The following is a 57671-nucleotide window of genomic DNA, read 5'->3' on the forward strand; positions in this document are numbered from 1 at the left end:
AATTTGGTCTGGTAGTTCAGTTGGTTAGAATGCCTGCCTGTCACGCAGGAGGTCGCGGGTTCGAGTCCCGTCCAGACCGCCATTTAAGTGGCTCAGTAGCTCAGTCGGTAGAGCAAAGGACTGAAAATCCTTGTGTCGGCGGTTCGATTCCGTCCTGAGCCACCTTTAAGTTTTAATAGATACGCCGATGTAGCTCAATTGGTAGAGCAACTGAATCGTAATCAGTAGGTTGGGGGTTCAATTCCTCTCGTCGGCACCTTAAGCTGACAATTCAACTCTCATATGTGGAGGGGTAGCGAAGTGGCTAAACGCGGCGGACTGTAAATCCGCTCCCTCCGGGTTCGGCGGTTCGAATCCGTCCCCCTCCACCATTTTAGGGGTATAGTTTAAAGGTAGAACGAAGGTCTCCAAAACCTTTGGTGTGGGTTCAATTCCTACTACCCCTGCCAATTATTTTCATTATGGCGGTTGTGGCGAAGTGGTTAACGCATCGGATTGTGGTTCCGACATTCGTGGGTTCGATTCCCATCAGCCGCCCCATTTAATTTTTATTGAATAAGTGGTAAATTTATTATACTATTGGGCTATAGCCAAGCGGTAAGGCATCGCACTTTGACTGCGACATGCGTTGGTTCAAATCCAGCTAGCCCAGCCAATTTGCGGAAGTAGTTCAGTGGTAGAACACCACCTTGCCAAGGTGGGGGTCGCGGGTTCGAATCCCGTCTTCCGCTCCAGAGCTTTTTCACGTCAGTAAAAATAATTCTCTTTAAATGGCGGCATAGCCAAGTGGTAAGGCCAAGGTCTGCAAAACCTTTATCCACCGGTTCGAATCCGGTTGCCGCCTCCATCTTTACAATTTGTGTTGAGATTGGAAAATTAAAATAATATGATTTCGCCGGGGTGGCGGAACTGGCAGACGCACAGGACTTAAAATCCTGCGGTAGGTGACTACCGTACCGGTTCGATTCCGGTCCTCGGCATTAGCTTCAAAAATTTTATACACGCCGGTGTGGCGGAATTGGCAGACGCGCACGACTCAAAATCGTGTTCCGCAAGGAGTGTCGGTTCGACCCCGACCACCGGTATCACAGACAGTGTGAGAACACAGTCACATCAACGGTTTGACAATTATGTCAGACCGTTTTTTGTTGTTTGATGAAAATCATATTGAACAAATCAGATGTTTGTCATTCTCTTCCTCAAGAGTTGCAGATCATTTTGAAGGGATTCTAGCAAGAAAATGTTCTTCAAGGCTTGTAGGAGCTGGAAGGATATTCATTCTCATCTTATAGGTTATAATAAAACAAATTAGAAGAAAAAGGATGATTTTAAATGAAAAATTTGGAGAACACATCGGAAACAATTAAGGTGATGCAAAGTCATGTCTCTGTCCGCAAGTATTTAGCAGACCCAATCCCAAAAGAACATTTATTGGAAATCCTTCAATCAGGACAGGGTGCGGCTACTTCCCATTTTGTCCAGGCTTATTCCATCATTCATGTTACGGACAAGGAAAAGAAAGATCAAATAGCTGAACTTGCCAAAAATAAACATATAAGCGACGCTGCAGATTTTTTCCTATTTTGCGCGGATTTAAAGCGCTTGGAAGTGGCTGGCAGAAAGCATGGGATTGTCATTGAACACGATAATTTAGAAAATTTTATGGTCGCAATCATTGACACCGCCCTTATTGCCCAGAACGTTATCACGGCAGCAGAATCACTTGGTTATGGCGGCTGCTATATCGGAGGTGTTCGGAATAATCCCGATCCCATTAGCAAGCTTGTTGGCCTTCCTGACAAGGTAGTGCCGCTATTTGGATTATGCTTAGGCATTCCTGCCGAAAAGAACGAGGTAAAACCGAGAATCCCGTTAGACGCTATCCTCCATGAAAATCAGTATAACGTAGAGAAATATGGAAGTTTACTTGACGAGTATGATCAAACAATGAGCACCTATTATCAACAGCGTTCTAGCAATAATAAACAAACTACATGGACTGAATCCATGGCTAATTTTATGAAAAATAAGAGAAGAGTTCATATGCGGGAATTTGTTGAAAGCAAAGGATTTCATTTGGAATAGAAAAAAGGTTAGGCGCCATTTTCAAATGGCGCCTGATTTATTTTGGATATTTGTTATTAAAATGCATATTCGGACATGCAAATAACGCCAAAAGGTTGTTCGAATGCATAGCCCTAAATTGTCCGATAAAATAGAAGACTATAAACCAATTTTCTAAAGCTCCCATGCCTCTTTTAATAACTGAATTCCTTTTTCAATTTCAGATTCGGATAAACCGCCAAAACCGAGTAAGACCCTAGAACCAAAGCTTCCTTTAGAATGATAATAATAGGCCGATAAGGGATATACCTTTATCCCAACCTTTATAGCTCTTCTGATTAGCTGCTCTTCCCCCATCCCGTTTTTTACTTCCAATACAATATGAAGCCCGGAATTTTCACCAATAACAAGCACGTTCTCCCCAAGAAAATTTTTAATCGACTGCATTAAAACAGCATGCTTCTTGCGGTAGAGGGTTCTCATTTTATTTAAATGACTTTGCCAATAACCTTCACTCATAAAGCGATAAAGGGTATCCTGATGCAGTCGGGAGGACGTCTGCTTATAAATGGTATAGCGTTCGTGATACCTCTTTAACAAAATCGGCGGTAAAACGAGATAACTGATTCGGATCGAAGGTATTAAAGACTTGGAGAAAGTGCCTAAATAGATCACCCGTCCTTTCTGATCCAAACCCTGCAACGAAGGAATCGGCTTTCCCTTATAGCGATATTCGCCGTCATAATCATCTTCAATGATATAACCATTCTTTTCCTCCGCCCATTTTAACAATTCCAACCTTCGGGATATAGGCATTACCATCCCAAAAGGGAATTGATGAGAGGGAGTCACATAAGCAACACTAGCGTGACTGCTATTCAGTTCCTGTATATTCAATCCATCTTCATCAAGTGGGATAAAAATCGTGTTGGCCCCGAAGTCTTGTAGGACCGTTTTCGTTCGATGAAATCCGGGATTCTCCAGTCCATAGGTTTGGCCTTTTCCGAGTAACATACACAATAATCCGATTAGAAACTGGGTCCCAGCTCCAATGATAATTTGCTGGTCAGAACATTTTACCCCCCTGGAGGCAAATAAATACTTTGCAATTTGCTCACGGAGTAACAGTTCTCCTTGAGGATTTCCATTATAGAACAACTCTCCCCGATCCAAAGATTGGATCGTCAATTTCCGCCATGCGGCATTTGGAAAGTTTTCTAAATCCACTTGGCCTGAATTGAAATCAATTTTAGCAATTTCTTGTGGTATTTGATCACTGATTACCTCCATTTTTTGAGGATAATCCTGGCTTGAGAATAGGTCATCTTCAAAAGGAGTAACAAATAGGCCTTTTCGGGGTTTACTTTCTAAATATCCCTCTGCACATAACTGATCATAGGCTGACTGAACAGTGTTAAGGCTTAAACCAAGATAATTAGATAAATTTCTTTTGGACGGTAATTTTTCTTTCGGTTTTATTCTACCTGATGAGATTTCTTCTTTAATGTAGTCGGCCAACTGTAAATACAGCGGTTTACTCATGCTATTATCCAAAACGGGTGTTATTTCAATCATGATTTTATCCTCCAGTCTATTTCTGGAACCATTAAGTTTGTCGAAACTGGTACTTTTGATTATACCAGATTGTGATTTAATATTGTTAAAGGATCCTTAAAGGGGATGAGGGAAGATGGAAAGAACAAAAATAAGGATATTGAAAAAACCGCAGGAATGGAAAGAAGCATTTCCAATAATGAAACAGCTGCGGACGCATTTAAATGAAGCAAGCTTTCTTCAATTGGTTCAGGAAGCTGTGGAAAAAGAAGGGTATCAATTAGCGGCCTTATATGAAGATGAAAGCGTTGTTGCTGTAACAGGATTTATGCCCATGATCACGTTATATAATGGCAGGTCCATTTGGGTCTGCGATTTAGTGGCAGATGAAGAAAAGCGGTCGAAAGGGTATGGAAAAAAACTTTTAAATTTTGTCCATCAATGGGCAAAAGAGAATGGCTTTGGGATTGTCTCACTCTCATCCGGCTTACAACGGGGAGATGCTCATCGTTTTTATGAAGATAAGATGGAATATGACAAGGTTAGCTATGTTTTTTTAAAAAGACTTTGATATAAAATAAGGCTATATAAATCAGGTTTTACCAGAATCTTTACCTGCACAAGGTATCATTTTTATATTAAATATGCTGTGTTAAACTTGGTTGTTGATTTCCGCTCCAATCAACTTTGTTTAAAAATCAACATTGTTCTTCAAAAAAGCCATTAAAAAAAGAAAGAGGAAAGCATATGAATTCAACAATGTTACAAACAGAATCATCTAAAACAAAGGCCATCGTCATAAACGCACTTTTCATCGCAATGACCTTTGTCGCAACAATGTTTATTAACGTAAGGCTGCCATTAATGGGTAACGGAGGTTTAATCCATATGGGTAACGTGCCTCTTTTTCTAGCAGCCTTGGTTTACGGAAAAAAAACAGGAGCCATCGCAGGCGCCTTCGGTATGGGCCTCTTTGATATTGTCTCTGGTTGGGCAATATGGTCACCGTTCACATTTGTCATTGTGGGTGCAATGGGCTTTGTAGTTGGTCTAATATCTGAAAAGGCCAAAGGTAATAGAGTCCTTGTTATTACCCTAGCAATTGCAACTGCACTAATTATAAAAGTCGTGGGCTACTATTTTGCTGAAGTCATCCTTTACGGTAACTGGGTACAGCCATTCGGCTCCATCCCAGGAAACATTATGCAGGTCGTATTAGCCGGTATCATTGTAATCCCAATTGCAGCGCGTTTGAAGAAAAGAGCTTGATTATAAGCGTGAAACATATTTTGGAACGATATCAAAATGGCCGGCAAACGTAAATTTTGGATTTGTTGACTTTTCATTTTGTCTTCGATTCGTCTAACTATTTAATGATCAAATATCAATCAGTTCGTAAAGAATGGTTTTTGCAGGCGGTAAAAGGCAATGCTCTTTCATGCTTGAAGCAGCCGTTCAAGTTCTTCTTTTTCGTCAATCGACAAGATATTCTCTGCTAATGGAAACAGCTGTTTTTCTTCCTTAGCGAAATGTTGTGTTAAGGTTGCATGAGCTTGGACGGCATACACTGTAATCCATTGAACATCGTTTTCATCAATGGTTGATGCCTTTTTATTAGCTTCAGTTAGAAAATCCTGTAAATGGTGCTCCGCTTTCTCATGTTCAAATTCCATCACTTCGATTGTTCTGTCTTTTTTTCCGAGGCGGCGGGCCATCATAGGGAACAACCCTTCTTCCTCTCGTTTGGAATGTGTCCTCAACTTATCAGTGAAAGCCGAAACCTGCTCATACAATTTCGCGAAAAGTTTAACCACAGCTGGACCCGATTCGAATTCTATCTCTTCAGTGATCCCATAGAAAAGATCCATATCTACCTGGAGTGACACGTGTTCGTCCTTCAATTGTTGCAGAGGAGCACTTAATACAATGTTCGAAACTTTCATCGTCAAAATCCTCCTCAACCTTCCTCCACCACTTATCCTATCATCTATGATGGCTTCAGTCACAGCTTAATAACTCTTCTTAAAGCATAAGCCAAAAGTGAAACTGATATTGTGATAATAATCATATATCCGTATCTGCTGTGTTGGAAAAATGTGAGGGGAGTTTTGTCCCCCGATTGCTTCCTAGCAAAGAAACAACGATAGTGCAACCAGTCAGTTGCATGTGAAATTATTATGTGCTACCATATGGTTGCAAATTAAATTATTGAGGAGGTATTTAGATATGGAAAATAATCAAATCGAACGAGAGATATTCATTGACGCACCGCTGGAAAAGGTTTGGTCGTTAGTTAGCGAGCCAGCCTGGTGGGTTGGCGATGCCCCTGGTCCGAATTCTGTTCGTGTTGATGGCAAACGTGTGGTTGCGGAGACAAGGTTTGGCAACTTTCCAGTGCTGATTGAACGAATGGATCCACCAAACTATTTAGCATGTCGATGGGCAAGTTCCTTTCCTGGTGAGGAGCCAAGAGAAGGTAATTCCACATTGGTTGAGTTTACTTTGACTGCTAATGATGACGGAACTGTGCTCCTTGTGGTTGAGAGTGGTTTTGCTGAATTAACCACCACACATGATGAACGAATGAAGTTTTTTAGGGAAAATACGGATGGATGGAAACAGCAACTAGACTACTTACGCCAACGTGCTGAAAAGACGGTGGAGTGAAATTGGATAAGGAACAAGACGAAAAAGTTTTGGCGGCACTCGCTGATCCTACTCGCCGCCAGTTGCTCGATATCCTCGCGGCTTATGGAGAAGCCTCTGCAACGACATTAGCTACTCAAGTAACGATATCTCGCCAAGCGGTGGTCAAGCATTTGTCGGTTCTTGAGAAGGCTAGACTAGTATCTTGTGATCGTGTGGGCCGTGAGATGCGTTATACGGTCTGCACACAACCACTGGAATCGACAGCTCAATGGATGGCGAACCTCGCAACTGATTGGGACAGGAAATTGAAGTCAATCAAGCACAGAGCAGAAATGGAAGAATGATATCTCTATAGCAGCAGGAATCTTTCTTTGAGAATTGTCCAGTGCAAGCGTCCAAGCCCCTCTAGGTCATAAACCAATCCGTCAAGAGGTTTAAAGAGCAACCTTCCCACCGGCTTGGCTTATGTTTGTCGGGCCTGAACCAGGCGCTTGCGTATTTCTTGTCTATCTACACAGTTTGCTTTGATGGATAAAACTCTTTTGGAATAGAGCCAAAATTTCTACGGTGATACAGCATTGGATCTTTCTCTTTATTGATCTGCAGGTCGGTAACTTCCCCAATGAAAACTGTATGATCTCCCGCTTCAATGTCTTTAAATGTGTTACATTCAAATACTCCAAGAACTCCATCAATTATAGGCAATCCGTTGCTCGATAGCTCCCAATCACAAGTGCTGAAACGGTCATCATGTTTCGTCGCGAACGTTTTACAAAGTTCAACCTGCTCTTCTGCTAATACATGAATAGCAAATTTCCCACCTTCTTTAAATTCCTTAAGTAAGGATGATCTGTGATCAATAGACCAAAGAACCATTAGTGGCTCGAGCGATACAGAAGCAAATGAATTTACTGTCAGCCCCACTGGTGTCCCATCCCCCTTTGTTGTGGTAACGATTGTTACACCGGTCGGGTAGTTGCCCATAATTTGTTTGAATAAATCCTGATTCGTTTCTTTTTGCATGTATCTTTCTCCTTTAAAAATAAATTTTGACTTTATATTATTATAATCTGAATATTATGAAGGATTTATCTTTGCATTTAACATTGTGAAATGTATGAAATTCTTTTATGAAACTTTTAAGGGCATGGAAAAGGTTATAAAAAAAGGTTTTTACAATTTAAAAGTTGCTAATAGAAGTTAACCTATTTTATAGTACTATTATGCGTGTATTTTGAATTTTTCGATAGTTGGATTTCCTCTTATTTATTTTTTTGAAGAAGAATTAAATAAAAATAGGAGCGTGAGTCATTTTGATTACTTCAGTTAGCAGGGCATGTCAAATTTTAAATTGTTTTACTCAGGACGATCCAGTGCTTGGAAATGCGGAGATTGCAGAAAAGCTGGGATTAAGCATAAGTACTACACATCATCTTATTAAAACCCTTTGCAAGGAGGGAGTTTTAATAAGAGATGAAGATAAAAAGTATAGACTCGGCTGGAAGATTTTTGAGTGGAATAATCAAGTAATGTTTCAGCAGGATTTTTATGATAAAGCAATGCCGTTAGTGAAGGAATTAATAGAAAGATTTAATGGGACAGCGCACATCTCCATGTTTGATCAGGGTGATGTAATCCATGTTTTAAGATTTTCTTCAAAAGATATTGATTCAGTGCCAACCTATCTCGGGGCAAGAAATCCTGCCTATTGTACGAGTGCAGGAAAAGCATTGCTTGCTTACAATAAGGCATACCTTCAGAAGACAGTCGAAAAAGGATTAACAAGACAAGGTTTGAACACGATTACGGATGTCAAATTGCTTGAAAGGGATTTGAAATCGATTCGGGAACAAGGTTATGCAATAAGCGATAATGAAAATGATACGTGCACCTATGCCATAGCTGCTCCCATTTTCTCCTATTCGGGGGAAACCATTGCTTCGATTAACTTAGTTGGTCCAATAAGCTATATGAAAGGACTTCATCGCGCACACATTATCCAAAGCGTTGTACATACTGCTAAAGCGATTTCCCGCGAGTTAGGCTACATTGAGTTGAAAAGGGATAATAGGAAATATATCAAAGGGTAAAATTCCTTAAACGTTTTAACGAGTAAAAAAAATTCCCTAAATTTTCATAATGTTTCACTATTTTAAATCACTTAATCAAAGTGTAATGAACTTTTTTGTATAGTGATAAACAAGTGATAGAGATTGGTGGATTGAAAGATTAATAAATGGCAGTTATGTAAACGTTGCCATTTATTTTAATCGTTACGAATGTGCTGTTTCCATCTGTATGGAGGAAGCAGGCCAATCCGTCATTTTTATAGCTGAAACTTATAAAATTTGGAGGGAATTAAGATGGGGATTAGAACAGGAGAACAATATATTAAAGCATTGGAATCTCGTACTCCAGAGGTATGGCTTCGTGGTGAAAGAATCACAGATTTGGTCAACCATCCAGTATTCAAACAGCCAATCCAGGAGATTGCCAAGCTGTACGATCTGCAGCATGACCCTGAATATCAAGATAAAATAACACATATTTGTGAGGAGACTGGCGAACGGGTGAATAACGGTTTCCTCATTCCAAGAAATGGCGATGATCTTAAGGCTCGCAGGCAGCTTTTCGAAGTATGGGCTGAGTCTACTTTTGGATTGATGGGCAGAACACCAGATTTTTTAAATATTGTCGTGACATCTATGGCAACAAACGATTGGTTTTTCCGGCAGTATGGTGAACAATATGGCGATAACATTATTAACTATTACCGATATATAAGAGATCATGATTTGTTTCTTACACATGCCATCGTAAATCCTCAGAATGATCGCAGTAAGGCTTCTTTTGAACAAAATGATGAGTTTACTCACCTGGGTGTAGTAAAAGAGACCGAAGATGGATTAATTGTTCGGGGTGCTAAAATGTTAGCAACACTTGCACCTATTACGGATGAGGTAATTGTTTATTCTTATCCAGGCTTTAAGCCGGGTGATGATAAATATGCCATCTCATTTGCCCTTCCACTTGATACTCCAGGCCTCTGCATCTATTGCCGAGAGGAAACTCAGGATGGGAAGCGATCGACTTGGGATCATCCATTGGCGTCACGATTTGAAGAAATGGATGCCATTTTAGTATTTCATGATGTTCTTGTACCATGGGAACGGGTATTTATTAACCAGAATGTAGAGGCAGGGAATTTACTCTATCCTAAAACGGGTGCAAACCTACAGCCAGCCCATCAGTCTGCCGTTAGAGGATTATGTAAGCTTTCATTTGTAACGGATGTGGCATGTTCTGTAGCTGATGCTATTGGTGTAGACGGATTCTTAAATGTTCAAAATCAATTATCCGAGCTAATTCAAGGCGTCGAGACCATTAGAGCATTGGCGCGAATTGCTGAGTATGAATATATGATTACAGACCAAGGAGAAGCTCTACCAAACATTGTGCCGCTTGAAACCATCAGGGGATTGCTTCCAAAAATGTACCCAAGGGCCATTGAAGTATTACAGACAATTGGTGCTGGCGGCCTCTTAATGTCACCAACTGGTGCGGACTTTGTAAATCCGGAACTAGCTTTGGACATGGAGAAATATTATGTTGGCCGTCAGGGTGTTTCTTCGGAAAAACGAGTCCGGTTATTCAAGTTAGCCTGGGATTTATGCGGGGAGGCATTTGGTCAAAGACTGCTGCAATATGAGCGTTATTATTCCGGTGATCCAGTCCGTAAAATGGGAATGTTCTACAATGTCCATAAGAGAAACAATCCTTCCTATCCGCTTGTGGAACGGGCATTGGAAGAATCCCTGCTGATGTCGGAGGAATATAAGGCGAAAATGCAAAAGGTGTAAGTGACACGAAATCATTCGAGGGTAAGGAGGGATTTGCTTGAAAATCCATCAGACTGAAGGGCTAAAGTTAAATGGTTCCGTCATTGCTATAGGTGCCTTCGATGGAGTACATCGCGGCCATCAGTCTGTCCTCCGGGAGATGGTAAAAGACAGCAAAGTGGAAGGGTTGCCGAGTGTCGTTTATACATTTTATCCACCCCCGCGTTCTTATTTTCAAGGTGCGAAAGTATTGACTAGCCCGGAGAAAAAGATGCAACTAATAAAAAGTTTAGGGGTAGAGCATACCGTGCTTGCGCAGTTTAATGAAAAATACCTTCAGCGGACAGCCGACGATTTTCTTCAAGAGCTATTGTTATTGAACCCTGTAAAAATTTTTGTTGGGGATGATTTTCGATTTGGCTATAAACGTGCGGGAGATATTCAATTATTAAAAGAATATTTCCCGGTTCAAACGATCAACCCAATTTGCAGCACGGATGGAGAAAGGATTTCTTCTACGAGAATTAGAGAACTTATTATACAGGGAAAACAGGAGCAAGCGGTCCCGCTTCTCGGATGGACATAAGGGAATAATCAGATAAATGAAAGTTTAAGCGTAAAAAGGCACAGCTAGCATATCGACTAAGTTGTGCCTTTTTAGCGTTTCAAGGCTGGTTTAAAGGGCATTGGAAAAAAGAAAGGAGTTATAAATACAAAAATAAATATTTCTCGAAAAATTGGACTAATTTCATAATATGAAAAAAGTGAATGTTCTTGAAAGCGCTTTTTCATTATACTCGGATTAGAAACTTAGTAAATTCCAAGGCTCATAGATTTCTTTGGTGATTTTTTATACAAAATAAATTAAAAATAGGAGGAACTGTAAAATGACAAAATCTACTATGACAAAGTTGAAAGCGTTTAACTTATTGAACTGGATTGAAGAAAATAAGGATCAGCTTAAGCCGCCGGTAAATAATAAAGTGCTTTGGGAAGATTCCGAATTTATTTGTATGATTCTTGGCGGACCGAACAAACGCCGCGATTTCCATGTCGATCCTTCAGATGAATTCTTTTATCAGATTAAAGGTGATTGCTTTGTAGAAGTCATTAACAATGGAAAACGTGAAGTGGTAACCGTGAAAGAAGGGGAAGTTTTCATGCTGCCGGCGAATGTTCCACATTCCCCGCATCGTATCGCAGATACCTTTGGCCTAGTCATTGAACGAAAGCGTGACCAAGGAGAACTGGAAGATTTCGTTTGGTTCTGTGATAACTGTGATCATGAAATGCATCGCAAAACGGTTCAATTAACAGATATTGAAACGCAGGTTAAAGGAGCCATTCAAGAATTCAATAGCAGCCAAGACCTTCGCACTTGTGAAAAATGCGGGCATGTCATGTCAGAAGAAGTAGGGTTATGGAAATGAGAGTAGATTTTCATACACACATAATTCCAGAAGACATTCCCAACTTCACGGAAAAATTTGGCGGCGGACGCTGGCCGACGCTCGAGAAAACATGTTCCTGCGGTGCAAATATTATGGTGGACAAAAAGGTGTTCCGTGAAGTAACGGACCAGGTGTGGGATCCTGAAAAAAGAATCAAGGATATGGATGAAGAAGGGGTCGATATTCAGGTATTGTCGCCAATTCCAGTGACATTCACTTATTGGGCAGAGCCCGGGGCCGCTGAAGAAATGTCGAAAATCCAGAATGATTTTATCGCGGAAACCGTGAAGAAGTATCCGGACCGTTTTGTCGGATTAGGTACGGTGCCAATGCAGGATGTGGAAGCCTCCATTCGCGAAATGGATCGCTGCATCCATGAGCTTGGCTTAAAAGGGATCGAAATTGGGACAAATGTGAACGGGAAAAACCTAGACGACCCGGACTTTACGGGGTTCTTCGAAATGGCTGAGAAATGGGAAGTACCACTGTTTGTTCACCCATGGGAAACATTGGGAAGAGAAAGGATGCCGCGCCATAATTTCATGTACACCGTCGGCATGCCAAGTGAAACAGCTCTTGCTGCCGCTAGTTTAATCTGCGGCGGTGTGATTGAGAAATTCCCTGGTCTCAAAGTTTGTTTTGCACATGGCGGAGGATCTTTCCCCTATATCTTACCTCGCTTGGATCAAGGGTGGAAGGTTTGGCCGCATTTAAGAGTGATAAGCAAGCCGCCAAGCCACTATGCGAAAAACTTTTATTTTGATTCATTGAATTATGATCCGTTGAACATTAAATATTTGGCCGATCGTTTTGGCCATGAAAAAATTGTCTTGGGATCCGATTATCCGTTTTTATTAAGGGAGATTCCTCCTGGCAATGTGGTGGATCAAACTGTAGAGCTTTCGGAAGAGCAAAAACTAGATATCTTGGGAAGAAATGCCCTTGCCTTTTTAAATATTGAAATAAAGGAAGCGGTTAAATCATGAGTACACCGGAAGAAAAGCTGAAAGAACTTGGGCTGGAATTGCCGCCATTACGTCCTGCACATGGAGATTATGTCGGCTGTGTCAGAACGGGGAATCTGCTGTTCACCGCTGGCCAGGGTGTGGATCAATACCACGGCAAACTGGGCAGAGAATTAACAGTGGAAGAAGGATATTTAGCCGCACAGCAATCGATGCTGAACCTTTTAAGTGTAGTGAAAAATGAAATTGGCGAGTTAAGCAAAGTAAAGCAGTTCATTAAGGTGCTCGGGATGGTCAATAGTACGGAGGAATTTACAGATCATCCGAAAGTCATGAACGGGGCATCCGATCTGATCAGAAAGGTTTTTGGAGAAAAAGGGAAGCATGGCCGTTCAGCAGTAGGATTTGCCCAATTACCGAACAATACAGCGATTGAAATTGAAATAATTCTTGAGATTGAGGAATAGGAGGAATGAATGTGCCGAAGGGATTAGTTGTTGAAAAAAACATTATTCAAGATGCGAAACTGTTTATCAATGGGGAGTATCGGGATGCTCTCTCGGGGGAAACGTTTGATTCTCTTAATCCAGCGACAAATCAGAAGCATGCTTCCGTGGCAAATGGCGGGCAAGAGGATGCAAAGCTTGCCATCGAAGCCGCCCAGCGCACATTTGCTAGTGGCGTATGGAGTAAAATGCCTGTGGAAGAAAGATCAAACATCCTCTGCAGGATGGCAGATTTAATCATGGAAAATGTCGATCGTCTTGCACTGATCGAAACATTGGATGTCGGGAAGCCGATTAAAGAAAGCCGCGGGTTTGATATCCCACGCGCCGCTCAAAACTTCCGCTTCTTCGCTGAAATGGCAAAATACATGGTACACGAGCATTTTGATATGAGCAGGCATATGTCATATGTGCAGTATGCGCCTGCGGGAGTCACTAGCTTAATCATCCCGTGGAACCTGCCGTTTATGCAAATGACCTGGAAAGCATCGGCCGCTCTGGCAGCGGGAAACACTGTTGTGGTTAAGCCGGCTTCTTATACACCATTAAGTGCGGTATTACTTGGTGAGATTGCGAATGAAGCTGGATTACCGCCTGGTGTCCTGAATATCATTACCGGTCCGGGGGGCACAGTCGGCAATGTGATGGCGTCACATCCATCGGTCCGGAGAATTTCTTTTGTAGGCGAGTCGAATACAGGGAAAACCGTCATGCGCAATGCCGCTGAAAACTTAATACCTGTTTCACTTGAGCTTGGTGGCAAATCGGCAAATATCGTCTTTGAAGATGCTGATTTAGACGAAGCAGTTGCCGGTTCACTGGAAGCGATTTTCCGCAACCAAGGAGAAATTTGTTTAGCTGGCTCCCGAATCCTGGTTCAAGAAAGCATTTATGATAAATTCTTAGATAAGTTTGTTGCAGCAGTTAAGAAAATAAAAGTTGGGGATCCAACCGATGAGTCGACAGATATGGGAGCGCTCGTGTCTGAGGGGCATTTACAATCAGTTGATGAATATGTGCAAATTGGGTTAGCCGAGGGTGCAAAGCTTGCAACCGGCGGTAAGAGAGTCACGGGTCTATTGGAAGGAAACTTCTATGAACCGACTGTTCTTTATGATGTCAATAATAAAATGAGGGTTGCCCAAGAAGAAATCTTTGGTCCTGTCCCTGTGATCATTCCATTTAAGACAGAAGAAGAAGCAATCCAGATTGCCAATGATTCCATCTACGGTTTGGCTGGGGTTGTTTGGACAAATGATTTAAGGCGCGCTCATCGCGTGACATCCCAAGTCTTCTCTGGATTACTGTGGGTGAATTGCTGGTATGTCCGTGACTTGCGAACACCATTTGGCGGTGCAAAAGCGAGCGGCATTGGACGAGAAGGCGGGCGTCACAGTTTCGACTTTTATACTGAAGCGAAAACGATCACAATGAAAAAATAATGAAGATAAACGAAAGGTGGCATCTTGTTCGCCTTTTGTTTATTTCGAATAAGGAGGTTTTTCTGGTGGCAGTACGAACGATTGATTTTGCCAATGAGCTGTTAAAAGCGGAGGAAACGAGGGAGGCGGTCCCTGCCTTAACTGACCGCGATGAGCATTTAACGGTTGAAGATGCCTATCAGATTCAGCTGGAAGCAGTAAATGTAAAGCTTGCGCAGGGGAAAAAGATTATTGGGAAAAAGGTAGGATTAACAAGTACGGCGATGCAAAAAATGCTGAATGTGAATGAACCGGATTACGGTCATTTGCTGGATGATATGCGTGTGGAGAATGGGGAAGTCGTAAAGGTTGATTCATTGATTTCACCAAAGATTGAAGCAGAGATCGGTTTTGTGCTAGCCGAGGATTTAGTCGGACCCAATATTACCTTCTTGGACGTAATGATGGCGACAAAATATGTTGTACCGACGATTGAAATCATAGACAGCCGTGTAAAAGATTGGAGGATTAAATTAATCGATACAGTAGCTGATAATGGCTCATCCGCAAAAGTTGTGGTGGGTGACAAATTCACCGAGCTTGATGGTGTGGATTTGCGTGCAGCCGGCATGTCGCTCTTAAAGAATGGGGAGCTTGTGGCAACAGGCGCGGGTGCGGCCGCACTTGGCCATCCGGCACATGCAGTTGCCTGGCTTGCCAACAAATTACATGAATTCGGAATTTCCTTGAAAAAGGATGAAATCATTTTACCAGGAGCTTTATCCGCTGCTGTACCGGTTGAAGCTGGAGACATAATTAAGGCCGAATTTGGTGCGCTGGGATCTGTAATGGTTCATTTTGAATAAATGGGATGGTTTGAAAATGTAGACTGCTGAGAGGGCAGGAAGAGATGAGCCACAGGCAGAAGCCAAATGAGTGAAAATAAAAAAAGTGAGGGCATAAAAGATGACTCTACTAGTGGATAAACACGGAGAAATTATTGAGTATTTATATACGGCAGAGCGTGATGCACGGGAAGTCATTAAAGTGACGGACAACTATCCAGAATTGACAGTAAAGGATGCATATGAACTGCAGGATGGTTTGCTTGCCCGTAAACTTGCGGAATCCGGCAGCAAAGCAGTTGGACTGAAGTTAGGATTAACAAGTAAAGCCAAACAAGTCATGATGGGTGTGAATGAAGCGATTTACGGTTATTTACATAGTGATATGCTCGCCTATGAGTGGGAGGGAATCTCTTATTCGGGCCTGATCCATCCAAAGGTGGAACCAGAAATTGCCTTCTTGCTTGATAAAGATTTACAAGGTGAAAACATCACGGGGGAAGACGTGTTAGCGGCAACCAAATATGTTGCTCCCGCTCTTGAAGTGATTGACAGCCGGTATAAGGATTTTCGCTTTACCTTAGTTGATGTGATTGCAGATAATTGTTCTTCGGCTAAATTTGTAGTCGGGAGTAAATGGGTCGCGCCGCAGGCGATTGATTTAGGGAATGTCGTCATGGTGATGTCCAAAAATGGCGAAGTGGCGCAAACAGGTTCGAGCGCTGCAGTATTAGGGCATCCCGCGACAGCCATCGCCTGGGCGGTAAATGAATTAGGGTCCCGTGGGCGAGGACTGAAAAAGGGAGATATCATCCTCAGCGGAGCCATGTCCGAAGCCATCGCGTTTAAACCGGGAGACTCAGTCATTGCCACTTTTGAAGGTTTAGGTAGTGTTTCGATGTATTGCAAGTAAGGTAGCACAAGGGACTGTTCTTTTTAAGGCAACAGAAAGAACTGTCCCTTTGCTTTAAAGGCTATAAAGTTACCAATCTCTAGAAGATTTTATATAGGAGGAAAAATAGGATGGAAAAAGTAAAAGTTGCGATCCTTGGCTCAGGGAATATCGGAACAGATTTAATGATCAAATTAGCACACTCTAAATTTTTAGAGCTGACTGCTGTAATCGGAATTGATCCGCAATCGGACGGATTACGCCGTGCAAGGGAATTAGGGTATGCAGGGGTTGATACAGGGATTGATGGATTTTTGGCAGATCCGGAATTAAAAGCAGACATCGTATTTGATGCCACTTCTGCAAAAGCGCATCTCTATAATGCAAAGATGTTAAAAGAAGCGGGAATAAAGGTTATTGATATGACTCCAGCGGCGATAGGACCTTTAGTCTGCGCCGCCGTAAACATTGAAGAGCATTTAGATAAGGATAATATCAATCTCATTACTTGCGGAGGTCAGGCAACGATTCCAATGGTCCATGCCGTAAACAGAGTAGCGCCAGTCGAATATGCCGAGATTGTTGCCACGATTGCAAGTAAGAGTGCGGGGCCAGGAACTCGTGCCAATATCGATGAATTTACAGAAACAACTGGACGTGCGATAGAAGTAGTTGGCGGTGCAAAAAAAGGGAAAGCGATTATTATCCTAAACCCTGCTGAACCGCCAATCCTCATGCGTGATACCGTTTATACGCTTGTAGAGGAAGGGAAAATGGATGAAGAAGCGATTCGGAAATCGATCAGCGAAATGGAGAAAGTGGTTCAATCGTATGTCCCGGGTTATCGCGTACGTACCGAACCAATTTTTGAAGGAAATAAAGTAACCATCTTCCTGGAGGTAGAAGGAGCTGGTGACTACCTGCCTGTATATGCAGGTAACCTTGATATCATGACGTCAGCTGGTGTGAAAATTGCAGAGGCGTTTGCGAAAAAATTATTAACGAAAGAAACAGTTTAAGCTGTAGAAAGGGGCAAATAAACCATGACAATTGAAAGAGATATTCTCATTACAGAAGTAGCGTTACGAGATGGGAGCCACGCCATTAATCATCAATATACGATAGATCAAGTACTTAACATAACAAAAGCATTAAATGATGCAAATGTTCCTTTTATTGAAGTCTCTCATGGTGACGGTTTAGCTGGATCTTCCTTACAATATGGTCTTTCACGGACAAATGAACTGGAATTAATCGAAGCGGCGGTTTCAGTAGCAGACAAGTCGAAAATTGCTGTACTTCTATTACCAGGTATCGGCACACTACATGAATTAAAAGAAGCCGCCAATTTAGGTGCCAAAATGGCCCGTATTGCTACACATGTAACTGAAGCAGACGTGGCACCGCAGCATATTGCCTATGCAAAAGAATTAGGAATGGAAACAGTCGGTTTCTTAATGATGAACCATATGGCCCCAGTAGACAAACTGGTTGAACAGGCAAAATTAATGGAAAGCTATGGAGCTGACACCGTATATGTTGTTGATTCAGCAGGATATTTGCTTCCAGAACAGGTTCGAGAACGTATTCGTGCCCTTAAGCAATCTGTAGGGATTCATGTCGGCTTCCACGCCCATAACAATTTGTCGCTTGCTATGGCCAACACACTTGTGGCAATTGAAGAGGGTGCGACTCGGATTGATGGCAGTGTACGCTGTTTAGGAGCAGGTGCCGGTAATACTCAAACAGAGGTACTTGTTGCCGTTTGTGAACGAATGGGAATTAAAACAGGGGTAGACTTATATAAAATGATGGATTTGGCGGAAGATATTGTTGCACCTATTTTGCAAGTGCCGCAAGAAATTACTAGAGATAGCTTAACTCTCGGGTTTGCGGGTGTGTACTCAAGTTTTGCCCTTCATGCAAAACGCGCAGCTACTAAATTTGGCGTTGATTCCCGTGATATTTTAGTAGAATTGGGCAAACGTAAAGTAGTGGGCGGTCAAGAAGATATGATCGTCGATGTGGCTGCGGAGATTGCCAAAGAAAGGAATAAGGTTGTTTTGGGTTAAGTGCTTTGATGAAGGTGTCCCAAAAGTCCAACTTTTGGGGCACCCACTTCTTATATTTATAGGAATAAATATAAGAACATTATTTTTCACTTCTTACTAATTTTTAAATTCCTTGTAACTCTGTTTAAATACTTCCTTCGTTACAGCATGAAACGATAGTTTTTGGTCGGTCTTCCAAAAGGACAGGTCGAATCCAGTGGCACCTTCATGAAACTTGCCTTCCAATTTGGTTGTTTTTCCGTCTACAGTGGTGTAAAACTTCACCAATCGCCCATCTGTTACTCCGTTTAATACAAACCTGGATTCTTTCCCCTTGTCATCCATTATGAGTAGAAAACCAGTCAATTCTCCTTCTAGTAAGGCTTCATCAATTTTGACGAACAATTGGAAGGAGTTGTCCTGAGCGGTGTAAAGATAACCGTAAACACTACGAAGATCGGAAAAAAAGTTTCTTATTCTTTTATTTTCGTTTTCTTCAGCGTGATAGTCTTTTAGCGCTTTTATATATCCATCGAGTTCTTTATGATTTACGGGATTGTATAGTCTGATGTCTTTTTCCCCTTGCCTTTGTACTGAAAGATGTGGTCCAGAAAACCAAGCTTCATAGGTTGTAATTTTCCCGCCATTATTTACCTTGAATTTATACCCCTTTTCGGTTGTTTCCCCAGTTAGGGAGTATATTTTCTCTTCCTTAAAAGGTGATTTCCCTGCTTTTTCTATGAATCTCTGTTGGTGAAGTTTCCCCGTGACTTTCCCCGTGACTTTCCCTCTTCTACTATTTAGTTCAAACCAATGAAGAATGCCGTTATCACTATACACAAATGCATCCGATTTGTTTAGCGGGTCCTTTAGGTCCTTCACTTTGGATGTTGCCCACCAAAATGCTGTTCCAATCAACAAACCAATAACTGCCGCTGCTCCCCAATATTTTAATTTCTTCATTTGGTTTCCCCTCCTGAGTGAGGTGCATACAATCAATTTTTGATTGACTGTACCTGACCTGGTTTTCATTCAACCAACCTTTCCAGCTATTTAAACAACATCTCTCTAAATTTTAACATAAATATCCAGAAATCCACCTTGTAAAATTCAATTCGCATCATGTTATTGCACTAAAGGGCCAAGATGGTGGAACAAAATTTTTAACGGTTATTTAACCTAAAATACCATTTATAAAATATCCATGCTAAAAATAAGGTAGCATAAACGGATGCCCAGGTATAATACCAGTGCCAATGAATATATGAAATTAGATTTGTATACTTTTCTATGATGACTTCAGGTAAGGTTAGTCCTGTGGAATATGCACATATATATAGGGATTTTTTCCAAAATGAATTTGTTTTGGGGTAAAAGAGACAAAAGAAGACGGTTATGACGGGATATTGAAAGAACTCATATAAAAAGCTGGTGCCATTCACTTTTGCGAGTTCTCGAACAGGGTACTCTAATAAGTTGAATCCCACAGCAAGAATCCCAGCAAACCATGTAACAAACTGTTGAAATAAGAAGATAATGCTGGCATCTCTTAATTTATCCTTTGGTATGAATGCTAAAGAAATAAAAGTACATGAATAAAGAATGTATAAAATCAACTGGTCAATCTTCATTAATCTCTAACCTTTCATAGTCAGGATGTGCCATGATCCACAAAACAAAACGACGGCATATCCATAGTTCAATGATAAAATTAAAAAAACTTCTTATGATATTCTCCATTCCAATACTCATAATGTTTGTAAATTTTCCTAATAAAAACATAAAAGATAAAATAATGCCTATCCAAAATAAATAATGTAACATACGTCTTATGAAGTTTGCGTGTGTTGGAAATTTAAGCTGGAACAAAACAGCAAAAAAAGGAAATACTAAAAATTCCATCGTAAAATTTATTTTTGTTGCATGTTTAAATATTCGAATTGGTGATTCTAGAAATCCAAAATAGGTTAAGTAAATGCTAAACAACCATGTTAACATCTGAAAAAACAAAAGGGTAGCAATTGCTTCACGAAGTCGATTTCGAGGGATAACTTTCCAAAGAATGATAGGTAGTATTATCCATAATAGAAGCAACACAATATAATCTGATTTCATAAATGCTCACCTTTTTATGACATAGTCTGAGTTATAATAGAGTAAATTATCCTGATTATAGAAGAAACATTTTCTGTTTTGAATTGAACATGCACCTTAAAATAGTGCCAATCAAATTTTTCTGGTTCCTCGGTCTCTCATACATTATTACCATTTTTGCTAATACCGCTTCACTCCCTTTCAAATTTCTTGTAGAATTGATTTCTTTGAAAGCAGTATATTATTTATATATATAATAGAAATATGGAAAGTAGGTTGGGGCTTGCATTCTGCCAAAATGAGAGGATTTAGAAAGTAGGGAGTTTTATGAGCAACAAAGTGATGGATAAACAATTAGAAAAAGGCCTTATCAAGGCTTTGTCTGGATTTAAAAAAATGTCCAAAGATATAGAGGAAAAACAGGATCAAAAACATTGGGGCAATCTGAATGTTCCTGTAACCTTACAGGAACAACTAGGTAAAATGACAAAGAGCGAGTTAGATAACATTAGAAAAAATTTAGAATTAAAAGGTGTCAGCAGTTTGAAAAAAGCTGAACTTGTTACAGTGTTACAAGAAATGATTCCTAAATCGCTCGAACAGGTTTGCCTTCCATTTGATGCCGAACGGTTTAGATTACTAACGAAAATCGCCCATAATGGCGGGCATATAATTGCTCCAGATATAGAACCGCATCAAATCGAATATTTTCGTGCACGTGGTTTGATATTTACAGGAACCTTTCAAGAAAAAAAGATATTGGCTGTGCCGGATGAACTGATTGATCCAATCATAACCCTTGAAGATAATAAAAATGTAACATCAATCATAAATAGAAATACAGAGTGGATCAAACTTACATACGGTCTTTGTTACTATTATGGGACATTAAGTGCAGCACAACTATCAGAGAAGTTGGAAACCTATACGAAAGAACTTTTACATTTAAGAGAATTTCTTGACGTTATTCATAATGCCAATTCCTATCATAAAGGAATTACTCATAATGAAGAGGGCTTCTCAGATAGAAGAGTGTTTGATCCAAAAAGAGTGAAGCAAGAACACCGGATGAGAGAAAATCTGGCATTTTTTCCTTTTACCAAAAAACAACTTCTCAAAGCGGGGGAAGCCGGATTTGTTGAAAAGAATCAAAGCTATCTGGAGTTCGTCCAGTTCCTTGCACTATATTTTGAAATAGACAGGGAGGCAGCTGATAGCATTGTAGAAGAGTGTGTCTATGCAACTCGAATTGGTGACGGCCCGAATGAGGTTATGCAATATTTAGGAAGTGTCCTTGAATTTGAAAGTTTGGAAACGGTCCAAGCGGTTATGGATCAAGTGGTTCATTTGATGAATAACACGAAGCAATGGTTTTTGAAAGGCTATACACCAATCGAGCTAAGGGAACATTCATTGAAACCGGTACTCTTAACGGGCCCAAAACATACTGAAGGTAAATCAAACGAGAAAATTGGCAGAAATGATCCATGTCCTTGCGGAAGCGGAAAGAAGTTTAAAAAATGCTGTGGAAGATAAGGTAAGTCAAGCTGAACGCCATAGGTACATCATGAAGTATATGCATTTTAGTGAGGTTCAATTGTCAAGATGCTAAGGAGTGATTGGGATGGTTAAGCAATCTGCTTTTACTTTTGAGACAAATGATGGTGCTAGGATCCATGTTAACAAATGGATGGGGGAGGAAAAGCCGAGGGCTATTGTCCAAATTGCCCATGGTATGGCAGAGCATATCGAGCGATATCACTCTTTTGCTGAAGAACTCGTATCTCAAAATATAGTCGTATATGGTAATGATCACCGTGGCCATGGAAAAACGGCTAGTTTAAATAACTCTTCAGGTTATTTTGCTGATGAACAGGGTTTTGAAAAAGTAGTAGAGGATCTGTTTACCCTTACCAAGATTATTGAAAAGGACTATCCCAATGTCCCGATTTTTTTATTTGGTCACAGTATGGGATCATTCTTATCCCGTCGTTATATTCAATTACACGGGGATTGGATTGCGGGGGTGATTTTGTCAGGGACAGGCGGCGATCCGGGAATTATGGGGAAAGTCGGCAGGATGATTGCTTCTAGGCAAATGAGGAAGATAGGTAAAAGAACTCCTAGTCCGCTATTAAATAATCTTACATTTGGTAACTACAATAAGAGCTTTCAACCGAATCGAACGGAATTTGATTGGTTAAGCAGGGATGAAAGAGAAGTAGATTCGTATATTGAAGACCCCAATTGTGGTGGTATTTTCTCATCAGGCTTTTTTTATGATCTACTTGGCGGTCTTGAAACGATAAATAAATTGGCTAATATTGAGTTGATTCCAAAAAAGTTGCCGATCTATTTGGTTTCCGGAAGTATGGATCCAGTTGGCGGAAATACAAAAGGTGTGTTAAAAACCTATCAAGCTTTTAAAAATGCCGGGATTACCGATGTCACTTATAAATTTTATGATGATGCCAGGCATGAAATATTAAATGAGATTAATAAAGATGAAGTGATTGCGGATATTATTGTCTGGTTGAATGGGCATTTATATTTATGATAAAAATAAGCCACTAAAAGAGACACTTGCAACCTAGTGTTTTACCTAGGAGCCTGTGAAGAAGAAAAAAGAGTGGCCGCGGTCACTGACAAGGGTTCTAAGAGCCCGTGAAGAAGAAAAAAGAGTGGTGGCGGTCACTGATAAGGGATCTAAGTGCCCGTGAAGAAGAAAAAAGAGTAGTCGCGGTCACTGACAGGGATTCTAAATGCACCAGGGTGCAGCTTTTATCATAAAAAGGGAAAAGCACCCCACCACCTCATCACCAAAAGAGCCCTCAATTCATCTCAAATTCACTTCAGCACAAAATCAAGCTAAAAAATCGACAAATTTCGCAAAAAACCTTGACGAAAAAGTGAAAGCTGTGTAATATAATAAAGGTCAGTTGATTGAACATATCAACTTAATAAATTGCGGGTGTAGTTTACTGGTAAAACCTCAGCCTTCCAAGCTGATGTAGTGGGTTCGATTCCCATCACCCGCTCCAATATTGTGACTAACGTAGTGTATCGTTTCAAAGAAAAACGATGCGTTACGTTTTTTTATTTGACCAAAAAAAGAATGCCTCTATCAGCATCCTAAAATGCGATAAGAAGCATCCCCGCCGTGGACTTGAACAAACATATTCATTAAAGATTCCGTTAGCATTTTCGCGTTATCTACATCCAAAGATGGCCGAATATAGATCATTTGCACCGCCTGTTTGGTTTCCACCGTTACAGGTGTTCGGTCTGAGTCTACAAACGGACTGCCAAATGGTCCTTGCTGATCTGCCGATACAATTAAGTTCTCTAATGAGTTCATTCTTCCATTTAAACCGCGATATTCTTCCCCGGCAGCACCAATCTGGATTGTAACAGGTCCTTCCAATTTCTCTTTATCGTAAATCCCAATCGGCACTTGATACTCAAGCGAGAAAAAGTTGTTAAGATCAATCGCACTTTGAACAGGGGATAGATAATTCTGCTTTTGAACTCTTCGGTACAGTGCTTCTGCAGAGTGACGGTAGCGGTTCGGGTCCTTTCCTGTCATTTTAAACACACTTCGCCATTCCTGAATTCCAGGTAAATCAGTCACATTTTTATTTTCTAGCTCAAAATAGATCGACTCTTGAAACAGTTGAAGACGGCCTTTAACCATTTGCGGTGAATCCCCGACAGTGATATTCTCGTATTCAATAACTCCCACTTTAAAATGAGGAATCTTTTCAATCAGACTTGATGACAATTGAATTTCCAAGCTTTTTAACCTCCAAAATTTGTTGAAAATAGTTTATCATAAAAAAGTGTGTAATAAATAATTAACCGCTTCATTTAGATGGAAACCGTTTGAAAGAAGGCTTTAAAAATGAACGTTATACAATTTAAAGAAGAACTAATTGCTTACAGTAAGGAAATTGGCATTGATAAAATTGGTTTTACCACTGCTGCTCCCTTTACTGAACTGAAAAATAGATTAATACGCCAACAGGAGCTAGGATTCCAATCAGGTTTTGAGGAACCGGATATTGAAAAACGCGTTAATCCCTCCCTGCTCCTTGAAGAGCCGCACTCCATCATAGCGATTGCGTTAGCTTATCCATCTAAAATGAAAATCAGAATGGTGAGTAAAAAGGGAGAGCGAAGAGGGATTTTTTCAAGAGCTTCTTGGGGAATGGATTATCACCATATTCTCCGTGATCGACTAAAAAAACTGGAAGCATTTATCCTTGAAAAGGTACCGGATGCCCGGGTTAAATCGATGGTTGACACTGGGGAACTTTCAGATCGGGCTGTGGCCGAGAGGGCAGGGATTGGTTGGAGTGGAAAGAATTGTGCTGTGATCACGCCTGAATTTGGCTCTTATGTCTACTTAGGTGAAATGATTACCAGTATTCCCTTTGAACCGGACACTCCAATAGAAGATCAGTGCGGAACATGTACAAAATGTCTTGAGGCATGCCCTACCAGTGCATTGGTACATGGCGGGCAGATCAATGCTCAGCGGTGTATTTCATTTTTAACGCAAACAAAGAGTCTTATACCCGATGAATTTAGGGAGAAAATCGGAAATAGGGTGTATGGCTGTGATTCCTGTCAAACCGCCTGTCCGGCAAATAAAGGTAAGGACTTTCATTTTCATGATGAAATGGAAACCAATCCGGAAATTGAAAAACCATTATTAACCCCGATTTTAAAGATGAGTAATCGCGAATTTAAAAATAAATTTGGCCATTTAGCAGGGTCTTGGCGTGGGAAAAAGCCAATCCAACGCAATGCCATCATTGCCCTTGCTCATTTTAAAGATGAAACAGCAGTTCCCGATTTAGTTGAGGTTTTGCAAAATGAACAAAGTCCAGTAATGAAGGGAACAGCTGCATGGGCACTTGGTAAAATTGGCGGCGAGAGCGCATATACTGCCCTTGAGAAAGCAAGGAAAACCGAAACAGATGTAGATGTTCAACTGGAAATAGAAAAAGGATTACGTTTGTTGAATATGTAAAAAAGGGCGAATCATGATGATTGGCTCTTTTTTTGATTGAATTTCATCCTTTCCACATATGTATGAATGGAAAGGAGTGGAGAGAGATGCAGGAAACACTTCAAGAATTGTTTGAACAAAGAATTCATCAATTTATTTCAAATACGAGGGAAAAGAAAAAATTATATCCAAAGGCGGAAAGAAAATTAGCTTCTTTGTCCAAACGGTCTGCGGAAATTGTAAAAGTAAAGGCTGCGGGCAATATCATAGAAAAAATTGAAAATGGGAATTACGAAACCGTCCATTATATGGCCCATTTTCAATACCTAATTAAACAAAAAGATGCGCTTTATCTAGAAGAGGAAACTGAAATGAGGCTCGCAAAGCTTTTTAAAGGAGAAGTGATCTCTGATGAAGAAATCGCACCTGTTCAAACTGGCGATCATCATCAGGAATTGTCCATCCCAGCGGAAGAATTGGAGGAGCGTTCAAGCTTCCAATATGACCGCTTAAAGGCGGTGCAATATGCGGAACGCTGGTGGAATAGTTATAATCCTGCGTATAAAAAATTTGAAAACAATTGTACCAATTATATATCACAATGTCTCCGTGCCGGCGGATCACCGATGAGAGGGTATCCGAACCGCGGAAGCGGCTGGTGGGTGCAAAATAATAATTGGAGTTACAGCTGGGCAATAGCAAATTCCCTAAGATTATATTTGGCGAACTCAAAGAGTGGTTTAAGAGCAAGAGAGGTCAGCAGTCCTGACCAATTAGTGTTAGGAGATGTAATTTGCTACGATTTTGAAGGGGATGGCCGGTTTAATCATAATACGATGGTGACTGGAAAAGATGCCTATGGAATGCCGTTGGTAAATGCCAATACGTACAATAGCCGAATGAGGTATTGGGCCTACGAAGATTCATCAGCCTATACGCCAAATATAAAATATAAGTTCTTTTCGATTTTGGACTGATTTCTTGTCTGAAAACAACATAGTGGTATAATTGCAGGTAGAGATTTTTATTTGAGGTGAAATTCATGTCAAACCACGTTGTATTATACCAGCCAGAAATTCCTTCTAATACAGGAAATATCGCCCGTACCTGCGCTGCCACGGATACCAGTTTACATTTAATCCATCCATTAGGCTTTTCAACAGAAGATAAAATGTTGAAGCGTGCTGGTTTGGATTATTGGGAGTTTGTGAACATTTTTTATTATGATTCAATAGATGAATTTTTTGAAAAGAATGCTGGCGGTGAATTTTTTTATTTAACCAAATTTGGAGAAATCCCGCATAGCTCTTTTGACTATAGCGATCTGAACAAGGATTATTATTTTATTTTTGGCCGGGAAACGACAGGTCTTCCTAAAGATGTCATTGCCAATAATAAGGACCGCGCGTTAAGGATTCCTATGAATCAAAATGTCCGTTCTTTAAATTTGTCCAATACAGCGGCTATACTTGTATATGAAGCACTAAGGCAACAAAATTACCCTAACCTACTTAATAAAGGACCTGCTTTAGGTCAATAAAAAAAGGCTGCCAGGCATTTGGCAGCCTTTTACATTGTCCAGCTTCAGCGCCTAGCCTCTCGAGGGAAAAAATGAACTGCTTTTTTCCTAGGTTGCTTCGGTCCTGCCGATGAAGTCAAAGAACGACTTCACCGAAGGACCTAAAGCCTTGTCGGGGCTGATACATGCGCTTTTCGCTTTTCTATTTATTTGCGCCTGGCTTGTCGTTGTATCCTGAGGTGAAGATGGCAGCTAAGAATGTAATCATAACTAAAATTACAATAAAAGTATTCACTATGTAAACCCTCCCGCAAATTTTTTCGATTAGTCGAGCATATAGTTTTATTATAGCCTAACTTTAAAAAATGAAAAGGGCTGTAACAAAAAAGATAGGGACTAATTGTCTTGGTTACGCATGTTCAAGTTCCTACGTGCATAGAGTATATTAATCGTCTCTGACTAAGCTACAGGGGGAGGGCCTTATGGATATTTTAAAAAAAATCGAGATGTTTCGTGAAGAAGAAGAAAAGCTGCGTTGGGAAGGAACTTTTGCCGATTATTTGGAGTTGTTGAAGAAGAAGCCATGGGTTGCACAGTCTGCACATTCTCGAGTTTATAATATGATTAAGGACGCGGGGATTGAGGAAGAAAAAGGGACGAAGAAATACAAATTCTTTAGTAATCAATTATTTGGTTTAGAGGAAGCACTAGAACGCCTTGTGGAGGAATACTTTCATCCGGCCGCTAAAAGGTTAGATGTCAGAAAACGTATTTTATTGTTAATGGGCCCAGTCAGCGGCGGTAAGTCTACATTAGTGACGATGCTAAAAAGAGGGTTAGAGGGTTATTCACGCTCAGATCGAGGGTCTGTCTTTGCGATTAAAGGCTGCCCGATGCACGAAGATCCATTGCATTTAATTCCCCATCATTTACGGGATGAATTTCATGAAGAATATGGGGTTCGCATTGAAGGAAATTTGTCGCCATTAAACATGATGCGCCTTGAACAAGAATATGGCGGAAGAATAGAAGATGTTCAGGTGGAAAGAATCTTTTTCTCAGAGGATAAACGAACCGGTATCGGAACCTTTAGTCCATCCGATCCAAAATCACAGGATATTGCCGATTTAACTGGAAGCATTGACTTTTCAACGATTGCAGAATTTGGTTCCGAATCAGATCCACGGGCATACCGTTTTGACGGAGAACTAAATAAAGCTAACCGAGGAATGATGGAATTCCAAGAGATGCTAAAATGTGATGAAAAGTTTTTATGGCATCTGCTTTCGTTAACACAAGAAGGAAATTTCAAAGCGGGCAGGTTTGCGTTAATCAGTGCGGATGAATTAATTGTCGCACATACGAATGAAACGGAATACCGTTCATTTATTTCCAATAAAAAGAATGAAGCCCTTCATTCCAGGATTATCGTCATGCCAATTCCATACAATCTTAAGGTGTCACAAGAAGAAAGAATTTATGAAAAAATGATCCGGGAAAGTGATGTGTCAGATGTTCACATTGCACCGCATACGCTAAAGGTTGCCGCGATGTTTACCATTTTAACTCGATTGAAGGAACCGAAAAAAGGTGATATCGATTTAGTTAAGAAAATGCGTCTATATGATGGCGAAAGTGTTGAAGGATTTAATACAGCAGATATTGAGGAACTTAAGAAGGAATACCAGGATGAAGGGATGAGCGGAATTGATCCGCGTTATGTCATTAACCGAATTTCCTCTACGATTATTCGTAAAGAGGTACCTTCTATTAATGCCTTAGATGTTTTAAGGTCGTTGAAGGATGGGCTAGACCAGCATCCATCCATCACAGCAGAACTGCGTGAACGCTATATGAACTATATTGCAGTAGCTCGTAAAGAGTATGATAATATCGCGAAAAATGAAGTCCAAAAAGCATTTGTCTACTCCTATGAAGAGTCTGCTAAGACACTTATGGATAACTATCTGGATAATGTCGAAGCCTACTGCAATAAAGCAAAGCTTCGCGACCCATTAACGGGTGAAGAAATTAATCCGGATGAAAAACTAATGCGTTCCATTGAGGAACAAATTGGTATTTCCGAGAATGCGAAAAAAGCGTTCAGGGAAGAAATCTTAATCCGCATTTCAGCCTATGCACGAAAAGGCAAGCGGTTCGATTATAATTCCCATGACCGTCTGCGTGAAGCCATCCAGAAGAAGCTGTTTGCTGACCTTAAGGATGTTGTGAAGATTACCACATCATCGAAAACGCCGGATGAACAGCAATTGAAAAAAATCAATGATGTTGTGGCAAGGCTGATTGATGAGCATGGTTATAATTCAACATCAGCAAACGAACTATTGAGATATGTAGGAAGCTTATTAAATCGCTAACGGCTATACGGACTGGCAGAAGAAATTTTGCCAGTCTTTTTCTATCAAAATTCTTGTCCATTTTCATAGGCAAAACACCAATTGTCAAAATTATTTGTAAATTATTCGCTGTTTCTGCATAGGATAAAGTAATCAATATTTCATATGGATTTTTACACTCGAGTTATAGTATGTGGTAGAAAAAAATGTGTGCAAAGGATTTTCAAAATTTTATAGGGAGGGGTTTTAATTGTCAGACAACAACCATCAATTTGTGATTTCTAGAGAAGATTGGTCCCTCCACCGTAAAGGCCACGATGACCAGCAGCGGCACCAGGAAAAAGTTCAAGAGGCGATTCGAAATAATCTTCCAGATCTTATCACAGAAGAAAGCATCATTATGTCAAACGGTCGAGATGTGGTAAAAATTCCGATTCGTTCATTGGACGAATATAAAATTCGTTATAATTATGACAAAAACAAACACGTGGGCCAAGGTAACGGTGACAGTCAAGTCGGGGATGTAGTAGCACGTGACGGTTCCAGCGGGCAAAAGGGTCCGGGAAAAGGGCAAGGCGCCGGCGATCAAGCTGGAGAGGACTATTTTGAGGCCGAAGTTTCGTTAATGGAACTAGAGGAAGCATTATTCAAACAGTTAGAGCTTCCAAATTTAAAGAGAAAAGAACAAGAAGAACATTTGGTTGAGAATATTGAATTTAATGATATTCGAAAAACAGGATTAATGGGGAATATTGATAAAAAACGAACCATGATGTCTGCTTTCAAACGTAATGCGATGAGCGGGAAACCTGCATTTCATCCTATTTATAAGGATGATTTAAAATTTAAGACCTGGAATGAGGTCATTAAGCCTGATTCTAAAGCAGTGGTACTCGCGATGATGGACACTAGTGGAAGTATGGGGATTTGGGAGAAGTATATGGCACGAAGCTTTTTCTTCTGGATGACACGCTTTTTAAGAACGAAATACGAAACGGTGGAAATTGAATTTATTGCTCACCATACGGAAGCAAAGGTTGTTACGGAGGAAGATTTCTTTTCTAAAGGAGAAAGCGGTGGAACGATTTGTTCCTCAGCCTATCGTAAAGCGTTGGAATTGATTGATGACAAATATAGTCCACTAAAGTATAACATCTATCCATTCCATTTTTCAGATGGTGATAATCTAACATCCGATAATGCACGCTGTGTCAAATTGGTTGAAGAATTAATGAAGGTATCGAATATGTTTGGTTATGGCGAGGTAAATCAGTACAACCGCCACTCGACCTTAATGTCTGCTTATAAAAATATCAAGGATGAGAATTTTCGCTATTATATCCTCAAGCAAAAAGCCGATGTATTCCATGCCATGAAGAGCTTCTTCCAGCAGGAAGAATCAAAATTATATGCATAACAAAAACGACAGGTGTCAGGCACCTGTCGTTTTTCCATTATTCAATTGAAAGGATTCCATTCTTTCCTTGCTCGGTTTGACCGTGCTTTTTCANGACCGTGCTTTTTCACATTTAATTTTGTTAAGTTTGTAAAGATGACTGGTGTGACCGTAGAAGGAACTGATTTCTTAATGAATTCTAAATCAAAATTAAGAATCGCTTGTCCCTTTGTCACTTTGTCTCCCTCATTCACGAGAACCGTAAAGCCTTCTCCTTTTAAATTTACCGTGTCTAATCCGATATGGATGAGAATTTCGTAGCCTTGTTTTGAACGAATGCCAAGCGCATGCTTTGTTGGGAACACATTTAGAATTTCCCCGTCAACTGGTGAAACAACCGAACCGTTTGCCGGAACAATTCCGAAGCCATCCCCCATCATTTTTTGCGAGAAAACTTGGTCCGGAACTTCCGTAATGGGAATAATTTCTCCTTCAATTGGCATCACAAAGTCTTCATCTGATAACGGCAGCTGGCCGTTCGCCCCAGTTGAAGCCGCTTCGGTGAGGGAAGAGTCAACCTTAACATGATTCATATCGATCCTCTTCATTGCATCTGCAACAAACTCTACCTCTGTACCCACCACAACTTGCAGGTTGTTTTTATTCAATTTCATTATTCCTTTGGCACCATGTGCTTTTAAAGAAGAATCCTTTACTTTATCCATATCTTTAATATTTAAGCGTAGACGGGTTGTACAATTGTCAATTGAAGTGATGTTTTCTCTACCGCCAATATCTTTTATAAAGTGATAAGCCATGGTCTCATATTTGTTACCTTCAACCGTGCTTGGAGTATCTTGATTAAGCTCAGCTTCCTCTTCATCCTCACGGCCAGGTGTTTTAATATTAAACGCTTTAATTAATCCATAAAAAATGATGAAATAGATAACTGCGTACACGACACCAACCAATAATAACAATAGAGGCTTTTGAGCAATGTTAAAGTTTAATGCATAATCAATGGCACCTGCTGAAAAGGTAAACCCATCCTTAATTCCTAATAATGAAGTAATCCACATCGATAGCCCCGTTAAAACTGCGTGAACACCATAAAGTAATGGGGCAATAAACATAAATGAAAATTCAATTGGTTCTGTAATTCCTGTTAGAAATGAAGTCAACGCGAGCCCGATAAACATACCGGATACGGATTTTCTTTTTTCAGGCTTAGCGGCAGCAATTATCGCAAAGGCTGCTGCAGGAAGTCCAAACATCATGATGGGGAAGAATCCTGTCATATAACCGCCAGCAGTTGGATCTCCTGCAAAGAAGCGGGCAATATCCCCTGTTTTTCCTTGAAATTCTCCAAATTGGAACCAGAATAAACTGTTTAATACATGGTGAAGTCCTAATGGAATCAGCAAACGATTTAAAAATCCAAAAAGACCTGAACCAACCGCACCTAAACCAATAATCCAATTTCCCAGACCATTAATACCATCTTGAATAGGCGGCCAAACAAATCCGGCAATGCCTGCCAAAACAACCATTGCGACCGAGGTGATGATTGGAACAAATCTTCTGCCACTGAAGAATCCTAACCATTCCGGCAGCTTTACATCACGGAAACGATTATAAAGAAGCCCTGCAATAATCCCGGTTAAAATCCCGCCGAGAACCCCCATATTTATATTTTTATCAATTGCTTTTGTACCTTCTGTTAATACTAAATAACCAATAGCACCTGCTAATGCGGCTGCACCATTGTTATCTTTGGCAAAACCCATCGCCACCCCAATGGCAAAAATCAATGCTAAATTTGCGAAAATAGCATTTCCAGCATTGGCGATAAAAGGGATGTTCAATAGATCAGGCTGTCCAAATCGGAGTAATAATCCGGCAGCTGGAAGCACCGCAATTGGAAGCATTAATGCTTTTCCAATTCTTTGTAAAAATCCTAACATATCTGTTTCTCTCCTTTGTTTTAAGAAGTTATTTGTGAAAGCGCTTTTTAATGCATTGCTATCATAACACTCGATAATTATAGATGTCTATACCAATTTTAAAATTAAAAGGGAATAATTTATTACCAAATTCTTTAATAATAAGGACGAAAACATTGATTTATTATGAGTTAATAATAGAGTATGGTTAATTGGTATAGACAACTATAAGTTAATGGTGCTAATATGAAAGTATCTTGAAAGGGGTAATGAAGATGCCTGCAAAAGTTAATCATATTTTACTAAAGGGTATTCAAATTTATACAGAAGACAAGATTATTCAAAATGGTTATTTAAAAATTAAAGATCAAAAAATAGTGGAACTGGGATTAACAGATGAGCTTAAAAATGTAGAAGAATATGAAATGATTGAAATTTCATCGCAATATAAAGCCATCCCCGGTTTTATTGATGTTCATATACATGGAGTTAATGGCGCCGATGTGATGGATGCTACACCTGAAGCTTTGGAGAATATGACGGCAGCCCTTCCAAAAGAAGGCACGACCAGCTTTTTAGCTACTACCATGACACAGGAAAAAACGGAAATAGAAAACGCATTAATCAATGCGGTGAATTTTATTGAAACACAATCGACCCAAGGAAATGCTGAAATTCTGGGGATTCATCTTGAAGGGCCCTTTGTCAATAAAAAAAGGGCGGGTGCGCAGCCGATTGAGCATATTATTGATCCGAATCTTTCTTTATTTAAGAAATGGCAGAACCTTTCAAAGGGGAATATTAAACTTGTAACGATAGCACCTGAACGTCCCGGTGGTATAGAGCTGATTCGTTATCTTAAGGAAAATGGGGTGATTGCTTCGATTGGTCATACGGATGCGGCATACGAGGAAGTTATCACCGCCATTGATGCAGGTGCCAATCACGTCACCCATCTTTTTAATCAAATGCGCGGGCTGCACCACCGCGAGCCGGGTGTGGCGGGAGCTGCCCTTTTACGGGATGAACTAATTGCTGAAATGATTGTAGATGGAGTCCATGTCCGCCCAGAAATGATTGAACTGGCTTACAAACTAAAACGCAAAGAAGGGTTAATTTTAATCACAGACTCAATGCGGGCAAAATGTTTGAAGAACGGTCAATATGATCTTGGAGGTCAGCAGGTAAATGTTCGGGATGGTAAAGCATTTCTTGATGATGGGACACTGGCGGGAAGTATTTTAAGGCTCGGGGATGCTGTGAAAAATATTCTTACATTTACAGGATGTTCACTTGAAGACGCCATCGAAATGACTTCAGTAAACCCGGCTAAGCAACTAAATATTTATGATCGAAAAGGAAGTATTGCTGCAGGGAAAGATGCAGACATCGTGATATTGGATGATCAGTTGGAAGTATATATGACGATTTGCCGAGGAAAAGTGGCCTATAAAAAGGAGGAAAACTAAATGAAAATTATTGAAGTAAAAGATTATCAGCAAATGAGCGAAAGAGCGGCTGAATATATAATGGAAAAGGTTCTTGATCATCCATCCATCACCCTTGGACTAGCTACTGGCGGTACACCAACTGGGACCTATCAAAACCTTATTAAAGATCATCAAAAAAATGGAACCTCCTATCAGCACGTCACGACCTTTAATCTTGATGAATATATCGGCCTTGCTGGAACAGATAAAAATAGCTACCGGTACTATATGGATGAGAATTTGTTTAACCATATTGATATTAAAAAAGCGAATACTTTTGTTCCAATAGGTAATGGCAGGAATATTGAAGAGGAATGTAATCGTTATGAGGATTTACTAGCGGGTCACGGCGGCATTGACCTGCAGGTTCTTGGAATTGGAAGTAATGGGCATATTGGTTTTAATGAACCGGGAACATCCTTTCAATCAAAAACACATATTGTGAACCTGGCGCCTTCGACAATTGAAGCGAATGCAAGATTTTTTAATCGTCCGGAAGAAGTTCCGACACAAGCCATTACAATGGGGATTTCAACCATCATGAAAAGTAAGGAAATTCTTTTACTGGTTTCTGGAGATAGCAAAAGGGATGCCATGTACCAGCTTATACACACGGAATTAAATGAAAATTTCCCTGCTTCTGTACTGAAAAATCACCCATGTGTTACAATTATTGCAGATGAAGCAGCTATTTTAGATTTGAAAATTCCAGTATTGAAAGAATAATTTTTCTTTCGATTTGCAGGTGGCCAGTTTACCGAGAAAGGACGCAGTTAAGAGGAGCATGATTGATAAACATTCCCCCATTCCAATTTATTATCAATTAGAAGAACATATAAAGGATTTAATTGAAAAAGACGAACTAAAGCCGGGAGATGCGCTGCCTCCTGAAAGAGAGTACGCTGAAAAGTATCAAATAAGCAGGATGACGGTTAGACAAGCCTTTACTCAGCTAGTAAACGAAGGATATTTATTTCGCTTACAAGGGAAAGGAACATTTGTAGCGGACCGGAAAATTGAACAGGCTTTGCAGGGGTTAACAAGTTTTACAGAGGATATGAAATCCAGGGGCTTAAACCCGGGAAGTCAACTGCTGTCTTTTGAAGTGATTCCTGCAACCGCCCAAATTGCTAATCAATTAGCCATAAAAGAATATGGCCCTGTTTATGAAATTAAACGGATCCGCTTAGCAGATGATCTGCCCATGGCGATAGAAATCAATTATATCTCAGCTAACTTGATTAAGGGATTAACAGAAGAGATTGTCAATCGATCTTTATACGAGTATATTGAGGGCCAGTTAAACCTGCGAATTGATTACGCCACCCAGACGATTGAATCATCGATTGCCAATCCGCTTGAGGCCCCTTATTTGAAAATTTCTGCAGGAGCACCAGTCATGCTAATTCAACGAAATACCTTTTTACATGATGGTACTCCAGTTGAATTTGTAAAATCAACTTATCGTGCAGACCGCTATAAATTTATGATCCGAATGAAACGGTAAAATGGACAGAGGATGGAAAATCCAACTGTCCATTTTTTATTGGTTGCCTGCTTTCATATAGGGTCTGATGGATGGAAATTTAAAATGAAATGTAGTACCGGCATCTACTTCACTTTCTACCCGAATCCCTCCGCCCATGGCACGGATTATGCTATACACGACCATCATTCCAAGACCTGTCCCTTTTGAACCTTTTGTAGAATAAAAGGGTTCGCCAAGCCTTTCAAGCTGTTCTTTTGTCATTCCGACACCTGTATCCTTAACCGTAACAGTCACATTTTCCTGGTCATATTCCGTTTTTAAGGAAAGATATCCTCCGTTTGGCATGGACTCAATTGCATTTTTGAGGACATTAATAAAACACTGACGAAATTTCTGCTGGTCGCCTTTTATAAAACCAATTACCGAAAAGTCTGTATTCATTTCTACAGAATTTTGATTGGCTAAAGGCTGTAGAATATTAATGATTTGCTTAAGTTCATTTTTTACATTCAGTTCCTCATACGTCTCTAGAGCAGGTTTTGCAAAGGTTAGGTAATCTTGAATAACCCGTTCAGCAGAATGTAATTCGTCCTTTACGAGTGCAAGGTACTCTCTTCTTTTATGTCGTGGCAGATAATCATCCTGTAATAACTGAACAAAGCCACTGGCTGCTGTTAGCGGATTGCGAATCTCATGAGAAATTGCTGCCCCCATTTGTTCGACCGCCTTTAATTTCTCTGTTTTAATCAATTGCAGACGCATTTGGTTATTTTTTTTGACAAATTCAATGGCATACGAAACAATTCCAATTCCTAAAGGAGGAATAAATAAAAAGGCAAACCAGACGTCAATCCAATTATTATGGGGATGGAATAGTTCCATACCACCAATGGTAAGGATACCAAGGATCATCCCTAATAACACAGCAATAATGATTCGTCGCGAAGAACTCTGCTTCCAATACCAGGGAGTCATGAGCCAAAATACAATAGCAAGTGCACCATAGAGTATGGAGGTTTCCAATAAACCCATATCCCAACCGAAAAAACTTCTAATGATCAGTAAAGCTAAAACGAGGATTGGACCAATCCCAAGGTACAAACCACCAATCACTAAAGGAATAATTCTTAAATCGTAACGGGAAAACGGTACTGGATTATAGGAAAATTGAACACAAACCCATATTAAGCCGGTAAATAAAAGGATTAATATCGGTTTAGCAGTTAGAAATCTTTTATATTTTTCAAAACAAATCAAGTAAAAAAACAGGAGAATTATTAAAATGGAAAGGTTTAGGAAGAGATGTTTAGTAATTTCCATTCATTTCACCGTCCAAAATAGCTGATAGGAAAATTTTACAGGTTATTTCCCAAAGATTCAACAAATTCATGCAAAATTTTCAAAATTTTGTGATTTTACCTCTGTATAAAAAAAAGGCTGGTGATTCCAGCTTCCACGATTTTTATGAGTGAACAGATGAAATTCTATTTCTTCCATTGGTTTTTGATAAGTAGAGAGATTGATCGGCCAACTGAATGATTTTCTCCCGATCTAAGGAAGTTTTAGGATACATTGTGGAAATACCAATACTTAGTGTAACGATATCCGATATTTTTGAGCTAATATGAGGAATACTAAGCGTTTGAATTACTTTTTGAATTTTTTCGGCCATTTGAATCCCATCATTCTGATCTGCGAAGGGTAAAATAAGCGCAAACTCTTCTCCTCCATAGCGGCAGAAGGTGTAGGAAGGATGAATATAAATCTCGTTCTTTATCGCATTGGCAATGGATTGAAGACAGCGATCTCCTTCTAGATGGCCGTATGTATCATTGTATTTTTTAAAATAATCTATATCGAACATTAACAAGGTTAGCGGGGAGTTTGTGGAAGATAAATTTGCCCACTCCTTTTCAAGGGTTTGATCAAAATATCTTCGATTGGAAATTCCCGTAAGGCCATCAATATAGGAAAGTTGGTTTAATAGGCTATTGGCCTCTCTAAGATGTTGCTCGGCCTCATTTGATTTAGCAATAAATATTAATAAATGGTAGGAAAAAAAACCTCCAATTAACGAAATAACGTAATGGTACGCGAGGATATTCATTAAAACACCGCGATCATGAATATTGATAAAAAGAATTATGGAAATAATGAACAATCCCATGAGATTCATAAGGAGGGCTTTTAAGGTGGGAGGATATTTGAATTTTGAAATCCCCCCGCAAATTAAACCTGTTAAGATGACCCCGGCTGATGCCAGTATGGAAGTATTATTAAATCCAAAGAATAAAATTCTTCCAATTCCAATAAGGATTGAAGCGACCATTGCAGGAATAAGACCTCCAAAGGCCCCGGCTGTTACAATTGCCAAATGTCGTAAGTCAGCAATGGTTGTTACATTTATATGGATACTGTAGATCATTAAGATATTTCCAAGAATTCCAAAACTAAGTCCCCAATAAAATTTTACTGATAGGGGAGAGGAAAGGTGTAATGGCTTTTCTTTAAATAATTGTCCCATGATGGAAAAAGAAGCAATTAAAATTGCTCCATTTGAAACAAAGTCTTTTAACATTTTATGGATCTCCTGTAATAAAACGTTCCTAATATAATGATAAAGTAAAAATTTACATCTTATCAATTATACTATGGATTTGCGGAATTTAAAATTTTTGTTGAAAAATGCAAATAAAAAAAGCTTCCCAATATTTTCGGGAAGCTTTTTTGTCACTCACTATTTTGTGTTGTGTTAAAAAAATCTCGTCTTTTATTGGTACTTTCTTTCTTGTGATTTCCCATTTTCCCATCGGATTCATAGGTTAAAGTTTTATCTTGTTTTTTATGCGTTTTCATCTTACCCCCCCTTATATTTTTATAGTATACCCATCTGTAGATTTAATTCAGGAAAGGGGATTTTATTAAATATTTATTATTTGGAAAAATTTTAATAAAACGCTTTCAAAAATTTTGTTGACGTATTGATAGGGCAGATGATATTCTACAAACAGAAGCAGTTAGTTAGTTTAATAAACTAACTAACGAATCGATAATCTCGAGATATTATTTTTTTGAATGGTTTTGAAAAGGTTTTCAAATAATATGAGTGGAGGGGAAAAAATGAGTCAAAATGCAAAGCTCCAAGGTACAACCATTTCGACAAAATCAGAATTCAGAAAATTTGGAATGAAGGACAAATTCGGTTATTTATTTGGTGATTTTGGCAATGATTTCTTTTTTATTCTTGTTGCTAGTTTCTTAATGGTTTACTATACAGATATTTTCCATCTTAATCCGGCAGCAGTGGGAGGCCTCTTTTTAGTTGCACGTTTGTGGGATGCAGTTGCAGACGTTTCATGGGGGCGCTTTATTGATACAAGAAAAACAGGGGAAAATGGCAAATTCAGACCATGGATTTTAAGAATGTCTTTTCCACTAGTAATTTGCGGTGTGTTAATGTTTGTTCATATTCCAGGTATGTCAAATGGGTTTTATACTGCTTATGCTTATGTAACGTATATTCTTTGGGGAACTTTATATAGTACTGTCAATATCCCTTACGGATCTATGGCTTCTGTTATCACAGCGGATCCGGTTGAACGGACATCATTATCCAGTTGGAGAACACTTGGTGGAAATTTAGCAGGTTTAATTATTAACGTTGTCGGTCCAATGATTTTATTTGTTAATAATAAAGCAGATGCAAACCACTTTTTACTAGGTGCTATTATTTTCGGAGTGCTAGCTATCTCTTGTTATATTGCTTGTTATAGATTGTCAGTTGAACGTATTGTAATGGATGAATCAGCTAAACCAAAAGTTAATTTTGGCAAAACAGTAAAAGGTCTTGTGAAAAATAAACCATTGCTTTGGATTCTGCTTTCGTCATTAATCTTCTTAGTCTGCTTTATGTTGATTGGAGCAGTAAACGTCTACTTGTTTAAAGATTATTTTGGCAATGCGCATGCATTAAGTATGGTTGGACTTGTCCAGTCCATTGCAGTATTTATCGGCATGCCGATGGTTAAGCCGTTAGTTGCTAAGTTTGGGAAAAAGGAAGTAGCCTCTGCAGGAGTATTACTCGCAGCGATTGTATTTGGTGTTTTATACTTGTTACCAAATTTAACAGCCACTCAATTTATTGCTATTCTTTCCATCGGAACATTTGGGTATGGACTCTTTAACTTGATCATTTGGGCATTCGTAACAGATGTCATCGATTATCATGAATATTTAACCGGATTACGCGAGGATGGTACAGTATATTCAATTTATTCATTTGCTCGTAAAGTAGGTCAGGCTGTGGCTGGTGGTGTTGGTGGTGCAGCAATTGCGGCAGTTGGTTATAATCCAGCCCTTCAAGCACAAACGCAAAGCACACTACAAGGTCTTCATACACTTGGTACGTTAGTACCTGGAATCATTCTATTAGTGGTATTTGTAATTATCAGTTTCTTATATCCATTAAATAAGAAACGTACAGTTCAGTTAGCAATTGATTTAGCAGAAAAAAGAAAAAGCTTACATTAATAAACGAGTAAGCTTTTGCTGAATATTTCATTCGGAATAAAAGCCGGATCATCATTACATGGTGATCCGGCTTATTCTATTTAAAGCATCCTAAAATAACTATTCCATGGAAAATATGAATAATGGCATAAACCGCTTACAAATATTATTGACGAAATATGTCGAAGGTGATATCCTACTAATATAATATTTTGTTAGTTTAATAAACAAATTAATATAGACGGTTTATCTCCAGATGAAAAAAAGGCTTAAATTTTTTATATTGTCATGAAAGGGGTTTCAGCCCTTTCAAAATTTCTTATCAAGAAGACTTAGGGATGATCTTCTGAGTATGGAGGGACAGAAAATGGGAGAAGCAGCTAGAAAACTCGTTACTGAAACAGTAGCAGTAAATGATGAAATGAAGAAATTTGGGATGAAAGATAAATTTGGGTATTTGTTTGGCGATTTTGGAAACGATTTCTTCTTTATTCTAGTGAGTTCATTTTTAATGGTTTACTATACAGATGTTTTTCATATTAGTGCTGCTACTGTGGGAATCCTCTTTTTAGTCGCACGGATATGGGATGCTGTTGCGGATGTATCTTGGGGCCGCTTTATTGATACAAGAAAGGCTGGGAAAAATGGAAAGTACAAACCGTGGATATTTAGGATGTCGTTTCCACTCGTTATTTCCGGTGTGTTAATGTTTGTTCATATTCCTGGAATGTCAAACGGATTTTATATCGCCTATGCTTTTGTTACTTATATCCTATGGGGAACATTGTATAGTACAGTTAATATTCCTTATGGTTCAATGGCTTCAGTCATCTCAGGGGACCCAGTTGAACGCACATCATTATCCAGCTGGAGAACATTAGGTGCTCAGTTTGCAGGGTTAATCGTAAGTGTTGTCGGACCAATGATTATGTTTGTTAATAATAAAGCAGATGCCAATCACTTTTTACTAGGGGCAATCATTTTTGGAATTTTGGCCATCTCTTGTTATATGGCTTGCTATAAATTATCTATTGAACGGATTGTGATGGATGATTCAGCTAAACCAAAAGTTAACTTTGGAAAAACAGTTAAAGGTCTTATGAAAAATAAACCATTGCTTTGGATTCTAATCGCTTCATTAATCTTCATGATTTGTTTTATGTTGATTGGTGCAGTAAACGTCTATTTGTTTAAAGATTATTTTGGTAACGCAAAAGCATTGAGCATGGTAGGACTCTTGCAGTCTGTTGCAGTATTTATCGGCATGCCGATGGTTAAACCATTGGTTGCAAAGTTTGGTAAAAAGGAAGTAGCCTCAGCAGGGGTATTACTTTCAGCAATTGTTTACGGCATGTTATATTTATTACCGAATTTAACGGATACTCAATTCATTGGAATATTAACGATCGCAATGTTTGGATATGGACTCTTTAACTTGGTCATTTGGGCATTCGTTACAGACGTAATCGATTACCATGAATATTTAACCGGCTTACGTGAAGATGGAACCGTTTACTCAATCTATTCGTTTGCCCGTAAAGTAGGGCAGGCAGTTGCAGGTGGTATAGGTGGTGCAGCGATTGCAGCTGTGGGCTATAAACCAACCCTTCAAGTACAAACGCAAAACACACTTCATGGGATTCATACACTTGGTACTTTGGTACCGGCGATTGCTTTATTAATGGTTTTTGTGATTGTCACTTTTCTTTATCCATTAAATAAGAAACGTACAGAACAACTTGCTATTGATTTAAGGGAAAAAAGAACAAGAAATTAAAAAGTGCTTAATAAAAAAACCTTTAGCTTAAATCCCGCTAAAGGTTTTTTGGTAGGAAAACTTCTACACGATGGTGCTTTCATTCATTTTACTTTGTTTCTCATACGTTAAATTTAACATTGGTACATCCAGGAAATTTTTGATTGCGAGTGCACAAGCACCTAGAACAACGGATTTCTTACCGAAATCTGAAATAATTAATTCACGATAATGGCTGATCGAAGAAGTTAAATTCCTTTTAATTTTATTTAATGAATCAGGATACATCCGCAATAATTCACTTTCAAGGACGATTACGTCTGGATTGTACATATTAATCATATTATTTAGTCCAATAGCCAGATAGTAAATGAGCTTTCCAAGCATGTTATGAACTTCTTCATCTCCTTCATCAAGCCAGGTTTGGATCTGTTCATAGGTTAAATTTTTTACTTTCCTTTTCTCTGACAAATATTCAAAAATGCTCGATTCAGATGCGTACTTTTCCCAGCATCCCATATTTCCGCAATTACATGGCTTACCTTCCGGAACGATAATCATATGGCCGGCTTCACCTGCATATCCATCATGACCCCTAAAAAACTCATCTTTCATCATCATACCGATTCCGATACCAGAATAGAGGGTTGCACATAACAAGTTATCCGTATCATGATGCAAATAAACACGCTCCGCAAAGGAACATAAATTCGCATTGTTTTCAAGATAAATAGGAATCTCGATTTCTTTCTCCAGGTCTCCCTTTAAATTCAAATCATCCCATTTTAGTCTAGGAACATAATGAATGACTTCTTCTTTAGAGACTAAACCGTGGATGGCAATTACAATTCCGACAATACCATATTGGCTGTCAGAATAATCCTTTTGGAATTTCTTTATTTGGCTAATTAATATTTGGAGAATTTCAGAATAATCTATTGTATTTATTTGGATACTAATGGACGAAATCGGTTGCCCGAGAAGATCAGTTAGCGTGAAGGATAGTTGTCCATAGTCAAGGTCTATACCTAGAGCATAGCCGGCCTGGCTGTTTATTGAGAGCATGATAGGCTTCCGCCCTACAGAGTTGTGCTCAAGCTGTGTTTCAATGATTAGTCCTTCATCTAATAAATCTGCAACTTGTGCAGAGATGGTTGCTCTTGTCAGGGCTGTAACTTTAGATAAATCAGCTCTGGAAATCATTCCTTCTTTAATAATATTCCTAATGATTAAAGAGCGATTAATTTTTTTTATATAAGCCGCGTCACCGGTAATCATGTAAATCCTCCATATTAAGCTGTTGTTTTAAGTCTACCCTTATTATATCAAGTTCTTTCATTAAATGGCCGATATTATTCTATTAATTTGTTAAGAGTACATTGACGGAATAGGTTAAACGTGATAAGTTTGAAATATAATTAATTTGTTTATTAAACAAATTAAAATGAACAAAAAATTTCAGGTGAAATAATAAGCATTCTGTAAGGGGTTACAGGTTGACAATTACATTACATTTAATGAGGAGAGGGATATGATGAAAAAGTTTTTGGATCAGCATTTTTTATTAAATACAGATACAGCCATTAAATTATACGAAAATGCAATTCTTGGATTACCAATATTTGATTTTCACTGCCACTTGAATCCACAAGAGGTTTGGGAAAATAAGTCTTATGGAAATATCACTCAATTGTGGCTGGGTGGAGACCATTATAAATGGCGGACAATGCGTATTCATGGCATTGGGGAGCGATACATTACTGGAGATGCAAGTGATTGGGAAAAATTTCAGGCATGGGCAGAAACAGTACCACATTTAATTGGGAACCCGCTCTACCACTGGACACATATGGAATTGAAAATGTTTTTCGGAATTGAAAAGCAGCTTAGTCCGGAAACAGCCCGTGAAATTTTTGATGAATGTAATGAAAAGCTAAAAGGACCAGATTTTAGACCAAGGGCATTTATTGAAAAATCAAATGTGAAATTTATTGGAACAACCGATGATCCTGTTTCAACATTAGAGTACCATCAATTACTTAAGAATGACGATTCGTTTAAAGCGATTATTGCGCCAACTTTCCGTCCGGATGGAGCTCTTTTCATTGAGCGCTCAACTTTTAAGAGCTGGAACCGGAATTTGTCAGAGGTTTCCGGTATTAACACAGACACTCTTGACGGGTTTCTAAGTGCACTTAAACAACGTGTAGATTTCTTCCACGAAAACGGCGGCAGAGCATCTGATCACGATATTCAAAAAATGGAATATGTAGAAACCACTAAGCAAGAGATAGAGACCATTTTTAATAAACGTATAAGCGGGGAACAACTATCAAATGATGAGTTGGTAGCATACCGGGCATTTTTATTAAAAGAACTAGGAAAAATGTATGCGGAAAAAGAGTGGGTTATGCAGCTTCATATGGGGGCCATGAGGAGCAACAATACAAAAATGAAAAATCTACTCGGCCCAGACACAGGCTTTGACTCTGTTGGTGAATTTAATTTTGCAGAAGGATTGTCTCGTTTTCTTGATGCACTTGATCAAGAGGATGCCTTACCAAGAACCGTTTTATTTAACTTAAATCCGAAAGACAATGCCGTCCTTGCGGGGATGATGGGGAACTTCTATGATGAAGGGATTCCGGGAAAAATTCAATTTGGTTCTGGCTGGTGGTTCAACGACCATATTGATGGAATGGAAAAGCAAATGAAGGATCTTGCCAACGTGGGATTGTTAAGCCATTTTATCGGAATGTTAACTGATTCCCGTAGTTTCCTTTCTTACGCTCGCCATGATTATTTCCGACGAATCGTTTGTAATCTTCTTGGTGACTGGGTAGAAAATGGTTTAGCACCAAATGATATGGAATTCCTTGAAAATATGGTTCGTAATATTGGTTATCATAATGCAGAAAAATACTTTCTTGAAAGATAATATAGGAGGAGAAACTATTTATGTTATATCCTATTGTTACAGATACACGCAGTATTATTGATTTAAATGGTATTTGGAATTTTAAACTTGATAATGGAAATGGGCTTCAAGAAAACTGGCAGAATTCAAAATTAACAGACACCATGTCAATGGCGGTTCCTTCCTCCTTTAATGATATTGGAGTCACAGCAATTATCCGCGATCATGTTGGCTGGGTTTGGTATGAACGTGAATTTTCAGTTCCCGCCATTTTAACTTCAGAACGTGCCGTATTACGTTTCGGTTCTGCTACACATGCAGCAAAGGTGTATGTGAACGGAAAACCTGTTGTCGAACATAAAGGCGGTTTCCTGCCATTTGAGGCGGAAATCAACAGTTTCTTGGAAGCCGGAAAAAATCGTTTGACGGTTGCCGTTAATAATATTGTCGATGAATCCACATTGCCGGTTGGCTTTATTTCGGAAAAAGAAATACCGGGTGTTGGCAAGGTAAAACAGAACAGTCCGAATTTTGATTTCTTTAACTATGCCGGCTTACAGCGTCCGGTCAAAATTTATACAACACCACAAACCTATGTTCAAGATGTAACAATTGTAACGGATATTGAAGGCAAGGTTCATTACTCAGTTGAGATTGTGGGTGAGTCACAGACTAAAGTGAGTGTTGTGGATGAATCAGGAAATGTTGTTGCAACAGCCGAAGGTAATTCCGGTACCGTAAGTATTCAGAATGTTAAGCTTTGGGAGCCGCTAAATGCATATTTATATACACTTAAAATTGAGTTAAATAAAGATGGGAATACAGTTGATGTCTATGAACAACCATTCGGTGTTAGAACAGTAGAAATCAAAGGTGGAAAGTTCCTGATTAATAATAAGCCATTTTATTTTAAAGGTTTTGGTAAGCACGAAGATTCTCCGATTCATGGAAGAGGTTTTGATGAAGCAGCCAATGTGATGGATTTCAATCTTATGAAATGGATTGGAGCAAACTCATTCCGTACATCTCATTACCCATATTCAGAAGAGTTAATGCGCTTAGCTGACCGCGAAGGATTTGTGATCATTGATGAAGTACCTGCAGTAGGATTGCATTTAAACTTTATGGTGATGTTAAGCGGTGGTGAGGCGAAAAGAAGTACATGGAAGGAACTTAAAACCTTCGAACACCACCAAGATGTCATCAAAGAACTAATTGCTCGTGATAAAAACCATCCATCTGTCGTCATGTGGAATGTTGCCAATGAGCCTGCTTCAGAGGAAGAGGGAGCATATGAGTATTTTAAGCCGTTAGTGGAACTTGCAAAAGAACTCGACCCGCAAAAACGTCCCGTTACGCTTGTTACCCACTTGGGGGCGACTCCAGATAAGGATAAAGTAGCCGAATTACTAGATGTTCTAACATTTAACCGCTATTACGGCTGGTACATTGACGGTGGCGATCTTGTCTCTGCAAAGGCAAAACTGCGTACAGAATTCAATGGTTGGTTAGAACGGTGCCCTGGCAAACCATTCATGATGACAGAATATGGTGCCGATACGGTTGCTGGATTCCACGATGTTGAACCCGTAATGTTCACGGAAGAATACCAAGTAGAGTTTTACCGGGCAAATCATGAAGTATTTGATGAATTTGAGCATTTTGTTGGTGAACAGGTCTGGAATTTTGCTGATTTTCAAACAAGCCAAGGAATCATCCGCGTTCAAGGAAATAAAAAGGGAATTTTCACACGTGAGCGGAAACCAAAATATGTCGCTCATGAGTTGCGCAGCCGCTGGACGAAAATCCCTGAATTCAATTATAAAGGATAATTGACATAATATAATGGCTATGAAAGAGAGGATATAACATGAGTAAACAACAAATTGGTGTCGTTGGATTAGCGGTTATGGGGAAAAACCTTGCCCTAAATATCGAGAGCCGGGGCTATTCCGTTGCTGTATTTAATCGTTCATATGACAAAACTGAAGCCTTTTTAAAGAATGAGGCGGAAGGAAAAAATTTCGTTGGTGCCAAAACGGTAGAAGAATTCGTTAATTCCCTTGAAAAGCCCAGAAAAATTTTATTAATGGTAAAGGCAGGAACAGCGACAGATGCAACCATTGATTCCTTGAAGCCATATCTCGAAGAAGGAGATATCCTGATTGATGGTGGAAACACCTTCTTCCAAGATACCATTAGACGCAATAAGGAACTAGCCAGTGCAGGTTTTCATTTCATTGGAACAGGTGTTTCCGGCGGTGAAGAAGGTGCTTTAAAAGGACCTGCCATTATGCCGGGCGGTAAAAAAGAAGCCTATGATCTTGTTCAACCAATTTTTGAAGCCATTTCTGCGAAGGTAAATGGAGATCCATGCTGTACCTATATTGGTCCGAATGGGGCCGGTCACTATGTGAAAATGGTGCACAACGGAATCGAATATGGGGATATGCAATTAATTTGCGAAGCTTATTTTATCCTGAAAAATGTGCTGGGCTTAAATGCTGATGAACTCCATCAAGTATTTGCTGAGTGGAATAAAGGTGAACTTGACAGCTATTTAATTGAAATTACAACGGATATTTTTACCAAGGTTGACAAAGAAACAGGAAAACCAATGGTCGATGTGATTTTAGATACTGCAGGACAAAAAGGAACTGGTAAGTGGACAAGCCAAAATGCGCTAGATTTAGGCGTGCCACTTCCGCTTATTACCGAATCTGTTTTTGCTCGCTTTATCTCTGCCATGAAGGATGAACGCGTGAAGGCAAGTAAGATCCTTAAAGGACCAGAAGTGAAGACTTTTGAAGGCAAGAAAGAAGAGTTAATTGAAGCTGTCCGTAAAGCCTTATATATGAGTAAAATTTGTTCTTATGCTCAAGGATTTGCGCAAATGCGTGCCGCTTCCGAAGAGTATGATTGGAATCTTCGTTATGGTGATATTGCGATGATTTTCCGCGGTGGTTGTATTATTCGTGCTCAATTCTTACAAAAAATAAAAGACGCTTATGACCGCGAACCTGAATTGGCAAACCTCTTACTAGACCCTTACTTTAAAGAGATTGTTGAAAATTATCAGCAAGCATTACGTCAAGTTCTGGCAATTGCGATTGAACGCGGAATTCCGGTTCCAACGTTTGCAAGTGCGGCGGCTTATTATGACAGCTATCGTACAGAAACGCTTCCAGCAAATCTTCTGCAGGCACAACGTGACTACTTTGGTGCGCATACTTACCAACGTGTTGATAAAGAAGGGGTATTCCATACAAACTGGATGGAGTAAGCTTCTGTTAATTTTCCTTCTAAGAGACAAAACTTTTCCTAAAAAGGTCAGTTTTGTCTCTTTTTTTTATAATAATTGTCTTGAGTTTCGTTATAAAAAGCAATATCAGTCAAATAAAAGTCCAAATTAAGCATTTACGGAGAATGTTTTTTAGATAAAAAAAGACTAAACTAATATCAAGGTTTGATAACGCTTACAAGAAGGGTATGGGTGTTTTGGATCAAGTAAAGGCAGCTCATGAACAACAGAGAATAAACGAAAAGTGGATCACTGCATTTTATAGAGTCCAAGGAATTGATTCCAATTCCTATTCCTTTCAATTTCACTCCCATCACGAATATGAAGTTTATTTCTTTTGTGGGGGAGATTGTAAGTATTTAATCGGAAATCGGATTTATGAATTGCAACCTGGAGATATTATCCTTTTGGATGGCACAACACTTCATAAACCGAATCCGAAATTGGAGAGCACTTATACAAGAAGTATGCTCCACTTCTCACCAACATGGCTGGCAGAAATCGCCTCTGTTCTTGGTATATCTAATTTGTTGGATCCATTTAAAAAACTCAACAATGTTTTATTACGAACAGGATACAATGAATCCGGTCAATATATTGACGGTCAGATCAAAAAAATCGCAGGATTACTGGCAGAAATAGATGAAGAAATACAGCGAACAGGTATAAAAGATAATCTATCAGAAGCTGAAGTCAAACTGGAATTAGTCCAATTGCTCTTAAGAATTTATAAAATGAGTCAACAAGAACTAGCACATGTTCCAAGTAAGAAAACAGAAAAGGAAATCCATGCTGAGGCAATTGCCTCATGGATTAAGGACCATTATGCCGAAAAAATAAGTTTGGATCGACTCTCGACTGAACTAAATTTAAGCAAGTATTATACCTCACATGTTTTCAAAGACGTCACTGGTTTTACAGTCATGGAATATGTGATGGGATGCCGGCTTAATCAAGTAAAGTATTTGTTAGAAATGGAACCCAACCTTACCTTGGCTGAAGTATCCAGTGCAACGGGGTTTGAAAGTGTTGCACATTTCAGCCGCTTTTTTAAGGAAAAGGTAGGCTTAACACCATCACATTATCGAAAAAATAAACTCAAATCCAGCACATCTGCAGCAAAGGAGGATTCATAAATGAATCAGGATTTATTGATCTCTGGTTTTTCAGATGAAATTTCATCAGATTTTGACACACAGCTTGAAGTGGTATCAAACCTTGGGATGCACTATATTTCCTTGCGGGGTATTGACGGCAAAAACATTGGCGACTTCACCTTAGATGAGATAAAGGATAATGTACAGCCGCGGCTTAAACAAGCAGGTATTGGCGTTTCTTCAATTGGTTCCCCAATTGGCAAGGTGTTCATCAATGATGAAGAGGGCTTTGAAAAACAAAAAATAATGTTGGACAGGCTTTGTCAGATTAGCCAGTTACTGGATTGCAAATATATCCGTATATTCAGCTTTTATATTCCAAAGGGAGAAAATGCTGATCACTATCGGGATGAAGTAATCGGCAAGATTAAAGTTTTTGCTGAAATTGCGGAAAAGTACGATGTGATTCTTTTGCATGAGAATGAAAAGGATATTTTTGGCGACATCGGCAGACGCTGTCAAGAGATTTTAAAAGAAGTTGGCTCTGCCCATTTTAAAGGGATTTTCGACTTTGCTAACTTTGTACAGTGCGGTGAGGACACTGGGGAGTGTTATGATCTGCTAAGAGATGAAATTGTTTATATCCACATAAAGGATGCTGTTACAACAGATAGCCAAAATGTGGTGTGTGGTACTGGTGAGGGGAAAATACCTAAGCTATTGGCCCAATTTATACAAAGCGGTTACAAAGGCTTTTTAACGCTTGAACCACATCTGGTTCTCTTTGACTCATTAAAGGACTTAGAGCTAGAAAATGCTGAAGAAATTATTAAAGATAACAAAGGGCTTGATGGTGCCGGCGGCTATAAGCTTCAATATGAGTCTTTACTAAATATTCTTGAAAAAATAGAAAGTGAGGAGAAGTAAAATGGAAAACGTAAGATTAGGGATCATTGGAATCGGTGCACAGGGCGGGACCTACGCTGGATTTATATCTGAGGGAAAAGTTAAAAATATGGTACTAGGGGCAATCTGTGACATTGATCCAGCTAAAAAGGCAATGTGTGCAGAAAAATATCCTGATGTTCCTTTCTATGACAATTATATTGATATGCTTGAAAGCGGCAATGTTGACGCAGTGGTCACAACTGTCCCACATTACCTGCACCCAGAAATCGGTATTGCAGCACTTAAAAGAGATGTTCATGCCCTGGTAGAAAAACCAGCGGGTGTATACACAAAACAGGTGAAAGAATTAAACGATTTCGCTGCTTCAAAACCAGAGTTGACTTTTGGTATTTTCTTCAACCAAAGAACCAATCCACTCTATCAAAAATTGAAAGAGCTTATTGATAATGGTGAAATTGGTAAGATTCGCCGAACAAATTGGATTATTACAACTTGGTGGAGACCACAGGGCTATTACGATCAAAGTGCATGGAGAGCAACATGGGGCGGAGAAGGCGGCGGTGTTCTCGTAAACCAGGCACCACACCAAATCGATTTGCTTCAATGGATTTGTGGTATGCCTAAAAAAGTTTATTCCAATGTAAAATATGGCTATCAAAGAAATATCGCCGTTGAAGATGAAGTAACGACATTGCTAGACTACGGCAATGGTGCAACAGGTGTCTTTATTACATGTACACATGATATTCTTGGTACGGATCGTTTTGAGATTTTGGGAGACAAGGGAAAAATCGTTGTGGACGATAGCAAGAAAATTACTATCAAACGACTTAAAACACCTGAGCCGGAAATGAATGCAACGATGAGCTGGGCAGATGTTATGAAAATTTTCACTGGTCAAGGCCCATCCGATATATTCAGTGAAGAAGTTCTTGAATTTGAGAGTGTATGGGGAGGACAACATATTGCGGTTTTAGAAAACTTCGCTGCAAATATCGTAAATGGAACCCCATTAATTGCACCTGGAAGTGATGGTATCCACGGCGTTGCATTAGCAAACGCGATCCATCTATCAAGCTGGTTAGGTAAAGAAGTAGAACTTCCAATTGATGAAGAGTTATACTTTGCTGAATTGAACAAAAAGATTGAAGAAGAAAAAAAGAATCCAATTAAAAAATAACTGTTTGATAAATTCATTGAACTCATGGCCATGATGACCATGAGTTCGTTTTAAAAGGAGATGTGCTGATGCTTAAAGCAGTGGTTATCGGACTGGGGGATATCTCTAAAATTCATATACCTGCTTTACAAGCAAACCCTGAGGTTGAATTGGTAGCAGTATGTGATATTGATGAAGCATTAAAGGATTCAGTGCCCGGCGTAAATTTTTATAGCGATTATCGTGTAATGCTGGAAAAAGAAAAAATAGATTGCGTGCATATTTGTCTGCCGCACTATCTTCATTATCCAGCAACAAAAGCTTGTGTGGAAAAAGGGATTCATGTTTTTCAAGAAAAGCCCTTATCGTTGAATTATGAGGAAGGAGTGGCTTTAGAAGCCCTGGAGGAGAACAACAAAAATATTAAAATCTGTGTTTGCTTTCAAAATCGCTACAATGAAACTTTTGAAATGCTGCAAGAGTTAGTAGACAGCGGGGAATATGGGAAGGTCATTGGCATTAAGGGGTTAGTGGCTTGGTTTAGACCTAAAGACTACTACAATGTAAAACCGTGGCGGGGGAAAATGAAGGAAGCCGGCGGTGGTGTGATGATCAATCAATCCATTCACACGTTAGATTTAATGCAGCTTTTAGGCGGTGAACTGGAATCAATCAGGGGGTCGATTGATCAACTTCTGGATTATGGGATTGAGGTTGAGGATACGGCAAATGCTCATATTAAGTTTACAAATGGTGCAACAGGTTTATTTTTTGCCACGAATACCAATGCGGAAAATTCCAGTGTTGAGCTAGAGGTCATTTTGGAAAAAGAAAAATTTACAATTAAAGACAGTATTTTAACCAGGGGCCAATATAAAGAAGTACTAATGGAAGATACAAAGATGCCAGGTTCAAAATTCTATTACGGTGCAAGCCATATGAAGTTGATTAACCAATTCTATTCTTGTATTGCTAATGATACCCAGGATTATGTACATGTGAAGGATGCTCTGACATCCATGAAAATGATTGATGCGATTCGCAAATCGTCAGAAGAAAAGAAAGTAATCAAAATGGAGGAATTTTAACATGCAAACAGCAAAAATTGGCGTTCAAATGTTTAATCTTAAAAATAAAATTGCAGAACTCGGCGTTTATGAGACGATGAGACAAATACATGAGCTTGGTTTCCATTATGTCGAGGTAACACAAATTCAAATGTCTGCGGAAAATGTTGCGGAATTAAAAAGAGCGAGTGATGATTTTAATATTAAAATCGCCTCAATTTCAGCGCCATTGGACACTATGCCTGGAATGCCAGGGGAATCATTAACTATGGATTTTGATAAAATTGTTAACGATTGTAAATCATTAGATTGCAATTTTATTCGAATTGGAATGATGCCGATTACCTTAATGGGTCATAAAGATAAAGCCATGGAGTATATACAAGCTGCGGAAGCAATGGCTGAACGCTTGGCGGAGTATGGAATTGAATTGTATTATCATAATCATCATATTGAATTCGAAAAATATGATGGAGAATGTCTGTTAGATATTATGAAAAACAACACATCCAAGCTTGGTTATGAGTTAGATGTTCACTGGGTCCAAAGAGGCGGTGAGAATCCGATCAATGTGATTAAACGGTTTGCAGGACGCGTTTCTTTAATTCATTTAAAAGATTATCGTATTGGCCGAATGGATGTAAATGAGGAAGATTTTAAAGATATGTCGAAGTTTATGTACAAATTCACCAACATTGTTGAATTTGCGGAACTGGGTCAAGGGAACCTTGATATCAAAGGGATTATCGAAGCAGGGGTTGAGAGTGGCGTTCAATATTTCTTAATCGAACAAGATGATACCTATGGGCGTGACCCATTTGATACCCTTAAAGATTCGGGAGATTATTTAAGAAAATTAGGCTACGGAGATTGGTTCTAAAATCTATTTATTAATAAAAAGCCAGTTCACTTTAATTTTGTGAATTGGCTTTTACTGGTTCTGAAAGGTGAAATGGGATGTAATCTGCATTGTTTTCAATTTTCTCAATTAAGATTTGGATTAACTTTTTCATTTTTATTGCCCCCCATGTGATTTGATACTTTAATTATCATATAAGATTGTCTTTTAAACAATGTGGCTGAAAACGGAACCAATCATGATGAAAACGGGAACATTGTCGATGAAAGCGTGCAACATCTGCTATTTCCTCAGTTTTTCATCTCTTTTCTAGCATTTTCAAATAAGCAAACTAACTTTTACATGTGCCCTGTACCTATAATAGGAAAAGGCCCTTCAAAAGGGCCAAAATTGTCGAGGACGGTTATTTTTTACGGCAATTTTCCATTTTGTTTAAATCTAAAATCCCAATTTTTATTAAGAGATTGTCCATGCTAATGGGCCTGTTGATTTCCGCTCCAGGTGCTTCGCTTTCCGCGGGCGTGCCGGGGAGCCTCCTCGGCGCTTTGGCGCCTGCGGGGTCTCCCCAGCCCCGTACTCCCGCAGGAGTCTTCGCACCCTCCGCTCCAATCAACAGGGAGTGAATTAATCTAAATTATTGACACACACCTTTTTCAATAAGTTTGTTGTAATTTTTTTATATTTTGGTAGGTAGCAGTAAAGAGAGCTTCTTCACAGTAGCGAAGCCCGTGCAGCTCTTTTAGTCTGTAAAACTTGACTCAATTTTTTTCTTTCCAAATTTATAGGGTCTGTTATTATTCATTGTTAATTTTCGTGTAGGTATGAGAATTCATAGGAGGAAAATTTCCGGCTAATGTATATAGGGGAGCTTAAGAGGCAGATATAAGCGGAGATATTCCGATTAACTGCTCTAAATAAGACAAAATCCAAAGATTTGGATCATATAAACGGAAAAACTTCCTTTATTTTTAAGGAAATATGGGGATTTCCTAATTTAACTGGAATTTTACTGTTTATTTCTCAAACACAAGTGAAATCTACATTCAGTTATAAGCAAGCCAATTTATAAAAAATTTTTCCTGATTCAAATAAGCGATATTACCTTCCTTTTCCTTGTAGGGCTTTTTTCCAAATTCCATTCTATCCTCTTCGATAACAGTTTCTACTTCCACCTCTTCTTTTATAAACTTATGCTTATTGCCGTTTGGCTTTATATGTGTTGAATTCGTAAATAAAACACGCCCCCCCCAACTATTTTGTGATTCATTACTTGGAGAAAAATGTTATCGAAAATATATTGAATTATATCAGTATCTCTAAACGATGTTGACGATATTAATTAATCGTAGAATGATGTAGAACTGAATAATGGGATATTACTTATTTTTTTATTAGTTTAGAGGGAATTCCTTATTGAATAACGAGAGTTGATTGGAGCGGAAATCAACAGACCTGTTGCAAAAACTTTATGATAATAATTTCACTCAAATTAAAGAGGAATTGTTAAAGAAAGTGAATGAAATAAAAGGCTCTCGATAGTTTTTCGAGAGCCTTGAGCCCTTCAAAAGGGCAGTTTCTATTATTTATTTTCTTCTTTTATCGTTAAGCATAATTCCGGAATGTCTAAAAAGTTTTTAATGGCTAGGGCGCATGCTCCCATTACACATGCTTTATTGCTAAGTTCAGAAATCATAAGCTCATAATAATGGCTGATGTTCGAAGTCAAATAACCTTTTATTTTATCAACAGCATTTGGAATCATTCGAAGTAATTCGCTATTTACTACTAAAATTTCCGGGTTATATAGGTTAATAATATTATTAAGGCCAATGGCTAAATATTTAATGTATTGGTCGATTTGATGACAAGTGTTCTGCTCTTTATCCAAAAGCAAATTCTTTATCTCTTCAAACCTTAAATCAGGCTTATTGTTGTTCTCCGATAATTGTTTATAAAAGCTTAATTCGGATGCATATTGTTCCCAACAGCCCAGATTTCCGCAGCTGCAAGGTTTTCCATCGGGAACGATAATCATATGACCGATCTCTCCAGCATAACCATGATATCCCTTAAGAGATTCACCATTGACCATAATACCTAGCCCAATCCCTGAATACAAACTGATTGATAATAAATTCCCACACTGATGGTGTTTATAAACTCTTTCCGCAAATGAACACAAATTAGCATTGTTTTCAATAAATACACTGGTTCCGATTTCATTCATTAGGTCTTCTTTTAAATTAATATTTTGCCATCGATGCTGCGGTACAAAATAGATCATCTCATCGTTATTCACAATGCCATGAATTCCAATTACTACACCAGCAAGACCGTAGCGAGTATGAACACATTGCTGTTTGTAATCCTCTATCTGTTTGACTAATAGTTTAAGAATGACATCATAGTCAGAGGAATGGAGTTCAATTGTATTCGTCTGAACAGGGGTGCCATTAATAGTAGACAACGTAAAAACAATGAATCTTTTATCGAGGTCTATCCCTAAAACAAAGCCTCCCTGTGGGTTAATCGAAAGCATGATCGGTCTTCTGCCTAGGTTTTTATGTTCTTGCTGAGTTTCGATAATTAATTCTTCTGATAATAAATCTGATACTTGTACCGAAACGGTTGCTTTGTTTAAGCCTGTAATTTTTGCTAAATCGGCTCTAGAAATTAAATTATGTTCGATTATCTTGCTTAAAATTAAAGATCGATTCATTTTCTTGATGTACGATGCATCTCCGGTGAGCAATGTAATACCTCCTTGCATGATTTATCCCGCATTAACGGGCAGTAAGCCCCCCACTTAAGGGCTTAGAGTAAGCAGGAGACTAAGTGGGGGATCAACTGCCCGTAAAAGCCCGATCGGTTCAACTAACAATCAGTGGGGGATGAAAAAAAACCCTACTGATTGAAGTTTCACTATATATAGGAAATTTTTCATAAATATTGACGTAAATAATCCATAATGATATTATACAGGTAATTAATTTGTTTGGTAAACAAATTAATTATTCGATTGAAAAATAAGTCTTTTAAGATTTTCTTTGAAAGGGATTACAAGGGTTTACATATGTAAAAATTGTTTTAAACATTACATGGAATAGAACGTCAAGTGGAAAACTTGAAATGAATGAAAAGGAGTGATGCGGTCATGGGTATTCTTCAAGAATTATTAAAAGATATTCCCGTTCCAAAAATGGCAAAAGTCAAAGTGAATTTTGACAATAATAAGATTGATGACCTCGGAGCTGTATTAAGTAAAAAGTTACAGCAAGAAGCGATAATAAATAAAATTCAACCAGGAATGGAAATTGCCCTAGCAGTTGGAAGCCGTGGACTGGATCGAATTGTCGAGCTTACGGCTGTCACGGTTCAATTTTTAAAAGATTTAGGTGCTAAACCGTTTATTGTTCCTAGTATGGGAAGTCATGGCGGGGCAACGGCTGAAGGCCAGCGTGCTGTTTTAGAACATCTAGGAGTGACAGAACAAAGTGTGGGAGCTGAGATTCGCTCTTCCATGGAAGTGGTGAAAATCGGTGAATTGCCAAACGGATTACCGGTGTACGTGGATAAATATGCTTCAGAAGCCGACGGTATTGTAGTAATCAATCGAGTTAAACCGCATACTGCCTTTCGCGGACCGGTTGAAAGTGGAATTATGAAAATGATTAGTATTGGATTAGGAAAACAAAAAGGGGCAGAAGCCTGTCATCAAATGGGATTTAAATATATGGCAGAAAATGTACCTGCAATGGCAAAAATCATTATGGAGAAGACACCATTCCTTTTTGGAGTTGCAACCGTTGAAAACGCCTTTGATAAAGTGGCGGTTGTCGAGGTATTAACTCCGAAAGAGGTTATAGAAAAAGAACCGGATTTACAGAAACAAGCCAAATCATTATTACCAAAGCTTTTTTTCGATCAGTTGGATGTCCTCTTGATTGATGAAATTGGTAAAAATATCTCGGGTGATGGGATGGACCCGAATATCACAGGCAGATACCCGACTCCATATGCTTCTGGTGGCCCGGATGTAAACAAGATGGTCGTTCTCGATGTAACTCCACAGTCGGAGGGGAATGCCAATGGAGTGGGAACAGCAGATTTTACGACACAACGTCTTTTAGACAAAATGGATCGGGAAGGAACCTATGCGAATGGTTTAACTTCAACTGTTTGTGCTCCTACAAAAATTGCGACCACCTTGCCTAATGATAAAATGGCCATCCAAGCTGCCGTTAAAACATGTAATATATTAGATTTTAATAACGTGAAGCTTGTGCGGATTAAAAATACTTTAGTACTAAGTGAAATTGAAGTGTCTGAGCCTTTACTCCAATATGTAAAACAACATCCAAACATGGAGCAAATTTCGGACTTATATGATTTTTCTTTTGATGAAAATGGGAATCTATTTTAAAAAAAAAGGGAGAGAAGATATATGGCACAATTATTTGATTTAACTGGAAAAGTAGCAGTTGCAATTGGGGGAAATGGTGTATTAGGTTCTGCGATGGCAAAAGGATTGGCAGAAAACGGAGCAAAGGTTGCCATC

At 39.1% G+C, this 57671-nt stretch carries 51 protein-coding genes, 12 tRNA genes and 1 pseudogene (1 of these 64 running past the window's edge); 50 read left to right on the plus strand and 14 right to left on the minus strand.

All coding sequences use genetic code 11. From position 1 onward, the window contains the following. Positions 1-5 precede the first annotated feature (5 nt). From ACFQZ9_RS25400 to nfsA, 12 genes are all read left to right on the plus strand, one after another. Positions 6-82: transfer RNA gene (locus tag ACFQZ9_RS25400), tRNA-Asp, on the plus strand. Between the two features lie 7 nt (positions 83-89). Further along, positions 90-162: transfer RNA gene (locus ACFQZ9_RS25405), tRNA-Phe, on the plus strand. Positions 163-183: 21 nt separating this feature from the next. Then, positions 184-256, plus strand: a tRNA-Thr gene (locus ACFQZ9_RS25410). A gap of 30 nt (positions 257-286) precedes the next feature. Next, positions 287-371: transfer RNA gene (locus tag ACFQZ9_RS25415), tRNA-Tyr, on the plus strand. A 4-nt stretch (positions 372-375) separates the two neighbouring features. After that, positions 376-449, plus strand: a tRNA-Trp gene (locus ACFQZ9_RS25420). A 15-nt stretch (positions 450-464) separates the two neighbouring features. Further along, positions 465-540, plus strand: a tRNA-His gene (locus ACFQZ9_RS25425). A gap of 40 nt (positions 541-580) precedes the next feature. Further along, positions 581-655 (plus strand) — tRNA-Gln (locus tag ACFQZ9_RS25430). 4 nt (positions 656-659) lie between these two features. Continuing rightward, a tRNA-Gly gene (locus ACFQZ9_RS25435) sits at positions 660-734 on the plus strand. A 38-nt stretch (positions 735-772) separates the two neighbouring features. Beyond that, positions 773-847, plus strand: a tRNA-Cys gene (locus ACFQZ9_RS25440). A 47-nt stretch (positions 848-894) separates the two neighbouring features. Beyond that, positions 895-980: transfer RNA gene (locus ACFQZ9_RS25445), tRNA-Leu, on the plus strand. A gap of 23 nt (positions 981-1003) precedes the next feature. Then, positions 1004-1085, plus strand: a tRNA-Leu gene (locus ACFQZ9_RS25450). A 247-nt stretch (positions 1086-1332) separates the two neighbouring features. After that, positions 1333-2085, plus strand: a complete 753-nt coding sequence (nfsA, locus tag ACFQZ9_RS25455; protein WP_498946179.1) for an oxygen-insensitive NADPH nitroreductase — start codon at positions 1333-1335, stop codon at positions 2083-2085. A 153-nt stretch (positions 2086-2238) separates the two neighbouring features. Here nfsA and pdxR read toward each other — a convergent pair whose 3' ends face one another. After that, the gene (gene pdxR, locus ACFQZ9_RS25460) at positions 2239-3639 is read right to left on the minus strand and encodes a MocR-like pyridoxine biosynthesis transcription factor PdxR (protein WP_498946181.1); all 1401 of its coding nucleotides are present in this window, start codon (positions 3637-3639) and stop codon (positions 2239-2241) included. Between the two features lie 115 nt (positions 3640-3754). Here pdxR and ACFQZ9_RS25465 point away from each other — a divergent pair, with 115 nt between their 5' ends. Continuing rightward, on the plus strand, positions 3755-4189 hold the full coding sequence (locus tag ACFQZ9_RS25465) for a GNAT family N-acetyltransferase (protein WP_498946182.1): 435 nt from the start codon (positions 3755-3757) through the stop codon (positions 4187-4189). Positions 4190-4365: 176 nt separating this feature from the next. Beyond that, positions 4366-4887: an ECF transporter S component gene (locus tag ACFQZ9_RS25470; RefSeq protein WP_498946183.1), complete on the plus strand. Its 522-nt coding sequence runs from the start codon at positions 4366-4368 to the stop codon at positions 4885-4887. Between the two features lie 167 nt (positions 4888-5054). Here the strand turns inward: ACFQZ9_RS25470 and ACFQZ9_RS25475 are convergent, their stop codons facing one another. After that, on the minus strand, positions 5055-5561 hold the full coding sequence (locus ACFQZ9_RS25475) for a hemerythrin domain-containing protein (RefSeq protein ID WP_498946184.1): 507 nt from the start codon (positions 5559-5561) through the stop codon (positions 5055-5057). 265 nt (positions 5562-5826) lie between these two features. Here ACFQZ9_RS25475 and ACFQZ9_RS25480 point away from each other — a divergent pair, with 265 nt between their 5' ends. Both ACFQZ9_RS25480 and ACFQZ9_RS25485 read left to right on the plus strand, forming a co-directional pair. Then, entirely contained in the window at positions 5827-6285 is a 459-nt protein-coding gene (locus ACFQZ9_RS25480) for an SRPBCC family protein (protein WP_498946186.1), read from the plus strand. 2 nt (positions 6286-6287) lie between these two features. Beyond that, a complete protein-coding gene (locus ACFQZ9_RS25485; RefSeq protein WP_498946188.1) occupies positions 6288-6611 on the plus strand; it encodes an ArsR/SmtB family transcription factor in 324 nt (107 codons plus the stop codon). A 166-nt stretch (positions 6612-6777) separates the two neighbouring features. Here the strand turns inward: ACFQZ9_RS25485 and ACFQZ9_RS25490 are convergent, their stop codons facing one another. Next, on the minus strand, positions 6778-7290 hold the full coding sequence (locus tag ACFQZ9_RS25490) for a flavin reductase family protein (RefSeq protein WP_498946189.1): 513 nt from the start codon (positions 7288-7290) through the stop codon (positions 6778-6780). A gap of 290 nt (positions 7291-7580) precedes the next feature. Here ACFQZ9_RS25490 and ACFQZ9_RS25495 point away from each other — a divergent pair, with 290 nt between their 5' ends. The 11 genes from ACFQZ9_RS25495 to dmpG all read left to right on the plus strand — a co-directional run bounded on the left by ACFQZ9_RS25495 (position 7581) and on the right by dmpG (position 18258). Then, positions 7581-8357, plus strand: coding sequence for an IclR family transcriptional regulator (locus tag ACFQZ9_RS25495; protein ID WP_498946190.1), 777 nt, complete (start codon positions 7581-7583; stop codon positions 8355-8357). Between the two features lie 273 nt (positions 8358-8630). After that, entirely contained in the window at positions 8631-10127 is a 1497-nt protein-coding gene (locus ACFQZ9_RS25500) for a 4-hydroxyphenylacetate 3-hydroxylase family protein (protein WP_498946191.1), read from the plus strand. Positions 10128-10164: 37 nt separating this feature from the next. Next, a complete protein-coding gene (locus tag ACFQZ9_RS25505) occupies positions 10165-10692 on the plus strand; it encodes an FAD synthetase (RefSeq protein WP_498946193.1) in 528 nt (175 codons plus the stop codon). 301 nt (positions 10693-10993) lie between these two features. Further along, positions 10994-11536 carry a 3-hydroxyanthranilate 3,4-dioxygenase gene (locus ACFQZ9_RS25510; RefSeq protein WP_419180513.1) on the plus strand — a complete coding sequence of 181 codons (543 nt, stop codon included), beginning with the start codon at positions 10994-10996 and terminating at the stop codon, positions 11534-11536. Next, on the plus strand, positions 11527-12543 hold the full coding sequence (locus tag ACFQZ9_RS25515; protein ID WP_498946194.1) for an amidohydrolase family protein: 1017 nt from the start codon (positions 11527-11529) through the stop codon (positions 12541-12543). Before ACFQZ9_RS25510 ends, ACFQZ9_RS25515 begins: the two co-directional genes overlap by 10 nt. Further along, entirely contained in the window at positions 12540-12989 is a 450-nt protein-coding gene (locus ACFQZ9_RS25520) for a RidA family protein (RefSeq protein WP_198312912.1), read from the plus strand. Before ACFQZ9_RS25515 ends, ACFQZ9_RS25520 begins: the two co-directional genes overlap by 4 nt. A gap of 5 nt (positions 12990-12994) precedes the next feature. Further along, on the plus strand, positions 12995-14470 hold the full coding sequence (locus ACFQZ9_RS25525; RefSeq protein ID WP_498946196.1) for an aldehyde dehydrogenase: 1476 nt from the start codon (positions 12995-12997) through the stop codon (positions 14468-14470). Between the two features lie 65 nt (positions 14471-14535). After that, positions 14536-15315 (plus strand): 2-keto-4-pentenoate hydratase, encoded by a 780-nt coding sequence (locus tag ACFQZ9_RS25530; RefSeq protein WP_498946197.1) that lies wholly within the window; start codon positions 14536-14538, stop codon positions 15313-15315. A 100-nt stretch (positions 15316-15415) separates the two neighbouring features. Beyond that, the gene (locus ACFQZ9_RS25535) at positions 15416-16207 is read left to right on the plus strand and encodes a 2-keto-4-pentenoate hydratase (RefSeq protein WP_498946198.1); all 792 of its coding nucleotides are present in this window, start codon (positions 15416-15418) and stop codon (positions 16205-16207) included. Positions 16208-16317: 110 nt separating this feature from the next. Beyond that, entirely contained in the window at positions 16318-17205 is an 888-nt protein-coding gene (locus ACFQZ9_RS25540; RefSeq protein WP_498946200.1) for an acetylating acetaldehyde dehydrogenase, read from the plus strand. A gap of 24 nt (positions 17206-17229) precedes the next feature. Next, positions 17230-18258 carry a 4-hydroxy-2-oxovalerate aldolase gene (gene dmpG / locus ACFQZ9_RS25545; protein WP_498946202.1) on the plus strand — a complete coding sequence of 343 codons (1029 nt, stop codon included), beginning with the start codon at positions 17230-17232 and terminating at the stop codon, positions 18256-18258. Between the two features lie 96 nt (positions 18259-18354). Here dmpG and ACFQZ9_RS25550 read toward each other — a convergent pair whose 3' ends face one another. The 3 genes from ACFQZ9_RS25550 to ACFQZ9_RS25560 form a co-directional block, all read right to left on the minus strand. Continuing rightward, positions 18355-19200, minus strand: coding sequence for a hypothetical protein (locus ACFQZ9_RS25550; protein ID WP_498946204.1), 846 nt, complete (start codon positions 19198-19200; stop codon positions 18355-18357). 200 nt (positions 19201-19400) lie between these two features. Next, on the minus strand, positions 19401-19868 hold the full coding sequence (locus ACFQZ9_RS25555; protein ID WP_498946205.1) for a CBO0543 family protein: 468 nt from the start codon (positions 19866-19868) through the stop codon (positions 19401-19403). After that, entirely contained in the window at positions 19858-20352 is a 495-nt protein-coding gene (locus tag ACFQZ9_RS25560) for a CBO0543 family protein (protein WP_498946206.1), read from the minus strand. The genes ACFQZ9_RS25555 and ACFQZ9_RS25560 overlap by 11 nt, the downstream gene beginning before the upstream one ends. A 306-nt stretch (positions 20353-20658) precedes the next feature. On the opposite strand from ACFQZ9_RS25560, the gene ACFQZ9_RS25565 reads away from it, so the two are divergent. The 3 genes from ACFQZ9_RS25565 to ACFQZ9_RS25575 all read left to right on the plus strand — a co-directional run bounded on the left by ACFQZ9_RS25565 (position 20659) and on the right by ACFQZ9_RS25575 (position 23372). After that, on the plus strand, positions 20659-21867 hold the full coding sequence (locus ACFQZ9_RS25565) for an SEC-C metal-binding domain-containing protein (protein ID WP_498946207.1): 1209 nt from the start codon (positions 20659-20661) through the stop codon (positions 21865-21867). Between the two features lie 88 nt (positions 21868-21955). Then, positions 21956-22888, plus strand: coding sequence for an alpha/beta hydrolase (locus ACFQZ9_RS25570; RefSeq protein ID WP_498946208.1), 933 nt, complete (start codon positions 21956-21958; stop codon positions 22886-22888). Between the two features lie 410 nt (positions 22889-23298). Then, positions 23299-23372 (plus strand) — tRNA-Gly (locus tag ACFQZ9_RS25575). 83 nt (positions 23373-23455) lie between these two features. On the opposite strand, the gene ACFQZ9_RS25580 is transcribed toward ACFQZ9_RS25575, so the two are convergent. Beyond that, on the minus strand, positions 23456-24124 hold the full coding sequence (locus tag ACFQZ9_RS25580; RefSeq protein WP_498946210.1) for a B3/B4 domain-containing protein: 669 nt from the start codon (positions 24122-24124) through the stop codon (positions 23456-23458). 108 nt (positions 24125-24232) lie between these two features. Here ACFQZ9_RS25580 and queG point away from each other — a divergent pair, with 108 nt between their 5' ends. From queG to yhbH, 5 genes are all read left to right on the plus strand, one after another. Continuing rightward, positions 24233-25366 (plus strand): epoxyqueuosine reductase, encoded by a 1134-nt coding sequence (queG, locus tag ACFQZ9_RS25585; RefSeq protein ID WP_498946212.1) that lies wholly within the window; start codon positions 24233-24235, stop codon positions 25364-25366. An 86-nt stretch (positions 25367-25452) separates the two neighbouring features. Then, positions 25453-26322, plus strand: coding sequence for an amidase domain-containing protein (locus ACFQZ9_RS25590; protein WP_498946213.1), 870 nt, complete (start codon positions 25453-25455; stop codon positions 26320-26322). Positions 26323-26387: 65 nt separating this feature from the next. Further along, a complete protein-coding gene (trmL, locus tag ACFQZ9_RS25595; protein WP_498946214.1) occupies positions 26388-26885 on the plus strand; it encodes a tRNA (cytidine(34)-2'-O)-methyltransferase in 498 nt (165 codons plus the stop codon). A gap of 461 nt (positions 26886-27346) precedes the next feature. Further along, entirely contained in the window at positions 27347-29242 is a 1896-nt protein-coding gene (locus ACFQZ9_RS25600; RefSeq protein WP_498946215.1) for a PrkA family serine protein kinase, read from the plus strand. Between the two features lie 229 nt (positions 29243-29471). After that, complete coding sequence (gene yhbH, locus ACFQZ9_RS25605; protein WP_198312899.1) at positions 29472-30638, plus strand: sporulation protein YhbH; 1167 nt, start codon at positions 29472-29474, stop codon at positions 30636-30638. A 41-nt stretch (positions 30639-30679) separates the two neighbouring features. Here yhbH and nagE read toward each other — a convergent pair whose 3' ends face one another. Continuing rightward, positions 30680-32581 carry an N-acetylglucosamine-specific PTS transporter subunit IIBC gene (nagE, locus tag ACFQZ9_RS25610; protein WP_498946216.1) on the minus strand — a complete coding sequence of 634 codons (1902 nt, stop codon included), beginning with the start codon at positions 32579-32581 and terminating at the stop codon, positions 30680-30682. Between the two features lie 254 nt (positions 32582-32835). Between nagE and nagA the strand changes: the two genes are divergently transcribed. The 3 genes from nagA to ACFQZ9_RS25625 are packed head-to-tail and all read left to right on the plus strand — an operon-like array spanning position 32836 to position 35557. Beyond that, a complete protein-coding gene (gene nagA, locus ACFQZ9_RS25615) occupies positions 32836-34029 on the plus strand; it encodes an N-acetylglucosamine-6-phosphate deacetylase (RefSeq protein ID WP_498946218.1) in 1194 nt (397 codons plus the stop codon). Continuing rightward, on the plus strand, positions 34030-34776 hold the full coding sequence (nagB, locus tag ACFQZ9_RS25620) for a glucosamine-6-phosphate deaminase (protein WP_498946219.1): 747 nt from the start codon (positions 34030-34032) through the stop codon (positions 34774-34776). It abuts the gene before it with no gap. Between the two features lie 58 nt (positions 34777-34834). Further along, entirely contained in the window at positions 34835-35557 is a 723-nt protein-coding gene (locus ACFQZ9_RS25625; RefSeq protein ID WP_198312895.1) for a GntR family transcriptional regulator, read from the plus strand. A 36-nt stretch (positions 35558-35593) separates the two neighbouring features. On the opposite strand, the gene ACFQZ9_RS25630 is transcribed toward ACFQZ9_RS25625, so the two are convergent. The 3 genes from ACFQZ9_RS25630 to ACFQZ9_RS25640 all read right to left on the minus strand — a co-directional run bounded on the left by ACFQZ9_RS25630 (position 35594) and on the right by ACFQZ9_RS25640 (position 38395). After that, entirely contained in the window at positions 35594-36859 is a 1266-nt protein-coding gene (locus ACFQZ9_RS25630) for a sensor histidine kinase family protein (protein ID WP_498946220.1), read from the minus strand. Between the two features lie 142 nt (positions 36860-37001). Then, positions 37002-38117 carry a GGDEF domain-containing protein gene (locus ACFQZ9_RS25635; protein WP_498946221.1) on the minus strand — a complete coding sequence of 372 codons (1116 nt, stop codon included), beginning with the start codon at positions 38115-38117 and terminating at the stop codon, positions 37002-37004. 152 nt (positions 38118-38269) lie between these two features. Next, positions 38270-38395, minus strand: coding sequence for a hypothetical protein (locus ACFQZ9_RS25640; RefSeq protein WP_286180302.1), 126 nt, complete (start codon positions 38393-38395; stop codon positions 38270-38272). Positions 38396-38659: 264 nt separating this feature from the next. On the opposite strand from ACFQZ9_RS25640, the gene ACFQZ9_RS25645 reads away from it, so the two are divergent. Next, on the plus strand, positions 38660-40069 hold the full coding sequence (locus tag ACFQZ9_RS25645; protein ID WP_498946222.1) for an MFS transporter: 1410 nt from the start codon (positions 38660-38662) through the stop codon (positions 40067-40069). 346 nt (positions 40070-40415) lie between these two features. After that, on the plus strand, positions 40416-41825 hold the full coding sequence (locus ACFQZ9_RS25650; RefSeq protein WP_498946223.1) for an MFS transporter: 1410 nt from the start codon (positions 40416-40418) through the stop codon (positions 41823-41825). Between the two features lie 63 nt (positions 41826-41888). Here the strand turns inward: ACFQZ9_RS25650 and ACFQZ9_RS25655 are convergent, their stop codons facing one another. Further along, the gene (locus ACFQZ9_RS25655; RefSeq protein ID WP_498946224.1) at positions 41889-43082 is read right to left on the minus strand and encodes an ROK family transcriptional regulator; all 1194 of its coding nucleotides are present in this window, start codon (positions 43080-43082) and stop codon (positions 41889-41891) included. Positions 43083-43338: 256 nt separating this feature from the next. Here ACFQZ9_RS25655 and uxaC point away from each other — a divergent pair, with 256 nt between their 5' ends. From uxaC to ACFQZ9_RS25695, 8 genes are all read left to right on the plus strand, one after another. Beyond that, positions 43339-44742, plus strand: coding sequence for a glucuronate isomerase (gene uxaC / locus ACFQZ9_RS25660; RefSeq protein ID WP_498946226.1), 1404 nt, complete (start codon positions 43339-43341; stop codon positions 44740-44742). Positions 44743-44762: 20 nt separating this feature from the next. Further along, positions 44763-46553 carry a beta-glucuronidase gene (gene uidA, locus ACFQZ9_RS25665; RefSeq protein ID WP_498946228.1) on the plus strand — a complete coding sequence of 597 codons (1791 nt, stop codon included), beginning with the start codon at positions 44763-44765 and terminating at the stop codon, positions 46551-46553. 38 nt (positions 46554-46591) lie between these two features. Beyond that, positions 46592-48004, plus strand: coding sequence for an NADP-dependent phosphogluconate dehydrogenase (gene gnd / locus ACFQZ9_RS25670; RefSeq protein WP_498946229.1), 1413 nt, complete (start codon positions 46592-46594; stop codon positions 48002-48004). 215 nt (positions 48005-48219) lie between these two features. Next, complete coding sequence (locus ACFQZ9_RS25675) at positions 48220-49158, plus strand: AraC family transcriptional regulator (RefSeq protein WP_498946231.1); 939 nt, start codon at positions 48220-48222, stop codon at positions 49156-49158. Next, a complete protein-coding gene (locus tag ACFQZ9_RS25680; RefSeq protein WP_498946233.1) occupies positions 49159-50046 on the plus strand; it encodes a sugar phosphate isomerase/epimerase family protein in 888 nt (295 codons plus the stop codon). Position 50047: 1 nt separating this feature from the next. Further along, complete coding sequence (locus ACFQZ9_RS25685; RefSeq protein ID WP_498946235.1) at positions 50048-51208, plus strand: Gfo/Idh/MocA family protein; 1161 nt, start codon at positions 50048-50050, stop codon at positions 51206-51208. Positions 51209-51276: 68 nt separating this feature from the next. Continuing rightward, complete coding sequence (locus ACFQZ9_RS25690; protein ID WP_498946237.1) at positions 51277-52275, plus strand: Gfo/Idh/MocA family protein; 999 nt, start codon at positions 51277-51279, stop codon at positions 52273-52275. A 1-nt stretch (position 52276) separates the two neighbouring features. Next, the gene (locus tag ACFQZ9_RS25695; protein WP_498946239.1) at positions 52277-53134 is read left to right on the plus strand and encodes a sugar phosphate isomerase/epimerase family protein; all 858 of its coding nucleotides are present in this window, start codon (positions 52277-52279) and stop codon (positions 53132-53134) included. A 1082-nt stretch (positions 53135-54216) separates the two neighbouring features. On the opposite strand, the pseudogene ACFQZ9_RS25700 reads toward ACFQZ9_RS25695, so the two are convergent. Both ACFQZ9_RS25700 and ACFQZ9_RS25705 read right to left on the minus strand, forming a co-directional pair. After that, positions 54217-54475 (minus strand): annotated as a pseudogene (locus tag ACFQZ9_RS25700) (IS5/IS1182 family transposase); the annotation flags it as partial. 217 nt (positions 54476-54692) lie between these two features. After that, positions 54693-55883, minus strand: coding sequence for an ROK family protein (locus ACFQZ9_RS25705; protein ID WP_498946241.1), 1191 nt, complete (start codon positions 55881-55883; stop codon positions 54693-54695). Positions 55884-56267: 384 nt separating this feature from the next. On the opposite strand from ACFQZ9_RS25705, the gene ACFQZ9_RS25710 reads away from it, so the two are divergent. Then, complete coding sequence (locus tag ACFQZ9_RS25710) at positions 56268-57536, plus strand: nickel pincer cofactor-dependent isomerase, group 22 (protein WP_198312881.1); 1269 nt, start codon at positions 56268-56270, stop codon at positions 57534-57536. Between the two features lie 21 nt (positions 57537-57557). Then, a protein-coding gene (locus tag ACFQZ9_RS25715; RefSeq protein WP_498946243.1) for an SDR family oxidoreductase crosses the window boundary here: on the plus strand, positions 57558-57671 show its 5' portion. Its footprint extends 657 nt past the window's final position; the window shows 114 of its 771 coding nt (coding positions 1-114); it begins with the start codon at positions 57558-57560; its stop codon lies beyond the right edge, outside the window.

Source organism: Neobacillus sp. GCM10027624, assembly GCF_042675345.1.
Classification (GTDB): Bacteria; Bacillota; Bacilli; order Bacillales; family Cytobacillaceae; genus Neobacillus; species Neobacillus cucumis_D.

Coding starts and splice junctions, on each gene's coding strand:
- nfsA (WP_498946179.1), top strand. CDS start 1,333: ATGAAAAATTTGGAGAACACATCGGAAACAATTAAGGTGATGCAAAGT.
- pdxR (WP_498946181.1), bottom strand. CDS start 3,639: ATGATTGAAATAACACCCGTTTTGGATAATAGCATGAGTAAACCGCTG.
- ACFQZ9_RS25465 (WP_498946182.1), top strand. CDS start 3,755: ATGGAAAGAACAAAAATAAGGATATTGAAAAAACCGCAGGAATGGAAA.
- ACFQZ9_RS25470 (WP_498946183.1), top strand. CDS start 4,366: ATGAATTCAACAATGTTACAAACAGAATCATCTAAAACAAAGGCCATC.
- ACFQZ9_RS25475 (WP_498946184.1), bottom strand. CDS start 5,561: ATGAAAGTTTCGAACATTGTATTAAGTGCTCCTCTGCAACAATTGAAG.
- ACFQZ9_RS25490 (WP_498946189.1), bottom strand. CDS start 7,290: ATGCAAAAAGAAACGAATCAGGATTTATTCAAACAAATTATGGGCAAC.
- ACFQZ9_RS25500 (WP_498946191.1), top strand. CDS start 8,631: ATGGGGATTAGAACAGGAGAACAATATATTAAAGCATTGGAATCTCGT.
- ACFQZ9_RS25510 (WP_419180513.1), top strand. CDS start 10,994: ATGACAAAATCTACTATGACAAAGTTGAAAGCGTTTAACTTATTGAAC.
- ACFQZ9_RS25515 (WP_498946194.1), top strand. CDS start 11,527: ATGGAAATGAGAGTAGATTTTCATACACACATAATTCCAGAAGACATT.
- ACFQZ9_RS25520 (WP_198312912.1), top strand. CDS start 12,540: ATGAGTACACCGGAAGAAAAGCTGAAAGAACTTGGGCTGGAATTGCCG.
- ACFQZ9_RS25525 (WP_498946196.1), top strand. CDS start 12,995: ATGAATGTGCCGAAGGGATTAGTTGTTGAAAAAAACATTATTCAAGAT.
- ACFQZ9_RS25535 (WP_498946198.1), top strand. CDS start 15,416: ATGACTCTACTAGTGGATAAACACGGAGAAATTATTGAGTATTTATAT.
- ACFQZ9_RS25540 (WP_498946200.1), top strand. CDS start 16,318: ATGGAAAAAGTAAAAGTTGCGATCCTTGGCTCAGGGAATATCGGAACA.
- dmpG (WP_498946202.1), top strand. CDS start 17,230: ATGACAATTGAAAGAGATATTCTCATTACAGAAGTAGCGTTACGAGAT.
- ACFQZ9_RS25550 (WP_498946204.1), bottom strand. CDS start 19,200: ATGAAGAAATTAAAATATTGGGGAGCAGCGGCAGTTATTGGTTTGTTG.
- ACFQZ9_RS25555 (WP_498946205.1), bottom strand. CDS start 19,868: ATGAAGATTGACCAGTTGATTTTATACATTCTTTATTCATGTACTTTT.
- ACFQZ9_RS25560 (WP_498946206.1), bottom strand. CDS start 20,352: ATGAAATCAGATTATATTGTGTTGCTTCTATTATGGATAATACTACCT.
- ACFQZ9_RS25565 (WP_498946207.1), top strand. CDS start 20,659: ATGAGCAACAAAGTGATGGATAAACAATTAGAAAAAGGCCTTATCAAG.
- ACFQZ9_RS25570 (WP_498946208.1), top strand. CDS start 21,956: ATGGTTAAGCAATCTGCTTTTACTTTTGAGACAAATGATGGTGCTAGG.
- queG (WP_498946212.1), top strand. CDS start 24,233: ATGAACGTTATACAATTTAAAGAAGAACTAATTGCTTACAGTAAGGAA.
- ACFQZ9_RS25590 (WP_498946213.1), top strand. CDS start 25,453: ATGCAGGAAACACTTCAAGAATTGTTTGAACAAAGAATTCATCAATTT.
- trmL (WP_498946214.1), top strand. CDS start 26,388: ATGTCAAACCACGTTGTATTATACCAGCCAGAAATTCCTTCTAATACA.
- ACFQZ9_RS25600 (WP_498946215.1), top strand. CDS start 27,347: ATGGATATTTTAAAAAAAATCGAGATGTTTCGTGAAGAAGAAGAAAAG.
- nagA (WP_498946218.1), top strand. CDS start 32,836: ATGCCTGCAAAAGTTAATCATATTTTACTAAAGGGTATTCAAATTTAT.
- nagB (WP_498946219.1), top strand. CDS start 34,030: ATGAAAATTATTGAAGTAAAAGATTATCAGCAAATGAGCGAAAGAGCG.
- ACFQZ9_RS25625 (WP_198312895.1), top strand. CDS start 34,835: ATGATTGATAAACATTCCCCCATTCCAATTTATTATCAATTAGAAGAA.
- ACFQZ9_RS25630 (WP_498946220.1), bottom strand. CDS start 36,859: ATGGAAATTACTAAACATCTCTTCCTAAACCTTTCCATTTTAATAATT.
- ACFQZ9_RS25635 (WP_498946221.1), bottom strand. CDS start 38,117: ATGTTAAAAGACTTTGTTTCAAATGGAGCAATTTTAATTGCTTCTTTT.
- ACFQZ9_RS25640 (WP_286180302.1), bottom strand. CDS start 38,395: ATGAAAACGCATAAAAAACAAGATAAAACTTTAACCTATGAATCCGAT.
- ACFQZ9_RS25645 (WP_498946222.1), top strand. CDS start 38,660: ATGAGTCAAAATGCAAAGCTCCAAGGTACAACCATTTCGACAAAATCA.
- ACFQZ9_RS25650 (WP_498946223.1), top strand. CDS start 40,416: ATGGGAGAAGCAGCTAGAAAACTCGTTACTGAAACAGTAGCAGTAAAT.
- ACFQZ9_RS25655 (WP_498946224.1), bottom strand. CDS start 43,082: ATGATTACCGGTGACGCGGCTTATATAAAAAAAATTAATCGCTCTTTA.
- uxaC (WP_498946226.1), top strand. CDS start 43,339: ATGAAAAAGTTTTTGGATCAGCATTTTTTATTAAATACAGATACAGCC.
- uidA (WP_498946228.1), top strand. CDS start 44,763: ATGTTATATCCTATTGTTACAGATACACGCAGTATTATTGATTTAAAT.
- gnd (WP_498946229.1), top strand. CDS start 46,592: ATGAGTAAACAACAAATTGGTGTCGTTGGATTAGCGGTTATGGGGAAA.
- ACFQZ9_RS25680 (WP_498946233.1), top strand. CDS start 49,159: ATGAATCAGGATTTATTGATCTCTGGTTTTTCAGATGAAATTTCATCA.
- ACFQZ9_RS25685 (WP_498946235.1), top strand. CDS start 50,048: ATGGAAAACGTAAGATTAGGGATCATTGGAATCGGTGCACAGGGCGGG.
- ACFQZ9_RS25690 (WP_498946237.1), top strand. CDS start 51,277: ATGCTTAAAGCAGTGGTTATCGGACTGGGGGATATCTCTAAAATTCAT.
- ACFQZ9_RS25695 (WP_498946239.1), top strand. CDS start 52,277: ATGCAAACAGCAAAAATTGGCGTTCAAATGTTTAATCTTAAAAATAAA.
- ACFQZ9_RS25705 (WP_498946241.1), bottom strand. CDS start 55,883: ATGCAAGGAGGTATTACATTGCTCACCGGAGATGCATCGTACATCAAG.
- ACFQZ9_RS25710 (WP_198312881.1), top strand. CDS start 56,268: ATGGGTATTCTTCAAGAATTATTAAAAGATATTCCCGTTCCAAAAATG.